Below are 57,671 nucleotides of genomic sequence, written 5' to 3' on the forward strand. Positions count from 1 at the left end.
CCCTGGTTGAAAAAGTGGAGGCCAAATACGCAGTAGTTTACTGGGACCAACGCAATAGTGGAATCTCGCAAGGTGGTGCCAATGGCGGCTACAATCAAGTAGCCGATTTTGTAGCTGATTTTGAAAAATTGATCACCTTGCTAAAGTACCGCTACGGGGCCGACATCTCTATTTTCGTCAATGGCCATAGCTGGGGCGGTCATTTGACGCCCGCTTTTTTACAAAAAGACAACAACCAATACAGCGTAAAAGGCTGGATTCACAGCGACGGTGCCCACAACATCCCTTTGCTCAATCAATACGCCATTGAAAAAATGCTGGAAAAGGCGGAGGTAGAAATCCAAGCGGGTCGAAACGTAAAAGATTGGCAGGAAATCAAAGCGTATTGTCTAAGTGTGAAGCCACCTTTTACTGCCGAGAATAGTCTCAAGATCAACACCTACGCAGCAAAAGCAGAATCTTTGACGGAAGAGGTGCCCAAAAGCAAGTATGGTGTCGTGGAACGGCTCAACAACTACGATCGGGAAAATACGCCGCTCACCCAGTTGCTATTAAAACCCTTCGGCAATCCGGTGATTACCTCATTGGTCGACCGGCTGTTTGGCCATGGGGACTCCCAGCTTTCGGACAACATGCACCGGATTACCATTCCAACCCTTATCCTTTTTGGCAAGCACGATTATGTTTGCCCGCCCAAATTGGGCGACGATGTGGAAAGTAGAATCCTGTCTGCCTACAAACGGAAAGTTCTTTTTGAACACAGTGGACATGGCCCCATGGGCGGGGCCGATGAAGTGGCTTATTGGGATGAGGTGATGGCTTTTATAGAGCGATTTAGGTAAATGAATTAGTGGCCATAGACTTTTGTTCTTGTTCCTAAAGTCTATGGCTGCACTTGTAAACGAGCATTAACGCCATAAAAATTTCCGCTAATTTTGGCTCCAAAACAAAAACAACATGAGCCTCGCCACGCAAGTCAAATCCTTTTTCGACCCTTACTTTGATGCGCCCATATCGGTTTGGGAAAATTTTGCCCAATACCTCAAACCAGTAACTTTTGACAAACATGAAGTAATCAAGGCCTCCGATACAACAGAACGGCAATTACTGCTCATTTTGGAAGGCTCAGTCGGGATTTTTTTGTATAAAGAAAACCACGATGTATGCATTGACTTGGCCTATGAAAAGGACTTTGTCAGCGATTACATGTCGTTGCTTACCCAGGCCCCCAGTCCATTGTATACCAAAGCATTAGAAGAAACAAAAACCTTGGCCATTGATTACTCAAACCTGAACCAACTGTACAGTACCCCCTTTGGCGAAAAAATCAAAATCCTGGTGGCTGAAAGCTTGTTCATCCACAAACAAAATCAACAAATAGACTTGTTGCTGCTCACTGCGGAACAACGCTACCGTAAACTGTTGATCGAAAACCCCAATGTCATTTTGCGCACAGCGCAGATTCATTTGGCTTCTTATTTGGGTATTACGCCTGAAAGTTTGAGCCGTATCCGCAAAAAATACTCGCAACAATGAGGTTTTCTTACCATTGATCAATTTTTTTGAATTTTAGGCAGCCTAGGTTTGCATCATCATATTCACCCATTCGAAATTCAAGATGATGAAAAAGCTGCTTTCTGTAATTTGGTTTATCGCATTCGTCTTTGCCCTTCAGGCACAAGACAGCACCAAAGTTCGTTTAAATTTTGCCCAGACCTATCTCGAACTGGGCACCAATATCTATCCTTCATTTACGGGGCGGGTGTGGGAAACCAGTGAGGGTGGTGTAAACCAGCAACATCCCCTTTCGTTTTCTCCCATGCTCAACATCGGCGGCATCCATTTCTGGGGAAGGGGGGATTTTTACATTTCAGTACCTTTCGCCAGCCTTGCAACATCCAGCAGCGATCAGGTAAAGGCTGAAATTAGTGAATCGGTGGTAACAGGGATGCGTTTGATGCCCTGGGCTTTAAAAAGTGGCCAATTGACCCCTTATCTCGGCGCTGCGTGGATCGTTTCCAACTTCAGGCAAAAAGTGGATCAAGCCGATAACCCACTGTTCAATAAAAACGAGCTGAGGCTCGACGGAGGTTTTTTGTACGGGAAACAAGATTGGTTGTTTCGCTTGGGCGTGAATGGTTATCCCAAACACCGATTGGATTACCCAGTTGATGCAACGCATTTTCAAACCATCCAAACTCCTGCTTTGTCCGCAAACCTGGGCATCATTTACACTTTTGAAACAACAGCTAAAGGAATGAAACCCGAGGTGGCCAATCAATTGAATACCTATGCTAATTTTTCAAAACCCGACGAGGCCAAAAGCCACTTTGGAGACTGGTTTTTCGGTATAGGTCCTTCTACTTCATTTGTCCTGGAGTCTTCTGCTTACAATCAAAAAAAACATGCTTTTGTCAACCAGCGCAGTATTTCCAAAACCTATCTCGATTTGGCTTTAGGTTATCATTTCAACCAAGCCAGAATGGTGACGGCTTTGGCGTATCGACACGTTCCCTTCAAAGAAAAAGCATATGGTCTCACTCAAAACACTGTCAAAAATTCCCTGCTTTTTGAAACGTATTATTACTTACTGGATTACCATGGCTTTACACCCTATATTGGCCTCAACGTAGGCATTGACAAGCTTGTAATCAAAGAAAATGAGGCTTTGGTAGCCGAAAAGAACCAAGTGACTCCAGGCATCACCTTTGGCTGGGACATTTTGCCTGGAAAGACCGAACAGGCATTTGTACTGCGCACCAATTTGCGCTGGGTTCCGTTTCAAAAAATCAGCATTAATGGTGAAATCCACTCCATGAATCAGTTGGAATACAATGTCATTCAAGCGGTATGGTATCCTTCGCGGAAAAAATGGTACAAATAATCAATCAATTGCCTTATGATCATCAGTATCATTCTCGTCATTATTGCCACTCTTGTATTGTTGACTGTAGGCAAAGCCATCGACAAGATCAACATTCGTTTGTCTGGCAACGACTACATCGATTTCCAAATCAAATACCAGTTGGTGTTGCTTTTTAGCGCATTTTTGCTTTTGTTCATCAACGCATTATGTACTCGAAGCAATTTTTGGCCTTATCTGTCCACAGGCGACGTCAATGCAGTTGCTGAAAAAATGGCACTGTTTGTTATCCAGCAAGGAGATCGCTGGATGCCAACCGGGCTTTCCCTTTGTGTGGTGATCACTCTGGTTACGTCCATCTTCATGTATTTTCAACTTAGGCAGCAAGCCGTCAAGTGGAACCTACTTTTTGCAGGTATGGGGTGGATTTTGTTGTTTGCACTGAGTAATGCCCTGGGTGAGGAACTCATCTATCGCGTGGGCATTGTGGTGCCTTTGCAGGGGCTGCTGGCTCCAGTTGTCATATATAGCATCTCTGCCGTTTTGTTTGGAATCCCGCATTATTGGGGCATGCCGAGTGGGGTCATTGGCTCGTTTTTGGCTGGTGTTTTGGGCTATGTGTTGGCTAAGTCCGTGGATGAAACTCAGGGGATTTTTTGGGCCTGGGTAATTCATTTTTTGCAGGATGTCGTTATAATAGGGGCGGGGTATTTGGGGAAGGGAAGTAATTCTCAATCGGCATGAATTGCGTCAAAATATTTAAATACCTCGTAACGTGACAAAGTAGAATTCAGTCACTGGCATTAGGAAATAAGGTGGAATTTCTGATGTTTCCCGCATTTTTTATCATAGGGTAAATTTTTTGCAGACCCATCCCTAGAACTTTGTACTACATTTTTATTCAACAATTCAATTTTAATCACATGAAAAACAAAACAATCTGGGCCTTCGGCCTGGGCCTCATCTTCCTGTTCGCTTGCAAAAAAGAGGACGATTCCATCACGCCGGAGATGAAAAACCGCTTAGATGAGCAATTGACCACAGCGTTCAAACCCGTGGGCAACGATACCAGTGTTCTGGGGGCCATTCTCTCTGTTTCCATTCCCAAACGGGGCTATTTATTCGAAATTGCCCAAGGCAATGCCACACCAACGCTTGCCATGCAACCTAAAGACCAATTTTTTAGTGCTAGCATCGGCAAGGTAGTTACTAGCGCTTTAATCCTCAAATACGCCGATGAAGGAGCGCTTAAACTAGACGACCCAATTTCAAAATACCTACCTGTCACCTTGCTGGCAGGTTTGAGTGTGTACAAGGGTGTCGAATACAGCGGCAAAATTACGATCCGTCAACTGCTCAATCACACTAGCGGATTGCCCGATTTTCTTTTAGCGGGAATGCCTGATGCGTTTGGGGCACCGCCGTTTTTTCAAGCATTGTTTGCCGATGTAAGCAAAAACTGGACATCGGGTGAAATCATACAGTTCCACAAACAAAATTTTCCCGCACTTGCAGCTCCTGGCCAAATTTACCATTACAGCGATTCAAATTTCCATTTGTTGGGCCTCATCGCAGAAGCTTTGGGAAAAAAACCGATTCACGAAATTGCTTATGAAAAGATATTCAAAACACTGAACATGACGAGAACCTATTATTTCTTCCGCGAAAACCCTCGAGGTGTTCTGGCTGGCAGGGAAGCATCTTGGTCATTCCTTGGCCAGATTCCCCTTACTTTCCCGGCAATGTCCTTCGACGGGCCGGCGGGCGGTTTGATTACTTGCAGCGAGGATTTGACCAAATTGCTGAAGGGCGTAGTAAGAGGCAATTTCCTTTCAAGTGCAAGCAAAACCTCCATGCAGGCCTGGATTCCGACACCCGAAGGCTTCGAATACGGGCTCGGTTTGATGAATTTCGAAAAACAATATGGGCTAGATTCCAAGATCATCGGGCACGAAGGCGCAACCAATGCCATTGCCTTTTACGTTGAACAATCTGATGCGTATATTGTGGCAACGTATAATCAATTGGCTACTTCAAGTGATAATGTAAATCTATTATTGCATCGTGTTCTAGAGGCGTTAAAAACGATTAAGTAGGCTTGGCCTTTTCTTTTTAAACGAGGAATCAATGAGGGCTTTTCAGAAATACCCGATGTTATAGATTTAAGGAAAGATGAAAAAATAATTTAATGATTTTGCCGCTACTATGGGGATGCTCTAAGGCAAAGCACTAAATCATTTTTTCATCCTTCGTTACAGTATAATCACTACCTTTTTTATGCCAACCAATTGCCCGTCCATGCTTACGCTTAGATAATACACGCCAGGATTGATGTTGGAATAATCTAACAACGTCGAGTCATTTCCACTTTTTTGATTTTGCAGGACTGGCCTTCCAATTGAATCAAAAAGTACAAATTCAGGTTTCGAAATAAGGTGATTTTGCATTTTCACCCAAAAGTATCCCTGGTTGGGGTTGGGGAAAACATCAATTGAATTTTGATGCTCAAAATGTTCAAGGCCAGATACTACAATATTTATTTCCGATTGAAAAGTGGAGTGCTCGCAAGCTGTACTTGCCTTTAAGGTTACAATATACTTGCCTGATGTGGCATATTGATGGACGGGGTTGGCGTCGCTGGAGTTGTGGCCATCGCCAAAATCCCATAATAATGAATCAGTCTGAGTAGACTTGTTGACAAAATTCACAGTATTGCCTTTGATTTGCGTGTCAAAAAGGGCCTTTGGGCCAGGAGCACTCAGCAAGCTGTTGAATTTGGAATTCAAAATATCTTGGTTCCACACCTCCCAATAACAAACCCCATTTTTGATGGCCAACTGTAAAGCAGCAGGGAAACCACCTGCGCCAAAAGCAATAGAATCGCTGGTGCCATTGTAGGCCATTTGTACCCCAGTGAAAGGTGCGTTTTGAGCGGAATGTTGCAGGATATCGTGTTGTGCGGGATACACTCCGGTGTTTTTCTGCGTCCACCACCAGGCGGAAGCACCGTATTGCCTCGGCATACTTTGAATGGCATAGGCATAAACCGAATCGGCAACCACGTTGCTGCCATTGACTGGATGAAAATCGTTGGAAAGATAATGCCCGGGAAAAGCAGCTTTAAAAGCCCTCATCACCGTTTTCCAACTGTTAATTATTTTGGCATCAGCATAACCAAGGCTAGTCCAACTCGGGGTTACATCGAGTGGTACTTGCATTTCGATGCCATTAGAGGTAGAATTGGTGATGTAAACCAAAGTAATCGTAGTGTCTTGTTGGTATCGTGCACCCAGTTGGGCTACAAACTCCGTCCATTTTTTCAAAAACACCTCATCCCAGGGAAGAGGAAGGCTGATGTTGCCCAGAATAGGGTGTGCACTTTGTAGCTTTTGTGCGCCCGCAGTATACACCCAGGCAGGAGTAGCGGGGCCATTGCCAATGCCTAAAGACACTTTTTTTCCATAGGATTTTGCCGCAGCAATTTGGGCATCCAACAAGGCCCAATTGTAAACATCATCGCTGGTTTCCAATAAATTCCAACCAACTCTAACCAAAATTCCTTTGATGAAAGATTTTTTAGCAATATCAGGGGCCACCGAGCCTGAACCATTACCTGTGGTCGGCCCACAACTGCAGTATACCCCGCTGGGTGCAGGGTAATCAGGGCCAGAGGACGTTGTTGTATTGCAGCCGTATTTTTCAAACCAAGCCTTGGTACGTGTATACATCTCTAAATCAAAACGAACTTCGCTGTGCCCAAACCCTGGGTATTCGTACAATCGATTGGACACTCCGTTTTGAGTAAGTACCTTGGCTAAGTCTGCATCCCAGGCCAAAGCCACTACATTGTCAATACTGCCATGATGCAACAGGTAAGGCGTTTTGATTTGTTGGGCTTCAGCTAGCGAAATGGTAGATGAACCAATGGCATCACTAGCCCCTCCTGCGGTATGGGCCAGAGCCCTAAATTTGCTGGGATAAACTGCCGCTAAACCCGCAGTAATGAAGGCTCCTCTGCTGTGACCGAAGGCCATGATACAATTTGTATCCGCATAAGGAAGACAACTGAGCAAGTCCAGGCATTTTTTGCCGCGCAACAAATTGACCTCACTAACCCCCCACTCTGATTCGGCACAAGTGCCTGGCAAGCCGCAGGGCACCCCACTTGAATGGGTGTAATTGACCGCGATGCAGATGTATCCCCATTTTACCATTTCTTTGGCAACTGATTTGCTGTAAGAAGCAGCACTACCACCGGTACCGTGATTGATAAGAACAACCGGGAAAGGCCCCGCACCTTGTGGTTTGAATAAAACACCTTGCAAATCATATTGTACTCCATTGTCAGTCGATTGGTATTTCCAGGTAGCTCCATTGCTGAGGCTTTCAGGGTTGCCACTCAGTATAAAATTGTTGCAATTGACAGTAGCAGGGGTCGAAGGTAGGGAAGAGACACATTGTTTGCTAACATTAGTATGAAACCGCAGATGCGCATTACTTAGGGTAGTACTCAACGACGCATCTTCCATGTCTATTTTATATATTTCCAGGTAGCGCATGCCAAGTTTAATTCCCCGATTAATGGCACTATCCATCACGGCCTCCTTAGTATCGGGCAGTATTCCACATTGGTTCATTCTCGTGGGGCCGTCTTGAACACTCCATAACATCTGTGCGCCATTTCGACAAGGATTCTGTACCACCGGGAACCATTGTGAACTAGATTGAATGGTTGGAGGAGGGTTACAACCGGCCAGATCTTCTCGCCAAACTCCAAAACGATCGGGGTAGGTAGACAATCCATAATTAGCATATTGCTGGGAGATGTAATTGCGAGCATGTCCTGTAGCCGCGGGTTCAAAGGTTTGGTAGTCCATGGAATTCCATAGGGGCGTGTTGGGAAATACATCCATGTAAACGTCTAAAACTTTTTTCATTTTAGCAACGATTGTATCTGGATGGTACCCCTTAACTTTCCAAATAGGCTGCCATACTTGTGAGGCCAAAATTTTGCTAGAAGGTAAATTCCGCGAAAAATGACCAGCTACTGTATTGCAATATGCGACTGTTGGGTTAGCGGCGTATCGTTTAGCCAGTTGCTGATTGAGTAAGATGACTCTGTTCACAAACACATCATCCCATGGGAAATAGTCAGGCAGTGTGTCTCCGAAAGTTGGGTGATTGGCATTATTGTCAATGTAAAAATATTGTTCTGCTCCCAAGCCCTTTAACCAGTTGGGAGTACCAAGGATACTAATCGACACTTTCTTTTTTGCAGAGCTTGCCTTAGCTATTTCACCATCGAGAAAAGCCCAGTTGAACACACCTGCCGCAGTTTCTAGAGAACTCCAACGCACTCTAACTGCTGCTCCATCAACATACGATTTGGAAAAATCCGCGCTAGGCAATGGCTGGCCCTCAGCACCTAAAATATAAAGTCCTGCGTAGCCTTTAAGGGCTGGCATACTGGTTTGGCACTGTATCCCAGTTGCTATAAATACTGCACAGAATGCAAGCAGAAGAATTGTACCAATTTTTGATTTGTAAGTTAAGGTTGTTTTCATGAGAATAGGGCTTTATTAGAAGGATAAAAAATTCTTTTCCGATCTATTACATTTATAAAGCCTACTGCGGCGTTTTGTACTCAATCTTGAACAAAAAAATGCAAAAAAATTATAAAAAACCGCTCCATCGGAACTGAGGGCTAAATTTTTAAATAGTCTATTACGCTGTAAGCACCTGCTCCAAGTGGAAAAAATCTTTGAGCCGAATCAACCCCAAGATGTCTTTCAAAAATACTGATAACCAATCTTGCTTCGCTCCAATTTTTTTTCAGAACTTCGCCAAGGCACAATAGGTCACCAATGCCCTCTAAATAAAAATACACCCAAAACCAACAGAATAAAATGAACCAATACAGCAAAAAAAATTTGATAGTAATTACCCTATTCTTTCTATCCATTCAGCTTCTGAATGCGCAGACAGTTTGGGCACGTTACCCCCGTAATTTAATAATGACTAAAACATTAAATAGCTATGAAGGAACTTTCATTGGAAGCCCTTCAATAATTGACGAGGGAGATACTTTAAAAATGCTGTATGCTGTTAATGCATCTGCTCAAGGCCGCATCAGTTATGCCTTTTCAATTGATGCCGGAATCACCTGGACAAAATACAATAATGCCACTCCTATATTTGATGTAGGTTCAATAGGGAGTTGGGATAGTTATTTTTTAGATACCCCTGATTGGATTAAAGACAAGGCTGGATATAAAATGTATTATTTTGGTGATACGGACAATTCTTCGGTAGATGCATCAATTGGACTAGCAACCTCATCGAATGGTATCAATTGGACACGTAGTGGACCTGCACCTGTATTAAAAAAAGGAAACCTAGGTGATTGGGATGGACTTTTTGTAGGAGACCCAACGGTTGTTTATGATGGTGAGGGTTACTATATGTGGTATTCGGGTATTGACACTACATGGCAAGTTAAAATTGGCTTTGCTACTTCGTCCGATGGTATAACTTGGGCAAAGCATCCCGGAAACCCTGTTCTAAATGGTGGATTACTCTCTTCTTGGGAAGGCTATGGAGTTGGAGTACCTACCGTTATTAAACGAAATGGACAATTTGAAATGTGGTACAACGGAGTATCCTATTTTGATGTCCTAGACAATGGTCTTGTTGATACAATTAGAATTGGTTTTGCAACCTCTACAAATGGAATCAACTGGACAAAAAGTAAGCTTAACCCGATTTTTAATACCTATGATGCTGGTTATAACCTTACAGAATATAGAGGGCCCTGGGCCCCAGATGTAGTGCATAGACCCACTGATAATAAATATTATATGTGGTATGAAACGGGTTACGGGTTTGGCTTATCCACGTCACCAGACAATATTCTATCCACTTCTACAACCCATCCGTTCCCAATAAATTTTTCCATTTACCCTAATCCTGCAAGCGAAAGTATAACCATTAAACATTCTGATATCGGAAATAAAGGACGAATACAAATTTTTAATTCAATGGGAATCTTGCTTAATGAGGTTGACATAACTCAACAAGCTCAAGCATCTCAAATCAACATTGCAGGTTTACCTAAAGGGCTATATTTTATTCGCATCGCAAATTTGTCAGAGCGAGTACAAAAATTTATTAAACATTAGCCAACAAGGGCAATTTTACTGCCAACAATTGAGCACTAGCTGTCGTTTATGATTCTTTTAGAAGCAATTAAGTCATTAAGGTGTGATATAAATTCTGTTTGGCTTTTGAATGTTCCGTGATTTTGATAAATTCCGGTCATAGAATTTAACTCTTCCATCTCATCATTGTATATTTCTATTTTGTCGGCAAAGTTTAGATTTGTTTTAACGATACGACCACAAGTAATTGCCGAATGAATTTGTTGGTTACACCTACAGCTATTTCTTGGGTTGTAAACTCCACAATGAGCATTCAAAAAACCACCAATGAGTTTCCTTGACAATTCAAGCCGTTTTCTGAAATTTTCAGGGCTTGTTTTTACAATCGTTGAAGCAACATTGCTTTTGATTTTCAAAATACTTCCAAGAATAAACGTAATTCTTAATTCTCTGTTTAAACACTGCAACATTGCGAGAGTGCACCCTGTTTTCATTTCACTTTCTAAAAGTTGTTTGTCAGGAAGTTCATAATCAATTGCAGATTTCGCTGTAATTAAGTCGCTTGCAAAAATGTCAAACGAAGTAAATGTTTTTTCGAGTGCGGTTTGTTTGATGTTTAATAAATAATTAGTCGCTACTTTGTAGGCCCAAGTATTCAATTTACTTCTTCCATCAAATTTGCTCAAGTTGGTAATCACTTTAACCAATATTTCCTGAGTAGCATCTTCCGCATCCATTCTGTTCCATAAAAAGCGCAAGGATAAATTAAAAACCAATCCCTGAATGGAATTGACCAACAGTTCCAAACTTCGTTTATTTCCTTCAAGACAAGATTGTATTAGTTCTCTTTCTTCCATTTTTGTAAAATTGAAGGGTTGATTTAGACAACCCTTCTTGGTTTTTATTGAGCTAAAATAGACTTTAACTTTTCAAGTTCTTCCTTTAGCTGTAACATCTGTGCAGATAAAGCGCCTTCAATTTGTTCTAAGGGAACTGGCGGAGCAATTAAAACGAAGGAATAAATTGCATTTTTGTCCGGACCAGTAACAATCCTTGAATAAGCAACACCAACACTTCCGTCAGGCATTGTCATGTGCCAATCAACCGTTCCTAATTCTTTGTTGCTTTTCGTTTCCAACCCAATTTCAAGTTCTCCATTGGGTGTAACAAGCAATGCTGATTTTTCGTCAGCTTGGCTAAATGCACCAGTCCATTTTGGCAAATTGTTGGGATTTGCAATGTAACTAAACGCTTTTTCTGTTGTCGTTTGAAGATTCACACTTTGAACATCGTGGTTCTTAAATGCACTCATTTTAACCTTACCTTTTTTAATAACCAAGGAATTTTGGTTACATAAGTTTAGACAGGCCAAAATGCAAACTGTGAATTTTTTCCGTTTATTTTTTTATCGTCCCTGATTTATTTTATGCCAAAGCAAAAGAAGTCCGGACAAGATAAAATACTCGTAACGTTCGGTTTGGCCATAAGCTTTGATGATTTTATTTTTTTAAAATGCACTACTTCACAAAAGCTTAAAAAACCATCCCAAGCGGATAAAGGGGCTTCGAAAAATTGATCAAAGGAAGTTTTTAAACGTCGTGCATACATGACTGAAATGATGTTTCACCCTTACCCGAAAAATTAACCCAAAATAGGCAATAAATTGCAGTGGCAAAAACAATCACCAAAGCCCAAACCATGTTACAATTATTAGAATCCTTAATCGCTGGTTCAACCCTACTTTTATCCTTCCTCATTTTTACCAACCCAAAGGGGGTGAACAAACAAGCCAATTTTTGGCTAGGCATTTTTATGTTTAGTTTGGCCTTGGTCAATTTGGATACCTTGTTGATTACGCATAAAATTTACCATACTTTTCCTCATCTGATCGGCATCTCCGACCTATTGTTTTTTTTAGTTCCCCCCTCTATTTATTTTGCCGCCCTGTATTTTGTTGCTCCACAAAGGAAATATCGGTGGACAGATCTCTTCCATTTCTTTTTTTTCATCACTTACTGCCTATTGAACCTCCCCGCTTTGGTGATGCAGGATGGGCCGAGCAAGTTAAAAATGTTATTGACGGAGGAGCCGATGCAAGCGGACGACTACATTGCCTCGGGCATCATTCTGGTGTATACGCTGACGTACTGTATTCTGTCCTTGCTCAAGATCAATCGCCACCAAAAAAATGTAGCACAAATCCACTCCTCCAGCGAAGGAATTGATTTGAGTTGGTTCAAATATTTCCTGATCTGTGTATTGATCTTAGCTGGGGTGTGGGCCACCTATGTCTTGGTGCAAAGTGATTTGCTGAATTATGTAGTCACTACCACTTATTTCGTGTTGGTCTTTTTTCTCGCCTATTACGCCTTGCACCAAAGGGAGGTGTATAATTTTAATGCAAATGAAAAAGAAGCCATCCAACAACTGACAGAAGGAAAGCAGGAATTGCCTAAAAAACCACAACTTGAGCCAGCGCAATTGCAAGGGTTGAAGCAACAATTGGATGCATTGATGCAGTCAGAAAAGCCTTTCCTGGACAATGAATTGAATTTGCTAAAATTGGCAGCGCGCATGCAAATCACCATTCACACCCTCTCTTACGTCATCAATGAGGGCTATGGAGAAAATTTCGCCCAGTATGTGAACCGATACCGGGTGGAAGAGGCAAAAAAATTATTGGATGACCCTCGAGTTGCCCATTTAAGCATCCTAGGCATTGCATTTGACGCAGGATTCAACTCAAAAACGGTGTTTAACACTACCTTCAAGAAGGTCACTGGGTTATCGCCCAGTGAATACAAAAGCCGCAGTTCTGTTTTATAATTTCGTACCCCCTCAGCACAGATTTTTGGTTTGGTTTTATAAGATAGAACAGGAGCGCCGTTTTGCAGGCATAGTTTTGAGAAAAAACGACTGTTATGCAAAACATCAATTTAAGGCCGAGTTTGATCTTCCTTACCTTAGGTATGTTCTGGTTCGGTTCCTGTACCAAAGAAGAGCCGCTGGATGCCTCCAGGGTAAAGCCTCTTTCCATTAAATCGACTTACACCGGGACAAGCTATCCTGTTTATGTCGTACTCCCTTCAGACTACCAGCCGGGGATAAAGTACGCGACCATTTATGTGTTGGATGGCGATGATGAATCTGGTGGCAGCAAAGTGTATGACTTGGTTGGAAAAATGAGCCAGGAAATCAGTGTAAAGTACCAAAAGCAAAATGGAATTATCGTAGCCATTGGTTCCACCGAAGACCGCATCCGGGATTATGCACCAACGATATTAAAGCAGTTTGGAAATCAAGGAGGCGGAACGGAGAATTACGCAAAATTCCTTCAGCATGAGCTCATTCCGAGGATTGAAGAAGAATTTTCGGTAGACACCAGTGCTTCAAAGCGTACCATTTCGGGCCACTCTTTGGGCGGTAGTGTATCCGGGTATATGTTTGCCAAACACCACGACGTCTTCAGCAATTACCTGATGTTGAGTCCAGCATATTGGTGGGATGATGGCATTGGGCTTAAGTATGAATTGGAAAACAGGTCTAGCAATGCTTTAAAAAAATGCCTGGTATATGTCGGTTGTGGCGAATTTGAAGAAGGAATCGCCATACTTGCCGAAGAGTGGTACCTGCGCATGAAAAAATACTACCCCAACTGCACCACTTCTTTTTACAAAGTCCCCAATACCGGACACATATCTTCTGCCTCAGAGGACCTGGAGCGGGCTCTTGATTTTTATTACCAACACCAATAATCCCTTTTCACATGAATAAGCACATCTCATTGGCCATCCTGGTATTGGCGATTGCCACGCTGGTCAGTGCTCAAAACACAGTTCCAAGCTACATCGACAAAGGTTTTAGCAGCCTGGAATTTAAAGTAGGCAAGAACGGCTTACTGCAAATTCCAGTCACTCCCCATGTGAATGTACTGTACCAAAAGAACATCGCGAAGCACTTGTCAGTGGTATGCTACTCAGAAATTGCCAAGTCCATTTTTAATACCGATCCCGATCAAAAATACCTGATAATAAACAATTTTTGGTGGCGTGAAGCAGTAGGTATTGGGGGCACTTTTGGGCGTAAAAGCTTCAACAATAATCTGTTTTTGATGGCTGGAGGGAATTATTACCGTTCGCATACTTTTGTGGATGAAGCACTCAAGCCGGAATTGATTACCGCTAAGCTTCGCCCTGAATTGGGCCTGTTGTACAATTTGAAATGGGGAAAAAAACGGGTCTATTTTTCCTTTCAGCATTACATCCCACTCTATCCGCTCAACTTGTTTTTGGCCAAAGAACTGACCAGGGCAACGAGCGTGGGGATTGGATTAAAGTTGAACCAAAAGTGATGGGCAATCACAACTGAGGTGCTTTTGTCCTAAAAGCACCTCAGAAACCAAATATGACCATGGGCTGGCCAGCACGGCTCTGGCCAACTTCTCTTTTGTTTTCTAACTCGCCTTTCCTACCTTCGCCCCCAGCAAACATTCAATCTACCAATGGCCAAGCCAAGCTGGATCAATCATACGCTCAGGCGGATTTCCCGGATTTTCGGCGCAAACAGACAGTCGAATTCTTCAATAGCCAAAGCTGCTTTGAACAAATCGACCCATGTTTATGCTGAAAAAAACGGTCAAGCCCTGGCACTGGATGTATACCAGTTGGAAGAGGAAATGCTCAAACCTGGCAGGACCGCTGTTTTGTATTTCCACGGCGGCGGCTTTTCCGAAGGCAGTCGAACTGAAATCCGCTATGTACAATTTGCTGAAAAACTGGCCCGTCTGGGGCTCATTGCCATCCCTTGCTCCTATCACCTGAGCATGCGAGGCCGCTCAATGAGTTGCGACCAGCAACAATCCATCAAAATTGCCGCTTTTCGCAGCGCTGCGGAAGATGTATGGTCAGCCACCCGTTTTGTGTTACAAAACGCGGAGGCTTGGGGCATCCACCCTGAGCGAATCATTTTGGCGGGCAGTAGTGCAGGAGCGGAAGCGATCGTTAATGCAGCGTATTGGAAGGAAGGAGATTTGGGAGTGGAAAAACGTGGCTTGCCCCCTGATTTTCGCTATGCAGGTCTTTTGAGTATGGCCGGTGCCTTACTGGACATCACCTGGATCACCGCCGAAAATGCCTTACCATCGCTGCTTTTTCATGGTGAAACCGACCCCTTGGTGCCCTACGGCGCAGCATCTCACCACCTGTGCAAACCAGATCAACCGGGCTACTTACCGCTTTTTGGTGCAGGTGCCATTGCTCAACGCCTGAAAGTACTCAATAAACCCTACATCCTGGTGAGTGGCACCGAAGGGGGGCATGGCTGGGCAGATAAACCCATGTTTGAACACCTGGATACCATTGCCGATTTTATGGGCAGTGCTGAAAACTTAAATGCCTTTCGGCAAATTGAAGAGCGTTGGAAATGGAGCAAAAAAATTTAAACCCTTGTCAAGGCTACCTTAAGCCAAACTTTTCTACATTTAGAACTTGTTAAAACACCTGATTGTATGAAAATACGTCATCTTTTGCTTGGATTAGGACTCTTGCTCGTTTTCGCCTGCCAGCCCGCTGGTAAAAAACCTCAGGCAGAAGCACTCAATGATGGAAAACAACAAGCAGGTGGAGATTTTTTGCTGGTACCCGGTCAACGAATTGGGCCATTGTATGCGGCACATAGCTTGGAAAATGATTTGGTACAAACCTTTGGGGTGCAAAATGTAAAACGCCAGGAAATTTACCTGGGCGAAGGCGCAACAGCACCCGGTTTTGTCATTTTTGGCGATACCCGCAATGCCGTTGAAGTGTATTACGACACCAGCATTGTCAAAGATCGCCCAGCTTTGTTGCGCATCACTGAAGAGGGAACCGATTGGAAATCGCCCGAAGGCATTACCATTGGTACTACACTGGAAGAACTGGTCAAAATAAATGGCAAACCTGTTACCTTTTGGGGCTTTGGTTGGGACTACGGCGGAGCAGTCAGCAATTGGAATGGTGGAAAAATTGACGCTGGGCTGATGCTGGTTTTAAATGATGGCCGGAAGAGTACCCCAGAGTCCTTACTTGGTGAAAAAGAAATTCTATCCACGGCAAGTGGAGTTGATCCCAAACGGATCAAGGTAGTAAGAATCAATGTGCGACTTTAGCGCTGGGTTTTAGGGGGGGACAAAAAATAAGTGTTCATTTTGCCCCACTATTTAGCGCTTAGAACAGGAAATATGAAGATAAGATGTCTAATTGTCGATGATGAACCATTGGCCCTGGATGTATTGAGCTCCTACATCAATCGCATCGAAGGGCTGGATCTGATCGGGCGTTGTGAAAATGCCTTGCAAGCTTTTGCCCTGATGCAGGAGCAAACAGTTGATCTGTTGTTTTTGGACATTCAGATGCCCAAACTGGATGGCATTGAATTCCTAAAAACGCTGCAACAAAGACCAAAAATTATCTTCACTACCGCTTATCGCGATTATGCCATCGAAGCTTTTGAGATGGATGCGGTGGATTATTTGTTGAAGCCCATCCCCTTTAGTCGTTTCCTTAAAGCACTGAGTAAGGCGTATTCGCAGTTTCAACAGGCGGCCAATAGTGCCAGCGAAACGCCCAGTGCTTCCGGTCTGGGCTCGTCCATCATCATTGCTCCGGGCATTTCCAATATTCCTGCCATTGGTGATGAAAGTATGCCCATGCAAACTGCGGATAGCATCATCGTGCGGGCAGATAAAAAAATGATCAAAGTCCCGTTAGAGGATATCCAGTACATTGAAAGCCTGAAAGACTACGTGATCATCCACGTGGGCGGGCGCCGGATTGTGACCAAGCAGAAAATCAGTTATTTAGAGCAAAAATTGCCCGACGGAAAATTCTTGCGCATCCACCGTTCCTTCTTGGTCGCATTGAACAAAATACAGGCTTTTTCACCCAATCATGTTGAAATCAATAGCCAGGAATTGCCCATTGGGCGGAGCTATAAGAGTGAGGTGGCAAAGGTATTGGGGTTTGTGTAAGGGGCGATAAAAAAATAAATGTTCATTTTGCCCCACTACTAGTGCTTATTTTACTTTTCCTTTAACTTGTTCCGTTTGTAGTGCATGGAGTACCTGCTCTGGACTCACGTTGCTTTCCAGTACCTGCTCCATCAGCAGCAACTGCACAAAATGCCGCTCGGCATTGAACATGCTGGTATAGGCATCATTGAAATAAAACAGGGAATAATCAAAATTGGAACACAACAACAATTGATATTGGCTGGTGCGCGGGTCAAATACCAGGACATAATGCCCATCCTCTTCCTGGGTCGCCCCTCCATAAACCATCAAGGGGTAGTCAAAAAAAGGTAGCGAAGGGTAACCAAATAAGTTGGCTTCAAAAAGGGGGTAAAACTTGAGGGGCAAATTCAGCCTCATTTTTTGCGCAGCCTGGCGCAAAACCTCCAATTTGACCCGCATGCGGTAAATGGGAATTTCTTCTTTGGTAAAGGCAGCATAAGACAACCAGTCTCCCGAGCGCATGTCGTAATAATCCACCGGGCCGATGCGCAGTTTGTACTCAAAACGATCATAACCGGGTACCACATACCCTGGGTAGAAGTATTTGAATCCTTGTATTTTGCCGTATTCAACCTCCATGAGCATGGTGTACAGGCCCAGGCTAAAGGGTTTGTATTCGGGGTCATAGAAGCCCAAAATACTGGCAATGCTATCCTCCCCCAGGTCGAAATAACTGACCGCTATCAATTTATCGCCATCGTACACCGTGAATTCATAGGTATTGTACACATTGAAATGATCGCCATCCTGCAAGGAGTCCAGGATTGAAGGAGCAATCATACCTGGAAAAATGGCCCGATAGCGCTGATACAGGTTTTCGCGGGGCACGTCGATCACCGCTTTGCCAAAATGAAACTGAAAGCGCTCGTTGTTGCGCTTGATGACCTTGCGCAGGCTCTTGCTGAACTGGTGCGCTTGCAAATCGAGCCGCACCCAAATGGCCGAGTAAAAGGTTTCGCCAAAGCATAAAAAATGGGTCGTAAATATCGTTTGACCCATCCGATACCAACCATTGGCCAGATAGTCATCCAATTCCTTCCCCTTAATGCGCTCCGGATAGTGTTTTACTGCAAACATAAGGCGTGCAACATCCGAAAAAAAAATCAATGCGCAAAGAAATGGGAGAGGATTTAGGAATTTAAACCATGGCTCTTAATCCGAGTTCGGTTTTTATTTTTTTGATTGTACCGCCAAATTCGGATATGGCAACACACACTTTTCCCCACTTAACCAATACCTCAACAAAGCTCGGTTGTACGTAATTTCCGCAATATGCCAGGTTGTGAAATACTGAAAAACCGATTGCATCAGGGGTTGGATGGTGACTACCGCGTCGCCAGTATAGTTGGCATGAATGAGGTACAATTCCCCATTTTGTTTCAATAAATAACCTACATGGCTTTCGCCCAAACCAATGAAATACAAACCTTCCTGCAATTCCTCGTTTATTTTTTTAGCCATTACTCCAGCTGGGAAACCAGAAAAAGTATGGTAGTCTTTGTGCAGGCTCAGTGCAATAGCCTCGTCTTGCGGCCCTTGTTGGGCTAACTTGTAACGATCCAAAGCAATGCCTGCATGAAGTAAAGTAGTAGAAACAAAATATCCACAAGCAATTTTCCCTTGCCTGGGCGTATCGGTATAGCCGTTAAAATCCCAGGGTGTGCCGTACCAATGTGGAATGATACTCGTCAATAAACCTTCAGTAAATAAGACTCCCGCTTGGGTGCTGTCGATTTCGCCACTGGCCAATTGCTGGCGGGTTTTATTGCGCAAAGTCAACATTTGGGCCTTTGCTTCAGTGTAACTCTGAGTGCTGGATGCCAAGAGGGCAAGCGGGACTTTTTTAGAGGCGTGCTGAAAGGGTTTTGGATGCCGAGGGCCTTGGTTGGTGCAAGACAAGACGAGAAGCATTAGCAGGGACTTGGCTATGTTTTTGAGGCTCATTATGCTCGGTTTATGTAGTGATTTAGCTTAGACAACTCACGTTACGCATTTTATTTACCGCAGAGTTTCACAGAGTATCCGCAGAGTCTCGCGGAGTTTTTTTAGAGGCACCTGCGGTGCAGAGAGGCCACGGAGGTCGCCTTTACTGAAGGTTGGGTCTTTACCTTTTATCAAGTCCTATTCATTTGCTTGATCTTAAGCAAGATTTCCCTGGAGCACAAACTCCAGCCACCATAGGTGGCAAACTATTTAAAACTAAAAACTCCGCGAACCTCTGCGGGTACTCTGTGAAACTCTGCGTTAAAAAACTACGGTTAAATTGAAATCGCAGTACGTATAAGTGATGATTATTTTTTTACTAAAAAAAACATCACGCCTCCAACTATCCCAACAAAAACAGCCCCCAAATCAACAACTGCGCTACTACCCCCATCACCGCCGTCACGGGCGTGTACAACCGGAACAACACATCCGTGCGCAAATTTGAAAACGTAGAAATTACCCAAAAATAGGCGTCGTTAGCATGCGAAATCACCATGGAACCCGCACCCAGCGAAAGCACCGCCAAAGCCCGCCCCCACTCACTATCCAAACCCAATCCCGGCAAGGCTGGTGCCACAATACTCGCTGCCGTAATTGCCGCCACGGTAGATGAGCCCTGGGCCGTTTTTAAAATTAGCGCCAGTAAAAACGGAAAAAACAAGCCCAAATGCCACTCTGCAATACTCGCAGCCAGCGCAGTACTCAAATCAGCCGCTTTAAGCATGGCCCCAAAAGTGCCGCCGCCCGCAATAATCGCCAGGATTGGCCCTGCCTTTTCTACCCCCTCGCCAAACCATTTTTGAATCGACTTGCGGTCATTTGCTCTGGGCAACAACAATACCGCCAACCCAATCGCGCACAACAAGGCAATAATTGGGTCTCCAATCAAGCTCAGGAATTTCAGCCATCCACTTTTGGGCGCATCCGCTGCAATTCCTAAAAAAGCCAAGGACTTGAGTCCAATCAAAAAGATGGGCAATGCCACTGGCAAAAAAGAGCGCCATACCGCTGGCAAAGGGCGCGATTCCGTGGCAATTGGATCTGGATCACTGGAAGCTTCTTCTCCAGCCACCTTCGGCCCAAAGCGCAAAGCCCAAAAATAGCCCAGCAGTGTCAATGGAATAGAAATGCCAATCCCCAACAACATCACCATACCTAGATCAGCTCCCAAGGTTGCCCCTGCCGCTGCAATACCTGGATGCGGAGGCACCAAACAATGCACCCCGTATAAGGAAGTGGCCAAACACATGGTCATCAGGGGCATTCCAAAACTGGTCCGTCGAACCAGGGACTGTTTCAAACCATTGAGAATGATGAAACCTGAATCACAAAAAATGGGCAAACCCACCAAAAATCCAGTGATGGAAAGTGCTGCGGGTGCCCGGTTTTCGCCCACCTTCCCAAGGATGTAATTCGCCATGCGCAGGGTAGCCCCACTCCGTTCCAACAAAACCCCCAGTACCGTACCCAAAATGATGACCAGCCCGATTTTTTTCATGGTTTCGCCAAAACCATCTTTGAGCGTATCTACAATTTTGTCTAGCGGCATCCCCGAAACCAATCCCAGGAGTAAGGCAATCAAAAACAACACCAAAAAAGGGTTCATCCGCCAACGGGCAGTACACCACACAATAAGTCCCACACTACCAAACAACAAGCTGAACATCCAAAGCGTAGACATAGGTATTTTTTTCTAGAAGAATCGAACCATTCAAAAATAATTCGATTTTCGACTAAAAAATCAAAATAATTTTCCCGTCGATCTTCCTTGTTTCAAATGAATCTCTATTTTTACTCCAATAATACAACCCGCTTTGGAAACCACCAATACAAACGATTACCAACCAGACGAAATTGACCACCTTATTTTGCAGACCCTGCAAAATGACGGTCGAAAATCTTTTTCCGACCTGGCTAAAGAACTGGGCATGGCCGTCAGCACCATCTCCAAACGCTACATGAACCTGGTCGACTGTGGCATCCTCGCCATCATCGGACGAGTTGAACCCGAACGGATTGGCCTCAACGCCTACGCGGCAATCAATGTCCAGGTGGATACAGTAGCCAATGTAGAGCGAGTCGCCCAGGAACTGATGGCTCTTCCCGAAGTCAGTTTTTTAGCTCTCCGCACCGGTGATTTTCAACTGGAAATCAACGTCATGTGCCGTGACAACTCCCACCTCATGGAAATCCTGCGCAACAACATGGATAAAATCAACCATGTGCGCAAATACGAGATCAACATGTACCTCAAAGTCTATAAGTGGGGAAGGACGGGTGTGAGTGTGACAGTGTGAAAGTGTGGGTGTGGTGGCCTTCCACCGCCCAAGAGATATCGCCAACCCACGGATTTATCCGTGGGAGGCCACAAAACCGCCCCAACCCATGGCTTTAGCCGTGGGGGTTTGGGAGAAAAACAAACCAATGCCAAAATTCTTCAAATCCCTCAACCCCTACACCCAGGAAATCGTAGGGGAATACATGGAAGCCAGCCCAATCCAAATCGAAGTCAAACTCGAATGGGCCCAAATGGCCCAACGCGACTGGGCGGCCCGTAGCTTCAACGACCGTGCCACCTGCTTCGAGCACCTGGCCCAATACCTGCGCGAGCACAAAGCCGAACTGGCCCTGATCATGACCCAGGAAATGGGCAAAATCCTGCCAGAATCTCTTGGCGAAATCGAAAAATGTGCAGCACAATGTATCCACTACGCCCAACATGCCGAGTCCTTGCTGCAACCTGAAAACATCCCTACGGATGCTAAGGAAAGTGGCGTCAGTTACGAGCCCGTTGGCATCGTACTGGCCATCATGCCCTGGAATTTTCCCTTTTGGCAGGTTTTCCGCTATGCAGTTCCAGCCCTGATGGCGGGGAATGTCACCATGCTCAAACATGCGCCGAATGTGTTCGGCTGCGCGGTGGCCATTGAAACTGCTTTTCGGGCGGCAGGTTTTCCGGAAGGAGTATTCCAAACCTTGATTGCTGATGTTGACGCAATACAAAGCCTGGTAGCCGATGACCGCATTGGCATGATCACCCTTACCGGGAGTGAACGCGCTGGAGCATCTTTAGCTGCGCTAGCCGGTAGCCACATCAAAAAAACGGTTCTGGAGCTCGGTGGTAACGATGCCTTGATCGTGCTACCCGATGCCGATCTGGACAAAGCCGCCGCCGCTGCCGTACAATCGCGAATGATGAATGCCGGGCAGGTGTGCATCGCCGCCAAACGTTTTTTGGTGCATCAGGACGTAAAGGCAGCCTTTACGGAAAAAGTACTACACCTGATTCAAAACCTCAAACAAGGCGACCCACTCGATCCAGCCACTAAACTTGGCCCACTAGCCCGCCTCGACTTGGCCGAAACCCTGGAGCGCCAACTCCAAAAAGCATTGGCTCAAGGTGCAACCTTACTTTGTGGCGGCCAGCGCAATGGATGCAACTTTCAGCCCACCCTACTCGACAACGTTCAACCCGATTCTATTGCTTTCAAGGAAGAAACCTTTGGGCCCCTGGCGGCCATTACCACAGTCGCTTCTGAGCAAGAAGCCATCAAACTGGCCAATCAATCCCGCTACGGCTTGAGTGCCGCAATCTGGACCCAGGATTTATACAAGGCAAAAATTTTGGCTCACCAACTGGAGGTCGGCAGTGTTTTTGTCAATGCCGTGGTGCGCTCGGACTCCCGTTTACCCATTGGAGGGGTGAAAAAATCGGGCTATGGCCGGGAGTTGTCGGAGGCGGGAATTAAGGATTTTTGCATTGTCAAGGCACATTACATCAATTAGACTTGTGGCAAGTTGATTATCAGAAAATTAGTAGACATATGTACGATCTAAAACCCCTCCCCGAAAGTTTTAGACTTTCGGGGAGGTCAAGCAAAGTACTATTTCGCTGCTTCACCTCCCCGAAGGTTTTGAACCTTGGGGAGAGGCTCTAGATTTGTGCACAAGTCCTTGATTTTTCATCTCGCCTCAACTCTTAAGTAAACAATCCAAATGACATCCAAAGAATTAATGGAGCGCCGCAACCGTGTACTACCAAAGGCCATGTACACCACATCTGCCCTAAATGCGGTCTCTGCCAAAGGTGCCACCTTCACCGATGCGGAAGGAAAAACCTACATCGATTTTAGCGGCGGCATCGGTGTGCTCAATGCCGGACATTGCCCCACTCCAGTCAGCCGGGCCATTGCCAAACAGGCTCAAACCTTGATGCATACCTTTTTTAATGTGCTTACCCACGAACCTTACGTGTTGTTGGCAGAAAAGCTGGTGGAAATTCTTCCCCATGGTGATGCCACCAAAGTCATGTTCGTCAGCACAGGTGCCGAAGCGGTAGAGAATGCCGTAAAAATTGCGCGCCAGGCTACTGGTCGACAAGGCATCATTTGTTACACGGGAGGTTTTCACGGGCGTACGCTCATGGGCATGAGTTTGACTTCCAAGGTGAGTTACAAAACCGGCTGTGGCCCCTTTGCGCCCGAGGTGTACCGCCTGCCTTTCCCGGATTATTACCACAATGGGCATGGGCAAAAATTGGATGCATTTGTAGAGCAAGAGTTGGAGAATTTCAAAAAATACCTGAGTACCGTAGTCGCCCCGGAAAACGTAGCCGCTATAATCGTGGAGCCCGTGCAGGGCGAAGGTGGTTTTTATGTGATGGCACCCCGGTATTTGCAAGGTTTGCGCGAACTTTGTACCCAACATGGCATGTTACTCATTCTGGACGAAGTCCAATCTGGCTTTGGCCGCACAGGCAAGTGGGCTGCTTACGAGCACTATGGCGTCATCCCTGATATTTCCACCTGGGCCAAATCAATGGGTTCCGGTATCCCCATTGCGGCGGTGATGGGTAAAGCGGAGGTGATGGACAAAGCCCTGCCCGGTACCCTTGGCGGCACCTACGCGGGCAATCCGGTAGCCTGCGCTGGAGCATTAGCAACCATCGAATACATGCAACAAATCGACATCAACCGCAAGGGAGAACAAGTGGGCAAAACGCTACTGAATTTTTTTATCAAACTAAAAAAAGAATGCCCGGCTATCGGTGAGGTACGGGGCTTGGGGGCGATGGTGGCGATTGAATTGGTCAAAGATCAGAATCCCAATTTGCCGGATGCAGATATGACCAAAAACCTGGTTGCAGCCTGTGCTGCTCGCGGCCTCTTTTTGATCAGTGCGGGAGTGTACGGCAACGTCATTCGGGTACTTTGCCCTTTGGTGATCAGCCAGCCTATGTTGAAGCAGGGTTTGGAAATCATGCGGGAGGAGTTATTAAAACTAAGCTAGAACATGCAAAAAAACTATATCAACGGCGCCTGGCTAGACGCTCTCAACGGTGGCACCTGGCCTGTCATCAACCCAGCTACCGAACAAACCATTGCTACGGTTCCTTTTGGTGGAGTGGCCGATGTCCAGGTAGCAATCGACGCGGCGGTAGCAGCGTTTCAAGCTTGGAAAAACACCAATGCCTGGCAACGCGCTGATATCCTGAAAAAAGTCGCCGATCTGATGCGCGCCCGCAGCAAAGAACTGGCCCAATTGACCATTGCTGAAGCAGGTAAACCCATGCCAGAGGCCAATGGTGAATGGGTGGTTGCAGCGCAGTTTTTTGAGTGGTACGCCGAAGAGGCCAAACGCAACTACGGGCGAGTCATCCCCGCTAGCCGCAACAACAAACGGATGTCCGTCATCAGCCAGCCAATTGGGGTTGTCGGCATTGTGACGGCCTGGAATTTTCCGGTCTGGAACCTCTGCCGGGTTTGGGCGGCTGCAATCGCGGCGGGCTGTACTATCGTAGCCAAACCCAGTGAATATACCCCCCTTACGGCAATGGCCTTGATGGAATTGTTGGAGGAAGCTGGACTGCCTGCCGGGGTAGCCAACCTGGTATTGGGCGACGCTGCCGCTATTGGTGAAACCTTACTGGCGCGGCCAGAAGTGCGCAAAATCCACTTTGTGGGCAGTACCCGAGTGGGTAAAATCCTGCTGGAAGGTGCTGCAAAAACCAACACCAAATTGTCTCTGGAATTGGGTGGCAATGCACCATGCCTCATCTTTCCCGATGTCAATGTAGAAGCCGTGGCGAAAAGTACAGCCATTGCCAAAACCCGCAATTGTGGCCAGGTTTGTGTTTCCCCGCAACGCTTTTTGGTGCACGAGGGAATTTATGCCAACTTTGTTGAACGGGTTAGTCATTATATGGCTCAACTTAAGGTGGGTAATGGTTTGGATGATGGCACCCAAATTGGCCCGCTGATCAACGCCCGCCAACGCGAGCAGGTAGAGCAAATTGTGGGCAACAGCATCGCTCAAGGTGCACACTTGAACGTCGGCGGTCAGCGCCCGGCTCACTTACCCAAAGGTTATTTTTATACCCCAACGGTTTTGTCAGAAATGGCCCCCGAGCAAGACATTTTCCGCAAGGAAGTGTTTGGCCCCGTGATGGGCATTATGCCTTTTACCAATACCGACGAGGCCATCGCCCTGGCCAACGACACCGAATATGGCCTGGCCAGTTACCTCTGGACCAATGACCTGCGCACCTCCATCAAAGTGTCTGAGGCGTTGGAATTTGGCATTGTAGGCATCAATGAATGGGCGGCACATGCAACCGAAGCACCATTTGGCGGTTGGAAACAAAGTGGGCTGGGGTATGAATGTGGGGAAGAGGGCTTGCAGGAATATTTGGAGAAAAAATTGATAAGTGTGGGGGATTTGTGATGACAGTGAGGTGATTTTACTCGTTACTACTAAGGTGTTTTGCGGTGATTGTTGATGTGAGTCGTTAGTGCGCGTTGGGAGCTGAGGGGATGGTCGTTGTTATCGGAGCCTTCGAAGGTGTCAAACTTGAAGAGCTTGGAAAAATCCAGTTTGGTTTGTTTTTGCAGGGATTTGATGCTGCACTGAAAGGCTTTAAAGGTAACGTTTTGATCCAGATCTAACTGTTCAAAATCGATATCGCCGAGCAGGGTTTGTTGAGATAACTTGAAAGCGGTGGCTTTGATGTTACCTGCGTCGGTGAGCCAGAGGACAATTTTGAAAAAATCCAGCGGGATTTGAACGCCCCGGAAGACGGGGTCATCATCCTTAAAAATTGGACCGTTGAATACGGAGATTTTAGCGGTTTGGCCCTTTTCCAGCGAGGCTCCGTTTTCCAGTACTATTTTTTCCAAAATGCCCCATAAGCCTTTGCGTGAACTTTGGTTGATTTGGGGTACTTGCGGGCAAGCATTGGTAAAAAAGCAAGTCATGTCCGCATTGCGTTTGGCCTCTTCTGGGGTATTGCCCCAGTTGGCATCCTCGCGGCGGCTCATGTGCCCCCGATTGAATCCACTGAGTCGATAAAATTCATCATCCAATTGGATGTCGAAGCCGATGCGGTTGTCGCGTAACCAAACATCCCGGCGGGGAGACTCATCTTTGCGCTTGTTGGGGTCGCCGTCTATGTTGATGCCACTGATGAGCGGCATTCTGCGAAGCGAATGGAAGAGGACGCTGTAATGATGGTAATTTAAGAGGGTGGCGTTGGTGCCGGTTATTTTGGCAATGAATTTTTTGATTGAAGCTTTGGGGGTAGGAAAGGGGATGGGGTGATTGGAGCCTAAAAAGTTGGGCTGGTAACCTTTACACACTGCGAAATCGACACTTTGTTCAAGGCGTTTGATTTCCTGAAAAAGCAAATCCTCTTCGACGGGTGGCGTTGAGGAGATGATTTCGGCGGGTTTAGTAGTGAAGGAGCCCCCTTGATTGATGCTGATGTTGATGATCCCGTTTTTATCCAGTAAAGACGCGGGAAAAGAGATATTGACTTGGTTGCTGGGGTTGTTCTCTTCCCTGGTGGCGTACTGGGAATAGTGATCCGGTGTAGGTGGAGCATTAAATGCAAAAGGAGCAGCACTGGGGCGGGGTTTGATCCTCAATCCATTCAGCACAGGATGATCCGAAAAATTGGCAAACAAATCGGCGAGGATGACGCTGATACGTATGCCCTCGTTGGCTTCCCAAACTAGTTTGGTGGCGTCTATTTTGCCATTGATCACGGGAATCACCTGGTCATCTTTATCGACGTATTGTTTGTCGGCGTTCTTTTTGGCGATGCCCATGTGGTGCAGAGCCACGACCTGCCATTGGTCGTTGAATACAGGGCTGCCACTGCTGCCCGGGGCCGTATCGGTGGTATACCAGACGGAGATAGGCGTGATGTCCTTAAATAGGTTTTCCCGGATAGAGAGCTGCATGTAATCTCCATCGGGATGGTGGATGATGTTTAATGCCTCCTGGCCTTCGTGGCCAATTTTGCCTAGACTGGGGTCGAGGAAAATGTAGCCAATGTCGCTGAGGCTCCGACTGCCGGTTATGTCCTGGGGAGCAACGCCTACTAAGCAATAGTCAAGGTCCCGATTAGAATGGAAAAACAGGTCGCTTTGAAGTTTGAACACCAGGGGGGCTTGGGCATCCCCGAAGATATTGTACTCGTAAAAAAACTGGATTTCGCTATCAGCTACTGCATCGATGGTTTTGAACACATGCCAGTTGGTGAGTAATAAGTTTTCGGACACCATAAAACCAGTGGCAAAACCGAAGTTGCGGTTGCCTTTTTTGATGACAATCCTGCCCACTTTTCGTTTGGCTTGCTGGATGAGTTCAATGAAATTGCTGTAAACGGAGTCGTTCTTGCCAATGGCTCTTTCATAGGCAAAATCGAGGGGTTCGAGGTGGATGGCCTCTAACATCTTCGCCCTTTTGACAAGGTTTTCGGCTGGGTCGAGGATGTTGTTTTTGACTATTTCGGAGGTGCTATCTTCGATGAGTCCCCGGGATTTGGGTTCTTGTAAAGCGATGTATCGCTTTTCGGATTGTTCGAGCTGTTCAGTAGATAGTAACATTCTTAAATCAATTAAGCGTTGCAGATTCAGGTAAAGGAAGGGATTAGTATAAAAACGCTGAATGGGGTGAAAAAATTGGGGTTGGAGTAGTGTTTTTGGGAGCAGCTCCATTGCTGGATTTTGAAGCACCCTTAGAACTGTCAATTACCCACTAAGGCCGAATCTGTACCTTTTCCACCCCATTCCGCCCGTACAACACCGGAAAATACATCTCCTCCACCCGCACCGGGTTCAAGGTGTAAGTCCCACTGAAACGTGGCTCCAAATCCACCACAAAACGTTGTTTCCCAACGGACAATCGCTCACAAAAGATACTCACCTTTTCGGCAAAATACTCCCGGTGCACTTCTGGCATGCGATAACTTTGCGGCTTTTTGAAATAGGAGCACCCAGCGGGAATCGGGATTTCAATCATGGCGTATTGCGCTTCCTGTTTGACCTCAATGTCGACCACCAACTGGGCTGGCTTGCCAAATTGTAACTGCTTGATTTCTTCCCCATTTTGCTCCAAATGGCTTTTTACGGCAAAAAGATCGGATTTGGGCTGAGGGTTGGTATTCCAGGTTTGTTGGTAGGCGGTACAGAAAAATGGACCTGCGCCATTGAGTTTTAATGATAAAGATTGGCTGGCATCAAAGCTGGCTTCCAGGGCAGTTGTACTTACTTCAGCGCTAAGGGCACCCGACAGTTGGAGTTTGCCTTGCTGAGTCCCTTTTTCAGCCAATAAATCCGGTAGAATCGTTTTGAGTACTGAAGCTACTTCAAGGGTATTACGCCAACCGTAAGCACTACGCAAAGCATTTTGAGTGTACCCGCGACTGGCCATCAGGTGGATACGGATGCGACGCAATTCATCTTTTAAACCCGCTTTTTGGGCGATTTGGTAAGCGAGCAGGGTGTTGCTCAGGCGGTTGTTGTACCAGTGGTAGTCCCAGAAGCCAACTTGTTTCTCCTCCCAAAATACTCCCCCATGCGCATCGGTACCCCGATAATTGGATAATTGATCCAACGAAACCTTGTAATCCAATGCTTGCTTGATCCATAGACTTAGTAAACGATCGCTGAGCCAATATTCTGATCGAGCCAGGGTATCGCTCAAACCCACTGTATCAATGCTTTGCCCGGCCACAATCAGCGTTTGTAAACTTCGCAAGCGGGTTGTTCCTTTTTGAGTTCGCCAGGAACGGGTCAACCAGCGCAAGCCATTTTCAATTGCCCGACTTTTGTAGCCAGCCTCTTGAGCCTGGAAAAGTGCTTGAACAACGTAACTGCTCATCCAGGCATTGCCAATGTTACCTCCCGGCCACCAACTCCAGGATCCGTCAGGGTTTTGGGCTTTGTTCAAGCGGGAGACGAGCTCCTGGATCATTTTTTCGCCAGAAAAGGGCTGCTTCAAATTTTGTCGTATTTGTTTTTCGGCTAACAATCCGATCAATTTACTGGCACTCTGCTCGTTACAGCTATAAGCATAATCCTTTAAATATTGGATATCCTCTAACAACAGGGACAAAGCATTGGGGGCTACCCGAAAAAACATGCTGCCTTTTTTGTCTTCAAATTGCAGCAGCGTATCCCGGTCTAATACGAAAAAAATGCCATCATTTTCCAGCGAGCCAGCTGGGAGAAGTGGGATGTTACGCTCTTCGCCGTCCTGGTATCCATTTTCAATTTCGAGGGCATAACCCAATTGGATGGAATCGCCAAAAGCTGGTGCCCGGAATTCAGCTTTGTCCACTAACCCCTCCACTACCACTTGATCTTTCTCAAAGATGCGCTGTGTTTTGGTTTGGAAAAAAGTACGGATAGCCAGCGTGTCGCTGCCGTAATTGAGTACCCTGCCATTGAGGGTAGTCTCATCTCCATGGATCAGGAAACGGGGCAAATTGAGCTGAGCCATCAAGGGCTGGTAGGATTGAATAGAGCTTTGATGAAGCCCCCTTTGTTGTTTTTTATCAGCGGCAATGACAAAGGTTTTCCAACTGGTTATGTCGTCAGGAAATTTGACCTTAAAAAAAGCCTCACCATAACGATTGCTGCGCAGTTGTGGCTGCCAAAAGGCGTGATCCCGGAAATTTTTGCGCAGGCTATTGGATGGAAGGCGTGTATCCACCTGGTGGTCGGGTGGCAGTGCAAAGGCAGGGGCAATAGCATCGAGGGCCTTGTCGACTATTTCTGAAGTTTCCTTGGAGAGCTCCATGCTATAGGTGGTATAGGACCTCTGCACACCATTAGCTGTAACAACTGTTTCAAATAAATATTGGGTCGACACATTCATGGTTACATCAATGCGAGGAGAAGTATGACCAGGAGCAACAGCGTGTTCCTGTGTTTCGAACCCGACATAACTAAAAGCAACAGAAAAACCCTGTTGAGGAACTTTTAAACTATAATGTCCATCCATATCACTGATCGTCAACGCATTAAAACCTGGTACCCTAATACCAACTCCCGGAAGTGGTTCACCCTCTTCACTTAAAATCCGACCACTCATCATGCGTAAATCATCAGGAAGTGGTCGAGACCAATAAGTGTTTTTATCTGAAATATGGATGTTTTTTTCATGCTTATAAATAAGGAAATTGTACAAACTATCTTCTTTCTGAAAATGCAGCATGGAAAGATCTTCATACAACAATGTGTCCTGGCGGATGCGAATTTTTCTACGTGACACTTCCATCTTTCGGTTGAAGAAAAACAACTCATATTCCCCAGTAGGCAGATAGCTAAAGGAACGTGTTTCCGCAGCCTGTAGCCATTCTATGCCTTTTTTTACATTGCGCAAAACTATACAACGAAGCTTTAAGGAATCTGGCATTCGGTAATCTTGAGGATATTTGAACGTATAACTCAAGCCAAATTTTGAGTCAGGAGAAGCAGGTAAGTGATCGAGCCAACTCAAAGGATCGGTTGAGATGTTTGTTTCTGCAGGAATAATAAATTTTGGAGAAATGAGGCGTTGCCCGAGCAATTTGGAAGGAGTTTGGTAAGGCAGTTGAACCAGTGAATCAGTCAGAACTTTAAAGAGAAATAGCTTTTCACGATCGGTTTCCAAATCATAACTGAAACCAGGCTGAAAATCCAGCGATTTTTTGTAATAGAAATTGTAAAAGACCTGCAAAGGAAGGTCGCTGTCAAAAGGCCCAGCCTTGTAGTTTTTATCTGTATTCCAGGCTCTATGAATGTTGTTTGTTTTGTCCCAAATGTAGATATCGTGAAAAGCTTGTTTTTCATGAAATACAAAAATGCTTTGATTGACTAGGTTTTTTTCAGCTGGCGTGAAATGGCTAGGTTGAGGTATTTTGGTTACTTTTTTTGGAATGTCTCCCCGCCAAAAATCCTCATTGAGTACGATTTCCAATTTTTCACCCAAGCGCAAATAAACGCTGTCCAAAACATATTCACAGTCGCGGGTGCGGATGGTGATCTGGTTATATCCCGGAAGTCCCACAAAGCTATAGGGGTGTTTGTCCTGTGTGTCGTAATAATAAACCAGTTTTCGATTGGCATAAATGAGGAAAATGGGTTGCATTTTTCCTCCTTTGACCAAAAAGGGCGCAAACTCCGCTACCGTCCGATAAAAAGTATCTTGACGCAAAGAGGAATCACGCCAGGTACTCAACAAGTACTGAGGGTAACGATATTGGTAATAAAGAGAGTCCTCAAGCCCAAAGATTTGAGTCAGATGCCGTGTCATGGAAATTTGGTAAGGATGGGATGGGGACTTGCTAAAATAAAGCGGAAATTCAAGGGGCTTTGCTTGTCGACGATATCCAACATTGATTTTAGAAAAACTGCTTTTATCCCCAAATTGAGCATTTATGGCACCAGCACTTAGGTCTACTCCTTTTGCCGGGCGGCCATTGCTGTGTTGGACACTGACTTGATAACTAGCTTCCTGGCCTGGAAAAACCCGCTTAGGGCCTTGAAGATTTACTTGTAATATTTTAGGGTAATGCCTGAATTCTTCTTTTCCTTGAAATACATAACTCTTCCATTTATACTGGTAATACAAATAATAGGCATCGGCACTGTGATCACGCTGTTGCCAATTCCAGCTTGAATCCTGGAAAAAACCTTGCTTAACCAGGCCATCGCGGGTTTTGATTTGAAACCAAATAGGGGCTTGACCGGGATTATGAATGCTGAGCCGAATGGAATCCGCACTACGAGAGCCATTCACCTTAATTTCAGCGATTGCCGGATCAACTTTGCCAGGATTAGGTAAATGTGAAAAATGTAGTTTTTGTTCTTTAAAGGTTGTCTGTCCCGTGCTGTTGCTAAAATAAGCATGCAAGGTCAAATCCATAGAAACCGCTGGAATCTGAGAATCAGGCAGAAAGACGGGCCATTCACCACTCCTACCTAAATTTTCTTTGCTTCGCCAAAGTGTATCTGGCACCAATACGTGTTCAGCATGGAATTGTTCTACGCCATTGCTGAGTAAGAATAGTTCAACTTGAGCATCAGGCGCAGGCAATTGATTGGCGGTTTGAGCGCTTAGGGTAAGCAGGCATTTTTCTCCACGGTGGAAACGATAGGTAGAGATTTGGAGCTTGTATTCTACTTCATCCAACTCATAGTCTTCCAGGCGGAAGTCTTCAAATAATTCATCCCAATTGGGTTTGTTATCGGCGGAAATGAATAAATAATAGTCTTTATCGATACTTAAACTATCACTAAGTGGCCATTTAAAGACGTAGTTACCCGGGCTGGTGGCATTTATTTTTTCTTCAAAGATGCTCTTGCCCTCGGCGGATTGACAGCTTATGGTCAAATTTTGTTTGAGTGGCCGGCCTTGGGGGCTGCATACGTAAGCCTTAAACCGCAGGGTGTCAGCATGGCGATACATAGGTTGGCTAAGCGCAATATACCCCTGTAGTTCTGGATAACGTCCTCGGTTACCAAACCAGAAAGTCAAGGGGTTCATCAAACGTTTATACCGAATGCTTCGCTCCACATACTGGATGGGCCTCTGGATAATCCGCACGGGTAAGGCGAGCCAATATCCTATCGAAGTGGATGTCAAACGTTGATAGGTTCGAATGAGCGGGCTCGTTTTTTTTTGTTGGCGATCCAATTGGAAGTAGGCTCGATGAGCAGGGGTACGGACTTCCAAAATGCCAGAATTCGGAGACTTTCTGCTTTTGAAGCATTGGGTTTTAACGTCGTAATGCAAAGCTTTTTGGTCCAAAAAAACTTCAATCGAATCCAAACTTTGTCCCAAAGTATCAGTCACCAAAATGGAAAAATCGTGGCGGTTATTGAGCAAATTAATTTTGAGGTAGGTACTGCTGTGTAAGCTGGCTTTAAACTGTTCTCCTTGTGGAATGACTTGTAAATAGTGTCCAGCTATAGATTTTGCCTGGTTGTGGTGGATGGGCGTGTGAAAAAAGCTGGAATCAGGCTCTTTTTTGGTGCCATAATACAATTGAGCAGCTTCCTTTGTGCTTAGTCTAAAATACTGAATTGAACTGTTTTGACTAAATCCAATGCTGCTAAAACCGAGTAGAATGAGTATCTGTAATTGAGCGAGATGGTGCTTCATGGCTAGAGAGTTTAGTTCCACAGATGCACAAAACTACCCGATTACATATTACTATACTCCAGGTTTTTGTCGGTAAAAAGTCAAATCTCTCAACTAGTTTTACATGATCTCAAACCCCAAATTCCGATATGGATTCAACCTTTGATGTTCCGGATCCAACTCCGTAATCAGCACATCTAGTTCCTCCAGGCCGCAAACCCGGATTTTTTGGGTAGAATCCAGTTTTTCGGCAATCGATAAAGCCACTACTTTTTTGGACGATTCCATCATGACCTTTTTGATCGTCACCACTTCCCAGTCGGACTCGGTCATGCCATCGATGGCATCGATCCCGTTGACCCCCATCAGGCAAATGTCGGGTTTGATGTCTTTGAGGGTGCGCACCACTTCACCACCCACCGCAATACCCGCTGCGCTGGATAAATGGCCGCCGATAAAAATGGTTTCCGAGCCCTGGTGTTCCAGCAATTGCATGGCCGTAGTAAGGCTCATGGTCACAAAAGTCACTTTGAGGTCGGGCGGTAAAATGCGGGCAATTTCCAGGTTGGTTGAGCCCCCGCTGATCAGCACCAACATGCCTTCGCGCAGCAGGCTAATGGCCTTACGGGCAATGATCGTTTTTTCCTGGTAAGCGTATATTTCATTTTCCTTGTACGAATAAACGTGATAGGATTTGGACAAGGCCCCGCCCCTCACCTTGATCACTTTTCCTGCGTCGGCCAATTCTTGCAAATCCCGGCGCACCGTATCTTCGGATACATCCAGTTTTATACTCAGGTCGGTGAGTACCACTTTGTTGTGGATGTTGACTTCGCGGAGGATCAGTGCTTGACGTTCTTTTTTGAGCATATGGTTACAACATTAGCATGGGTCTAAGAGCAAGTCTAAATTTTGGGAGCAAGCTCTAATATAAATACATTCTGAGAATTTGCGGTGAAATCTGCATTTTTTTGAAAGAAACCTCCCGTAAAGGAACCAAAACAAAAAGCCTGCCAGAATTTCTTCTGGCAGGCTGGTAATAGCTAGCAAATAGTGTGTTTATCTTATTTGCGGCTTTTCAACCGCTAACCAATCTTTTCGTACTTCTTGCACAAAAATGCAGTTTTATTCTCAAAAACCCAAATATTCAAGCAGGAATTATTTCAATTCTGGCATTTTTAGCCTGTTTTTGCCAAATTTCTTGCACAAAAATGCAAATTAGTTGTGGTACTGGATCAAACCTGCCATGGGATCTTGCTGAAAATTGGCCAATTGCAGGCCAAAAGGCGCGGCATTGCGGGCAATTTCCTCCTTAAAAAAGGCTGCAACAGAACCCACAAAGTGAATCGGCAGGTGTTGACTGCCTTCCAATAACCTGACGCTGCGTTGGAAAAACAAACCAAACTGGCGGTCCAATAATTCCCGGATGCTTGGCTCCTCCCGATGTTCAAAGGCAAAGGGGGCAAAGGTGGACAAAAAGCGGTTGGGGTAAGGTAATTGATACACCGATTGCAGGATATTATCCCGGGTTAAGTGATAATGGTTATTGAGATCTTCGCGCAGCTTTTCAGGCATTTCGCGGTTCAAAAAAGAACGAATCAGTTCTTTGCCAATGCCTGCACCACTGCCTTCGTCCCCCAGGATAAAACCCAGACCACCCGCGGTTTCTACAATTTGGCTGCCATCGTATCGACAGGCATTGGAACCCGTACCGAGGATACATACAATGCCTGCTTCCCGTTGCGACATGGCCCGTGCTGCTGCCAGCATATCCGTCTCTACTTGCACCTGGGTTGCTTCCTGAAACATCAAGCGCAACAACTGATTCATCCGTCGACGTTGGTCTTCGGCCTTACAACCCGTGCTGTAAAAATAGAGTTCACTGACTGGCTCAGGAATGCTGCGGCGTACTTCACGCAATACATCAACAATGCCTTCATCGGTCAGAAAGTATGGGCTAATGCCCTGGGTTTGGAGTTGATGCAGGGTTTTTCCTTCGCTTACAGCCACCCAATTGGCTTTGGTGGCCCCGCTGTCGACAAGGATTTTCATAGGCCTGGGCTCAGGTTGTGTTCAAGCGAAAATGCCTCCATGGCTTTGCGCACGCTGCCGTGTTTGAGCAGTAAGTCGCGGGCTTCATCGTAGGGTAAACTCAGGTTTTGAACCAACATTTTTGCGCCCCGATCAACCAATTTGACGTTGGAGAGCTTCATGTCGACCATCTTATTGTCCAATACCCTGCCCAAACGAATCATGATGCTGGTACTGATCATGTTGAGCACCAGTTTTTGAGCTGTTCCGGCTTTAAGGCGGGTACTGCCAGTGACAAACTCAGGTCCCACCACAACTTCTATTGGAAAATCAGCATTTGCCGCCAAAGGAGTCTCTGGATTGCAGGTAACACATCCGGTTACGATCCCCCTGGCCCGACAAGCTTGCAGGCCCGAAATGACATAGGGAGTAGTGCCCGAAGCAGCAATGCCAATCACGGCATCATCTTCGTCTATTTCATAGGCTTGCAGGTCCACCCAGGCCTGGGTTAAGCTATCTTCAGCAGCCTCGATGGCATGCCGAATGGCCCGATCCCCGCCGGCGATCAAACCAATGACCAAATCCTCAGAGACCCCAAAAGTAGGAGGGCATTCAGAAGCATCCAGCACCCCCAAACGGCCACTGGTGCCCGCCCCAATGTAAAACAAACGGCCACCGCGTTGCATTTTGGGAACAACTGCATTGACCAATGCTTCAATTTGGGGAATGGCACGCGCTACCGCTGCGGGAACTTCCTGGTCTTCACGGTTCATGTTTTCCAATAATTCTCGCACATTCATCTTTTCCAGGTGGCGATAGCGAGAAGGTTTTTCAGTAATCCTTTCCATACTCGGTAGCTATGAGCGCTTGTTTAAATTTTATAAGCGGAAGTTCAAACAAGCTCTAAAATTCAAAATAATCCACAAGTTGCGTTATTTTATGCAATAAGTTGCAGTTTTAAGGGATTTTTTTTGCAGAAAAGCGGGCTTTTTTCTGCAAGGGGCTGCAAGAAATATTTTTGCAAAAAATATTTGGATAAGTCACCAGGCCACCTGTATATTTGCAGCCACTTAAATAGAAAGTGACCTGGGGGTATAGCTCAGTTGGTAGAGCGCTTGCATGGCATGCAAGAGGCCAGGGGTTCGAATCCCCTTACCTCCACAACTCCAAAATAAAAAAACCTTGTGAGTTACTAGTTTGAGGTGTTTTGGCGTTTTCTGGACAAATTCAGAACTTCTTTAGCCAAAAGAATGCCAGATGGTTCCTCGTAGTCTTCAAGTCATGGTGAATTTGTTGAGCAAAATTACTATTGATGAGAATTTATTTTTTCTTTATGATTATTTTTCCTTCTTTATGAGAACGATAATACAAAAACAGACCTATTGAAAACAAAATAAATACAGTTATAATAGAATCTTCAATTCCAACTCCTCCTCCTGTAAACAAAACTGGTCCTTCAAATTTAGAATGAATGATTTTGCCCATGTCATCTAATCCTGTAAGGTTTGAACCATAAAAAGGTTGTGCAAAATTCCAACCTAAATGAAAGAAAAAAGGCAACCAAACTCTTTTAGTATACACAAAAAACATTGACATTGTAAATCCCCAACACAGTGATGTAAAAAAGCTAAATAAAGTTGTGTTTGGATTAAAAATATGGTAAGTTTCAATTAGCATTATTATTAGAATTGCGATGTTAGTTCCTAGCCAGTTTTCCAATTCGCGTAATACTAAACCTCTAGTAAAAAGGTCTTCAATTAGAGCTGCAACAACCAGCGTCATGAATAATTCAAGGGAATAATCTTCTGTAGATATTTTAATAATTTGATAATATCCCAACAGGTATAATACAAAAATAGATAATGAAATTGCAGAAAATCCAATTATAAATCCACCAAACATTTCTTTAGGTAAGTGTTTTATTGAAAGTTCTTTAATTTCTCGTTTTTCATACCAGCGAAATAAAAAATAGTAACTTGAAAGTAACACCAAAAAAGAAACCAGATGGATTAAAGTGTCGGCAATGTTTTTGTCTTCAATTATATTATAAAAAAACGGTTTTGATACAAAGTTTTGGACCACTATGAATAGTGAAAAGCAAACGACAATTCCTACAACAATCCTGATAATTGGAAAGTGCAAGAATTTTTTGATAGCTATATTCATTATTTTTTCAATTTAATGGTTTTAAAGTTCGGATGAATAGAAGTAGATGAATTTTTTACTTGGACGCGCCAAGTCAAATGCTGGTTACAATACAGTACGATTTTAGTGGTTGTTAGCGGGTTTATGTATTGTCCTGCGAAGCTGCCTTGGTGTCCTTTGTGCTTAAAAATTGTGTCGCTCTATGTTTTTCTAAAAAATTGGGGATCACTACTTAAACCCCAATGATTTACCGCTCTGCAATTTCCCGAATCTGGGTCATCACCTCTGGCAAAATGCGCCGATAGTTTTTCCCCAGGGCATTGCCAAATATTCCTTTGCTCAGACCAGTGAACCAAACCTCATGAGTAAAATAGGTTTTGCCCTCCTTTTCTTCCAAATACCTTTTGACATACAATGCCCCTAAGGGGAGTTTGGTTTTGAAGGTATACGACTTACCCGCTACCAGTTCGGTGAGGATGAAGCTGGACTTCGGCCCTTTATCCGGAATCAATTTTCCCTTGGTGCCAATCGCAAATGCCCCCGATAGTTCAGCGCTTTTTAAACCGGTATCCCATTGTTGCCAATTGGCTACATCGCTCCAAATTTGCCAGATTTTGGTAGGACTGGCGCTTGTTTCTAGGCTGTAGCTAAAATGGGTATTGGATTGGGCAATGCCGAGGGAAGCCATAAGCAGAAGTGTTTGAAGTGAAAGAAATGCTTTGTTCATGATGGAATTTTCCACAAAGTTCCGGCAGATCTTTCCCTATCCACTGCACCTAGGTTAAGTAATGAGTTGTTGCTGCATTTTTTTGCGAATGCGGCTGAGCGATTGTGGTGCTATGCCCAGGTAAGAAGCCAGGTGTTTGAGTGGAACCCGCTGTACCAATTCGGGATCTTGTTGGAGGAGCATTTTGTAGCGCTGCTCGGCGGTTTGGGTTTGTAGTGCTTCCAGGATTTCTTCGGTATACGTTTGTACCTCTTGCACCAGGAGGCGGATGAAGGTACTCCAGGATTTGAGTTCCAGCAGGTGATGAGCATCTTCGTAGCTCATTTGCCAAATGATGCTGTCTTCGAGGGTTTCAATACTTTCCTGTGCAGGAACTTGTTGGTTGAAGCTTTTTTGAGAGGTAAAAACATAGGGTACATCCGTAAAGTACTTGGTAATGTCCAGGCCATCTTTCCAGACAAAAAAACGCAGTAAACCTTTCTCCAAAAAATAGAGGTGTTTACAGGTTTTGCCTTCTTCCAGCAAAAGGCTTTCTCTTTTCATTTCGCGGCGAACCAGACAGCGAGATATGGCCTGCCAGTCCGGTTCAGCTACCGGAGTGTATTGTGAAATGAAATGGCGGAGTGGGTGCATGGCTTTTTGGTCAATTCAATTGGAAACAAAAGCCTACATCGTTGGTTCAATTCTGCTTCACCGCCTCGTACATCTTCTTCACCTCCTCCAATGAAAACCGCTGATTCAGTGCAGTGGTAAACACAATTTCCGTATCCCGCACCAAGTGCACATAACGAAAACTGTAGCGGTCTTCATTCTGGCCTTTTACTTCGTAAATGAAACCATCGGTGTGTTGTTCTACAATTTTGCGGAATTCGGGATTGCTGTGTACTTCGCGGATTTGGCGAAAAGTTTGTTCGACCAATTTATTCCCCTTGGCTTTGCCCGCATAAATTTGTACAGCAAAGGGTGTCTCACCGGTGGAAGTGATGGAGACGTCTTTGATGCCTGAAAGTTCGAAATTTTCGATTTGGGTACTGTCCGCAGGGGCGAGTATGGTCGCCGGGATACCATAGCCTTTGAGGTCCAATGCCTCCCAGGATTTGGATTTAGAGCCTCCACAGGTATGAAATACCGAGGCTATGAGTAGGAAGATTAAAAATTGTTTCATTGTGGTTACTCAAGAATGGGTGTGAGTGTGGGTATTTAAGGTGTGAGTGTGATTCTGTGGGTGTGAACCCAATTATTTTGATGCAAAATTAATGCTTTGTGCAAGAAGTCCAATTTTTTCAAACAAAACCTTTATTTTTACGCTCAGTATTTTTTAAAGCGCTATGATAAAAAGGCTTCACATCCGCAATTATGCCATTATCGAGTACCTGGACATTGATTTTGCCAGGGGCTTGACCATCATTACCGGAGAAACTGGCGCCGGAAAATCGATTCTCCTTGGAGCATTAGGTTTGATTATGGGCGATCGGGCCGATACCAAATCCTTGTACAACCAGGAGGAAAAATGCATCATCGAAGGCATTTTTGACCTGGGCGCGCACGATTTGCGCGATTTTTTTGCCGAAAACGACCTCGACTATGAAACAGAAGTGGTCGTCCGGCGCGAGCTGACACCTTCGGGCAAATCTCGTGCCTTCGTCAATGACAGCCCGGTTACCCTGAAGGTACTTCAGGATCTCAGTGCAGAATTGATCGATCTCCATCAGCAGTTTGATACCCTCGACATCCACAACCTTTCCTTCCAACTCCGGATGATCGACGCCCTGGCGGGCAACAAAGAACTTCTCCTGCAATACCGCAACATTTATCGGGAATACAGCGCCAGTCAGCGCCGTTTGTCGGAACTCTTGAACCGGAATGAACAATCCACCAAGGAAATGGACTTCATCCAGTTTCAGTTGGAAGAGTTCAACAAAGCGGAATTGGTGGCGGGAGAACAGGAGACCTGGGAGGAAGAACTCACCCGGCTCAGCCACGCTGAAGACATCAAACGCACCCTGGGCATGGCCTTTGATATTTTGACCGAAAACGAGCAGTCTATCGTTGGTCAAATGCAAAGTCTGAGCGTTGCGCTGGTGACCATCGGCAAATACGCACCTAAACTGGGTGAATACTCGGATCGATTTGCCAACATGATTTTTGAGTTGCGCGAAATGAGCAACGAGTTTGAAAAAGTGGCCGACCAAACCGACTACGATCCCGAACGGATTCAAGAGGTGCAACAACGGCTGGATTTGATTTACCGCCTGCTGAAAAAACATACGGTTTCTTCGGTGGATGAACTTTTGGCCATCCAGGCCAACCTGGAGCAGCAATTGGCGGGTTTTGCCGATCTAGGCAATGAAATAGGTGCCCTGCGCGATAAAATCAAAGTGCAGGAAGAACAATTGTACCGCTGGGCGGACGAGCTCAGCGATCGGCGTCAGGCAGTGATTCCTGGTTATGAGCAAAAAGTGGTGGACATGTTGACCCAATTGGCCATGCCCTATGCCCAGCTCAAAATCGAAAACCGCAAGTTGGAGCACTTGAGCCCAACGGGATTGGACGAGGTCCAGTTTTTATTTGCCGCCAACCGGGGTAGCCGTTTGCAACAAATCAAGGATGTAGCCTCAGGTGGGGAATTGTCGCGCCTTGCTCTGGTCACCAAATCTCTGGTTGCCAGTGCAATCCCGCTGCCTACGCTGATTTTCGACGAAATCGACTCGGGTATATCCGGCGATGTAGCGCTCAAAATGGGCAATATCCTGCGCAACTTGTCCAATGAGCATCAGGTGGTGACCATCACCCACTCACCACAGGTTGCTTCAAAGGCCGATCGACACTATTTTGTCTTCAAAGTGGACAAACCCGACCGCACCATTACCAATGTGCGTTTGCTCAGCGATGATGATCGGGTACGTGCCATTGCCGTGATGCTCAGCCAAAGCCCGCCGAGTGAGTCGGCTTTGGTGAATGCGAGGGAATTGCTTGGATTGTAGCAAATTATGAGTGATGAATGATGAGTGATGAATTGGTTTACTTCCAAGTTTAACGGGGTATTGACAATTTATCATTCATCATTCATCACTCATCACTTATAACTTTTTACTTTTGCTCCGCCTAAGACATAAATGTTAAAAAAACAACCAATGGCGAACAACTTATTGCAAGGGAAACGCGGCGTTATTTCTGGCGCCCTTGATGAAAACTCAATTGCCTGGAAAATAGCCGAGCGCTGTGTAGAGGAAGGGGCAACGATAGTGCTAACCAATGCACCTGTAGCCATGCGGATGGGCGAGATCAATCAACTCGCAGAAAAAACAAATGCCCAAATCATCCCAGCAGATGCTACGGATATGAATGATTTGGAAAACCTGTTTGGCAAATCGATGGAAATATTGGGTGGACCACTCGATTTTGTGCTGCACTCCATTGGTATGTCGCTCAATGTGCGCAAAAAGAAGGACTATACCGACCTGAACTACGAGTGGATGCAAAAATCCTTCGACATTTCAGCGATTTCTTTCCACCGCATGATGCAAACCCTGTACAAGCTGGACGCTATGAATGAATGGGGCTCCATCCTGGGTTTGAGCTACATCGCGGCTCAACGCACTTTCCCCGATTACAGCGAAATGGCTGAATCAAAAGCACTGCTCGAATCTTTTGCCCGCAGCTTTGGCTACCACTGGGCAATGAAAAAACATGTGCGGGTCAATACGATTTCCCAATCCCCTACCAAAACGACAGCTGGTTCGGGCGTTAAAGGGTTTGGTGATTTTTTTGACTATGCCGATAAGATGTCTCCGCTGGGCAATGCTTCTGCTGATGCCTGCGCGGATTATTGCATCGCCATGTTCTCCGACCTCACCAAGATGGTCACCATGCAAAACCTTTACCACGATGGTGGATTCTCCTCGATGGGGATGAACCCAGCGATACTTGGACTTTAATATAGTGATGAGTGATGAGTGATAAATGATGAATGATCCAACTTGAGTACCTTGAGTTTATCATCATTTATCTCTCATCCTTCATCACTCATCACCCATAACTATTTTTTTGTGCTAAAACTCCTCACCACACTCCTTTTCCTTTCCAGTGCAGCCATTTTGATGGCCCAGTTTCCAACCCAAGGTCCGGGTGGTTTTGGAACCAATAATGGTTTGAATGTACAGAGGCCGGGGCAAACTGCACAGGATTCTATTCAGGAGGAGGTCAAGCGTGATACTTTTGGGGTTTATCGATTTTTCGCCAAAAATCCCTTTCAGGAAAAAATCTTTGCGGATACGCTGCTGAACGATTACCTGTATCAACACGATCCCGCCCGGCAACGCCAATGGGATTACATGCACCTGGGAATATCGGGCTCAGCAGCCCAGCCAATTGTATATCAACCTACCTTGCGCCGGGGTTTTCACTTGGGTTGGCACCAGTACGATTTGTACTTGAAATCCGCGGATGACATTCCATTTTATCGGCACGAATCAGCTTTTACCAACGTTGGGTACAACCAGTTGGGGGACCAAAACAACAGCTTTTTTACCCTGCAATTTTCGCGCAACTTTGGCAAAGGTTTTAATGCATCCATCGATTATCAGCGTTTATCGCAGCGGGGAACCACTACCCTATTTACTCAACAATCCTTACGGAATACCACTTTGGGTCTCAATTTTTGGTTCAAAGGCCAAAGTGGTCGCTACAATGCCTACCTCACCCTGGTCAACAACAAACTGGAACGGCAGGAAAACGGCGGCCTGGTCAGTGAAACCCTTACCCTGGAAGGCAATTTGGCCACTCCGGCACAAGCGGAGGTTTTTTCGGAGTCAGGACGCTCTCGTTATCAGCACGAGGAGGCACAGTTTACCCAATATTTTCAATTGAATCGTTTGAGTAAACGCGATACGAGTAGCCAGGACAGTTTACCACTGGTGGCTGTAGCAGGCAAACAAATTTATCAGGTGGCGCACAGTGTGAGTTTTCAAAAAATTTTTTCGCGCTACAATGACAATGAAGACCTTACCCTACTGGGTACCTACTACCGCAATTTTAATACCGATCCGCGGGGAATTCGCAATTTTGTGGGCCATCAAAAAATAGAAAACCAGTTTCGACTCTTGACTTACCGCAGCCAAGGCCCCTTGGTTGGCCGAGTGCGTCAGGAAGGAGGCTTACTGGAGCTAGGCCTGGTGCATGCCTATCATCGGATTGAACTGGAAGCTAAAGATTCCAGCCTCAACGAAGTATTTGCTACCGGGCGTTGGGACCTTCAACCGATTCCTCTGCTCGATTTGCACTTAAATGCCAAACTGGGCTTGTTGGGCAATATTGGCGATTACCAAGCCAGTGGCGCCATTGATTTTAAACTGGGCAAATTGGGGCATTTGACGGGCAAAGCCACCAACCAATTGTACAGCCCCAGCCTGATTCAGCGCGAATTTTGGGTGACCCAAACACGTGTTTGGAACAATGATTTCAAAAAAACGCTTGAAACCAACCTGGAGGCTGCACTCAACATTGAGCGTTTTCAGGTAGAAGTAGGTGCCGCTTACCATTTGATTAACAATTTGATCTATTTTGATACTACCGGATACACGCGCCAATCCGGAAAACCCGTAAGTATTTTACAGTTTTTTGTAAAGAAAAATTTTGTACTTTGGCGTATTCATCTTGATAATCAGGTTATACTGCAAAAATCTTCAGAAGATATTGTGCGTTTGCCACAATATTTTGGTAAGCATTCCTTATATTTCGAAGGAAAAATGTTTAAGGTCTTAAATGCTCGAATTGGAGTTGATGTACGGTATCAAGCAGCTTATCGGGCGGACTATTATATGCCACTGATTGGCCAATTCCAATTGCAAGATAAACGCATGGTGGATTTTTATCCGGCTGCTGATGTATTTGCAGCCTTTCAGATAACTAAATTCAGAGCCTTTTTTAAACTGGAAAACATTACTCGTTTTATCTATCCCCAGAATCAATTATTTTATCAAACTTCCTACTATCCAATGCCACCAAGTAGTGGGTTCCGACTGGGAATCAGATGGTTATTCCTGGATTGATCTAATGCTTGAGGCAGGACGGGGTATCTAACCCAAAACAAATGAGAAACGTTGAATTAGGTAAAGTTGGACGAAAAATCCGACAACTGCGCAAGGAGCGTGGCATGAACCTACAAGAGGTAGCCGACAAAAGTGACATCACTGCCGGGTTGCTTTCCCGCATCGAAAATTTTCGTACCCTCCCCTCTCTTCCGGTTTTGCACAACATTTCGATGGCCCTGAATGTCCCACTAGCTGAGCTGGTCGACCTGGTGGGCAACAATGGAGAGTCCAATTATATCCTGGTGCGCAAAGGCCAGGGTGAAAAAGAAGAACGTGAGGACTCACAAGGGCTTATGTACGAAAACATCCTGAGCACCGGGGTGGCCGAAACAAACCTGCAAGTATCCATCATTTCTATTCCGGCAGGCACTTACCGCAAACCACTCGCTAACGACAGCATGGAATTGATCCACATGGTGCAGGGCTCGGTCAAATACGGTTTGGGGGACAACATCCTCGAACTCCATCACGGCGATACGCTTTTTTTTGACGGGAGTATTCCCCATTCTTTGAACAATACCACTGCGGAGGCAGCGATATTGTTCAAAGTGTATTTGTTGAGGAGGAGGTAAGGGCGAGTGTTCATTTTGCCCCACTACTAAGCCAATTTATTTTCCGGGCTGGTAAGTACGGTTAGCCCCTTTTTGATACTCCTCCGGATAAAAAAGCACGTCCTTAAACTTGCCTTCAGTATACATTTTGGCTTGATCAAAGAAGTGCGGCGAATTGGGGTTACTGCTTTGACCACCCGTAACGATGGACTTGGCTTTAAGGCGTGGCCCAAATTCTACTACGGCAACAAAACTGTTGCCTACACTGCCGTAACGCTTCACCGTGCCAGGATAGGTCCTTGCGCCAAAAGCGGCCAGAGAGCCCCAGTGTGAAGAGGTAAAAGCAACGGGCAAACTTGGCTTTTGATCGTCAAAAGTCTCGCGGATTTTACCCGTCAGGCGTTGAAAGCGGTTGATCTCCCCCCAGGCAATTTTCCAGCTGCCAAAGTCGCGGGTCAGTTCATCAAGGACCAGATTGAACTGTTTGATTTTTTCTTCAGCAGTGCTGCGCTTGATGATGTGCTCAGTCAAACTCAGTGCATCGTTGGGCTCATCTTCTGGCAAGTGATAGCGGGTATAAGTCAACATTTTTTCGCCCCAATACATCGCTAGAGTCGTTGCCTGGGATTCCAGACTGTATTTAAAATTCCACTGCCGCAGTACATTGATGGCTTCAGTAAGCCGGGGATTTTTGTCCGTATGCTCCTCATAAGCTTTAATCAAAGCCGGGATGATGGGCTCAAAACCAGGTAGCTGGGGCTCGTATGCCGTTTCAATCAGTTTGTCCAGGGTAAAACCACTGGCATCTTTTAGCACCCGAACGGCGTGGATGCCCCGGTAGTTTTCAGGGTCTGGTGCCATGTAACTGGGATATTTTTTTGGATCTGGGCTTTGCGCAGCAGCAGCCGTATAGGGTGTAGAGTTACAATTTTGCAACCAACCTGTCCCAGGATTCAACAATTGCACAGTTTCTTTTACCGGATGCAAGCCTTGCCAATCGGTCATGGGGTTGCTGCCATCTACCGGTTTTTCCCAATCAAAACTGGGGTTGCGCCGAGGCATAAAATTGCCATGCCAATACGCGATATTGCCTTTGCTATCGGCAAAAACGGTATTGTTGGAGGCATTGCCCCGCCAGTCCATGGCCTTGTTGTATTGTTTGTAACCCTTGGCCTTGGTGCGCAGGAAGGATTGAGCAAGGGCCTTGTAGGGCTCGTTCATCATACTGATGCTGATCCACTTGCCATCCTTTTCGGAAATGACCGGGCCGTGGTGGGTGTGGTAAGTATCAAACTCCTTTTGTTTGAGCGCATTGCCGTCCTTGTACCACAATTTTATTTTTTCTACCCGTACTGGTTTGAGCGTGCCTCCGTGCTGATAAAAAGGTTTCCCTTCTTTCCACTCAATCGTTTCGAGGTATTCATCCAGTACATCGGCAGCGCTGGAGGTATGCATCCAGCCACAGTTTTCATTAAAGCCCTGGTAGATAAAAAACTGACCCCAGGTTACCGCCCCATAAACGTTCAAACCCTCCTCGCTGCGGATATGCAACTCACTGCGGAAATAAAAGGTCGTGTGGGGATTGATCAGCAAAAGGGCATGCCCCGAAGCGCTCTTACTGGGTGCAATGGCAAAACCATTGGAGCCCACGGGTTCCCATTCTTTTTCTTGCCAATCCTTGAATCGCCAGGAGGTAGAGTGATTTTTGGTGTAAAAATTCTTCAAACGCTCCACCGAAATCGCACTGATATTTCCACCGATGCTCCCCTCGCTGAACATCAGGGGCATCCAGGGCTCAAATCGTTTGATCAAACGGGGTTTGACCTCCGGGTGGGTATAGAGGTAGTAGTTGCAGCCATCGGCAAAGGCGTGCAAGAGTTTTTTCATCCAGCCTGGACAAGTCTGGTAAATGGCTTTAACCCGATTGGTGTCCAAAAACAGGCGCGCCCGTAAATCCTGGTATAGATAGGCTTCACCTTCCACTTCAGACATGCGCCCCAGGTTGGTGATGTAATTGTCTTCGACCCGCATGAAGTCGTCTTCACATTGCACGTAGAGCATGCCAAAGATGGCATCCGCATCGGTTTTACCCGATACGTGCGGAATGTCCCATTTATCGCGGGTAATGGTGATGCCTTCGGCCTGGGCTTTCCAGCGGGCAATTTCCGCAGCGCTGAAGGATTGGCTCCAGGCGTTGCAGGTGAGGAGGATGAGGGAAAAAATATAAAATGGTTTCATGGTTGGTTGGTTTTGGGCACCCACATAGGGCCGCCCGTACGATATATTTGAGGGATTGGGTAGGGGCAGCCCTCTGTGGCTGCCCCATTTTTCAGCCAAGGGCGGCCACGTAGGGCCGCCCCAACAGGGCCGCCCGTACGACGTTTATTTCCGGTAATCCAGCGGCGGTTTCCGTGTTCCAATCAAACATTGGTATTTAAAATCCTTCCCGGTGCGCTCCTTCAATTCTGCCTTCGCCTTGGTACAAGTTTCTGGCGTATTGAACAGGTCGATTGCAGTCAGGGCCATCGTTTTGGCTGCCACCATCATCCCTTTTGCACCAATCCCGGTGCCGCCAGCAGCTACCGCCTGCCAGCTGTGTGCAGAAGTGCCAGGCACCCAGGTAGCTGAGCCCATGCCCACGGTAGGCACCACCCAGCTGATGTCGCCCACATCGGTGGAGCCACTATTGCGTTCCTCTTTTTGCTCAAAAGGAGAAACGCTTGCAGCCGATTCGATTTTTACATCGGGCAAGTTGAGTGTAGGAAAGATTTTTTCAGCAAACTGGCGCTCTTCAGCATTGTAGATCACGCCTCCAACTGCGGTAAGGTTGTTGTGCATGAGGCGGGCCAGGGTTTCGTTGGGCATAAGGTTGTACACCCCGTTGATGTGCTCAAATTCCATCCGTGTACCCGTACCCAGTGCAGCACCTTCGGCTGCTTTGACGATCCGGTCAAAAATCTCCTGAGTAGTTTTGGCATCCGGATGGCGTGCGTAATAGTAGACTTCGGCGAAGGCTGGGACTACGTTGGGGGCATCACCACCACGGGTGATCACGTAGTGAATACGGGTATCCTCAGGGATGTGTTCGCGCATCATGTTGACCATGTAGTTCATCGACTCTACCCCATCCAGTGCAGAACGGCCCCGGTCGGGTGCCATCGCAGCGTGGGAAGCTTGACCGTAAAAGCGGAACTTGGCGGAAATGTTGGCCAAAGAGGAACTGGCCCGGGCGCTGTTTTCATTTCCTGGGTGCCAGTGAATGACCGCGTCGGCATCGTCGAACAAACCTGCGCGCACCATGTACACTTTGCCGCCCCCACCTTCTTCGGCAGGAGTGCCATAAAAACGGATGGTACCCGATTTGCCGCTTTTTTGCAGCCATTCTTTGACTGCCACTGCAGCAGCGGCTGAACCTGCGCCAAACAAGTGGTGCCCACAGGCGTGTCCAGATTTTACCTCTGGGCGCTCTTGACGGGTGGGCACAGCGGCTTGGGATACACCGGGCAAGGCGTCGAATTCGCCGAGGATGCCGATGACGGGTTTGCCTGAGCCAAAACTGGCCACAAAGGCGGTAGGCATATCGGCTACTCCGGCTTTGACTTCAAACCCTGCACTGCGCAGTTGTTCTTGCAGGAGTTGAGAGCTTTTGGTTTCCTGGTAACCCAATTCTGCCCAGTCCCAGATTTTCATAGCTACCTGGGTATAGCTGCCAGACAACTCGTCCAGGCGTTTGATGATTTGGGTTTTATCTTTGGAAAGAGCCGGCGTAGTTTGGGCAAAAAGGCCCAGGCCGCTCAGTAGTAAAAGAAGGCTAAATAATGACTTCATGCAATTTGGTTTTTTCATACTGTTGGGATAAAGCTAGAATTTTTTGGGCTTTTTAGGTATGGTCTATCGATAGAAATGTGGTTTTACTGCAAATTCGACAGTGGATTCGCTTCAAGTGCAATTTCCGCCGCTTCCCTGCATTTCATTTGCATTTCCCCGTCCAAAATCCCTTATTTTGTTGCATCGCTTAAAACCATTGCAATGAAATTGTCTTTTTTCATATTGAGTATTGGCCTTCTGTTGTGGAGTTGTGGCAAAGAAAAACCACAGCTTGCTCAGCCCGAAATAGCCAAACTCACCGAAGCCGTTTACGCCTCCGGTACCCTGGTGCCCGAATCAGAATACCGGGTGATGAGTGTATCCGATGGCATCATCACATCGGTACGTATCAAAGCGGGAGATGTAGTCAAAACGGGTAGTCTCCTGTTTTCGCTGAGCAATTCCAATTTGGCAGCCAACGTGAGTGCCGCCCAACAATTGCTCAACAAAACTTTACCCCTGACCAGCGACGCTGCACCTCAACTGCGCGAGCTGCGCAATCGGCTGCAAAACGCCCAGGCCAAACTGCGTTTTGACAGCCTGCAATATCAGCGGTTCAGCAGTCTATGGGAGTCGGAAGCCATTTCTAAACGCGAATTTGAGCAGGCTCAACTGCAATACGAATCCAGCCAGCGCGAAGTCCAGGCCTTGCAGCAACAAATCCGCCAGGTCAACCTCAATGCGGCCCTACAAACCCAACAAGCCGAAAACCAGGTGCGCATCGCCAGTACCTCGCAGCAGAATACCCAATTGAAAAGCTTTGGCGAAGGCATGGTTTATGAAGTGCTCAAATACCCGGGTGATATGGTTTATCCCAATCAACCCCTGGCCATCATTGGCAGCAAAACCTTGATCGCCAAACTGATGATTGATGAAACGGATTTGGGTAAAATACAAATGGGGCAAAAGGTGCTGCTCACCATGGATGCCTTCGCCGATCAGATATTTAATGCAGAAATCACCCGAATATATCCGATGCTCAACCGGGTGGAGCAATCCATCCGGGTTGATGCTACTTTGCTGGATCCTTTGCCTCAACAGCTCTACGGCCTCAATGTGGAAGCCAACATTGTGATTCGGGAAGCAGAAAATGCGCTGGTGATTCCAAAATCTTTGCTCCTACCCGGTGATAGTGTGTGGGTCATGGAAGGAAAGGAAAAACGCAAAGTGAAAATTCAACGCGGTGTGGAAGATGCCCAGCGGGTGCAGGTGAAAAGTGGTTTGACCAAAGATTCTCAATTGATACTTAAATAAAGTTGAGGAGTTGAGAAGTTGAGGAGTTGAGGCTACCGCAGTGACTTCTCAACTCCTCAACCCCTCAACTCCTCAACTCTTAATTGCATGAAGCGCAGCCTCACTTTGGAAATTGCCCTGACGCACTTGTTGACCAAGCGCAAACAGACCATTGTGGCCATGTTGGGGGTAACCTTCGGCATTTCGATGTTTTTGGTGATGATCAGCTTTATGACCGGGGTAAACGATTTTACCAAAAACCTGGCCATGGAAGAAGCTCCGGATATCCGCATTTACAACCCTCTGGAAATCGAAAAAAACACCATCATCGCCAAGGCGGCTCCCGATACGACGGGCAACCTGTATGTAGTCCACCACCAACGCCCCAAAAACGTTGTGCCCAAATTGCGCAATGCCATCATGCTGGCCCAATCCCTGGAAGCCATGCCTGAAGTAAAAGGCGTTGCGCCACAGGTAGCCACCCAGGTTTTTTTCAACAATGGTCCGATTCGGATCACCGGATCATTGTTGGGCATTGATGTGAAAAGGCAGGCCGAGCTATTTACCCTGGCCCGCAAAATGGACGCAGGCCAATTGATCGACTTGTTGGGCATTAATGATGGAGTGATTTTGGGCTATGGTTTGGCCAATAAAATGAATGTGGGCATTGGTGACCGCCTAAGCATCACCACCTCGGAGGGTAGCATCTTGATGTTGCGCGTAGTGGGTATTTTTTCCTACGGGTTGGCTGATTTTGACAATGCCCGTGCCTATGCCACCTTGGCTACGGTGCAAAAAGTGATGCAGCGCGACCCGAGTTTCATCACCGATTTACACATCAAAATGTACGACAACAACCAGGCAAAAGCCATGGCCGCAACCATCAGCAAACGTTTTGGTGTACATGCCGAAGACTGGTCTACGGCCAACGCGCCACTGTTGGCGGGTGAAAGTATCCGTTTTGCCATGACCGGGATCATTTCGTTCACCTTGTTGCTGGTAGCCGGCTTTGGCATCTACAACATCATGAACATGAACATCATCAACAAACTCAAGGACATTGCCATTCTGAAAGCTACCGGCTTTGAAAGCCGCCAGATTGTGGGCATTTTTTTGTGGCAATCGGCCATCATTGGTTTGTTGGGAGGGATAGTTGGTCTGTTGCTGGGCTACGGGTTTTGTGTAGCCTTGTCGCATACCCCTTTCCCGGGCGGCAGCGTGGTGCGCATCGCCACAATGCCCGTCAATTTTAATCCACAACATTACATCATGGGCTTTTGCTTTGGCGTAATCACCACCGTTTTGGCTGGTTTTTTCCCTTCTTTGAAGGCTGCTAAAGTGGATCCTGTACAGATCATCAGAGGATAAGATCATGCCGATATTACAAGCCAAACAAATCACCAAATACTTTCACGAGCCCGAAACGGTGCAAGTGCTCAAGGGAGTGGACATCAGCGTGGAGCAAGGTGAATTCCTGTCCATTGTGGGGAAGTCGGGTTGTGGCAAGTCGACTTTGTTGTACATTCTCAGCACGATGGATACTGATTACGAAGGAACGCTCAACATCAAGGGGGAAAAACTCAATGGCTGGTCGCAGAATCAATTGGCACGCTTTCGCAATGAGAATTTGGGCTTCGTGTTCCAGTTCCACTTTCTTTTGCCCGAATTTACTGCCCTGCGCAATGTGATGATGCCCGCCTTAAAACTGGGCAAGTACAGCTACGCCGAAATTGAGCAACGTGCAATAGACAAATTACGCATGGTGGAAATGGATGCATTTGCCCATAAAATGGCCTCTAAACTCTCCGGTGGGCAACAACAGCGGGTGGCCATTGCTCGGGCACTCATCAACGACCCGGCGATCATCATGGGGGATGAACCCACCGGGAACCTGGATAAAGTGAATTCCCAACGTGTATTCGAGATCTTTCAGGAATTAGCCAGACAAAATCACCAAACCATCATTACCGTCACCCACGATCAGGATTTTGCTGCGGGCAGCGATCGGATCATTGTGATGAGTGATGGGCAAATTGTCCAGGAATGAAGCGGAGATATTGGCCTTATCTTTTTATCGGGCTGTTTTGCTTGTTTGGCACCTATGTTCGATCCAGAATTTTGATCGGGTTCCCTTGGTACCTCTATGTATTTTTATTTGTTTTTCAATTTCTCCTAATTGTCGGCATTTGGGAGCTGATTATCTGGGTAAACCGCAAGTTGGAGTTTTATTTTTCATTGGACCAACGTCCTTTTGTCCGCATTTTGGTTCCAGTACTGGTTTCTACAACCGGGATCTCAGCCATTTTTTTAGTCATGATCCGGTTGTTTCACAGCTACTTTCCAACGTATGCCAATCGCGAGTTTTTAATGGTACTTGGGGCATTGGCAGTAGTGACAATAGCGTTGTTGAATTTCATCTTTTTCACTTTTGATTTTTTAAAAAAGCTCAAAATGAGCCAGGAAGAAAAAACTGCCTATGAATTGAAGGCTTTGCAAGCGGAACGCGAAAAAACCTTAATGCAATACCACAATTTACGCAATCAAATAAACCCGCATTTTTTGTTCAATACCTTAACCTCACTGGACGGATTGGTTCAACAAGATCCCAAACTGGCTTCCCGTTTTATTCGCCACCTGGCCAAGGTTTATCGTTACGTCTTGGAACACAAAGAGAACGAGGTGGTGAGTGTACAAACTGAACTCGATTTTATCGCGCATTACATTTCCTTACTAGACATTCGTTATGGCGAAGCGCTGCAAATTGAAATGGACATCAACGAATCAGCCAGAGACCAAGGAATAGTGATGGTCACCTTGCAACTGTTGATCGACAATGCCCTGAAGCACAATATTGTCCAAAACGACCGCCCCTTGTACATCAGCATCATTTGTCAAAAGGGCTATTTGGAGGTAAAAAACAACAAACAAATCCGCCGCCAAATCGAATCCTCCAATGGACAAGGTTTGGCCCAGTTGCAGCAGTTGTATCAGTTTTTGAGCGAAAAACCTGTGCGGATTCTGGATGGTGATTTATTTTTTAAAGTGCAAATACCACTACTTTGATGTCCACTACCTTGAACATATTGATGCTGGAAGATGAACCTCTGGTGGCATTTAGTCTTTTGACCCTGGTTCAGGAAATTGAACCTACCGCCATCATTACAGGGCCTATCGCCAGTGTGCGGGAGGCCCAGGAATGGTTGGACACCCACCCCAGCCCCGATTTGGTGCTGGCTGACATCCAACTGTCTGATGGCATCAGCCTAGATGTTTTTGCGCATCGGCCACTCGATTGCCCCATTATTTTTACCACGGCCTACAATGAATATGCCATCCGGGCTTTCAAGCTCAATAGTGTGGATTACTTGTTAAAGCCTATTGAAAAAGAAGATTTAAACGCCGCTTTGGACAAGTTCCACCTGCTACAGGACAAGTTCAAAAACACCACTTACCTCAGCCAAATGCAGGAATTGTTCGCCAATTTTGCTCAGCAAAATAAAAAATACAAAACGCGATTCTCGGTGCATCAAGGGCGCAGCATGATCCTGATTCCAGTCGAAGACATTGTGTGTTTTGGCAAAGAGGAATACATCTACCTCCTGAGCACCGATGGCAAAAAATACCTCAGTGACTACCGCTCCCTGGACGAGGTGGCTGAATTGTTGGATCCGACCCAGTTTTTCCGCGCCAATCGCCAATACCTGATTGCTCTTAGTGCCTTGGAAGGTTTTCGCAGTGACGATTGGGGGAAGTTGAAATTGAAATTAAAGGTGTCACCCGGTGAGGAGGTGACGGTGAGCCGAGAAAAGGCCGGGGAATTTCGGCGTTGGGTCGAACGTTAGTGCATTTACTTATTCTTTCCATTCCTCAGCTATTTTTTCTTTCAGCGAAGCAAAATCAATTGGTTTGTTGAGGAAGTCGTCTGCCCCCAGTTTGTTTGCCCTTTCCCGGTTGTCCTTGTCTCCATAAGCCGTAATCATGAATACTTTAGGTGGCGCGGCCGGAAAAATACCACGTACCCTACGCAACAATTCCAGCCCACTCATGCCTGGCATGTTGATGTCGGAAAGGATAAGTACAATCTTGCTGTCTTCCAATAGTTCCAGCGCTTCTTCACCAGAATGGGCAAATTTAAAAGTGAAGACTTTATCGCGAATCTCCTTGCGGAATTTTTGTTCAAAAAGGGTGCGGATGTCCTTTTCATCGTCAACAACTAAAATGTTCATAACCGTTAATTTTTAGGGTTTGTTAAGGGCAGTTCAATGGTAAAGGTGCTGCCTTGGTTTTCAGTGGATTCAAGGTGTATTTTTCCACCATGACCTTTGGTAATGATGTCGTAGGCCAGGCTCAATCCCAGCCCGGTGCCTTGCCCGGTAGGTTTGGTGGTGAAAAAGGGTTGGAAGATTTTCTCCCGGATTGCTTCAGGAATGCCGTTACCATTGTCTTGGACACTGATTATGATTTGATTGTCTGTTTTTTGGGTGGAAACGGTGACGGTGGGTTGGTATGGGAGGTGTTGTAGAGACGTTGCATGCAACGTCTCTACAGTACGTTGCTGCACAGCATAAAACGCATTGTTGATCAAATTGAGCAATACCCGCCCAATGTCCTGTGAGATAACCGAAACCACGGGTAGGTCAGGCTCAAAATGTGTCTCCATCTTACAGTTGAAACTACTGTCTTTTGCCCGCAAGCCGTGATATGCCAAACGCAGAAATTCATCAGCCAAGGTATTGAGGTTGGTAGGTTCTTTTACGCCTGAACTGGTCCGCGAATGTTCGAGCATCCCCCTGACGATGGAGGAGGCTCGACCGCCGTGGTGGTTGATTTTGCCGAGGTTTACTTGTAAGTCTTCGGCAATGGCTTTTACCTCTTCTAAATCCCCTTTTCCCAATTCCTCTTTCAATTCATCGATCATTTCAGCACTGACTTCGGCGAAGTTGTTGACGAAGTTGAGCGGGTTCTGGATTTCGTGGGCAATGCCTGCGGTGAGTTCACCGAGGGAGGCTAATTTTTCGGATTGGATGAGTTGGGTCTGGGTGATGCGTAAATCCACCAAAGTAGTTTCTAAATCTCGATTTTTCAAGGCTAGTTCATGCCCTGAATTGGTCAAATCTTGATTTTGTTTTTCGATTTGCAATTTTTGTTGTTGCAAGGTATCATTTAGTGCTTTTTTGCGCCGATTGGTAAATATCAAAACTCCCGCCAGGAGTACAAAAGTGAACAATCCGCCTAAAAGTGCATTTTGGCGGATTCTGTTTTTCGCGTTTATTTCCTTTTTCTCTAATTCAGCCAGCTTGTTTCGCTGTTCACTTTCCAAAAAATACCGCTTATTCGTCTGGTCTTGAGTAAAGTGTTTTTCTTTTATTGCATTGTGCCTTTTTAAATAAAATAAGGATTTTGGTGGATTGCTCTTTTCGAAATATTCCGACAAAATCAAAGCTGCATCCATTTCATTTATGTCATTGTCCATTTTTACAGCTCCTTCGTAAGCCGTTTTGGCGTAATAATACATGGAGTCGAGAGCGCCCTTTTTTTGCATAGCCCTTGCCAGGTATATCTGTGTTTCTTGTAACGCAAATTGATTGTTTATTTTAACCATAGTGGAGCGCATAAGGTGCAAATGGGCAATTGCTGAATCAGGTTTATTTTGGGTCAGATATCCAATTCCGATCGCACTGTGGGCATAGCCTACAAAATGCCCTGTGTTGAATGGTATGGATTGTGCATAGCTCAGGCATTTAAAGGCATAGATCAAAGCCGAGTCCGCTTCTTGCTCTTTGCTATACATTTGCGAAGCCGTCATATGGGTAGCCCATTTGTCAACAGGGTTAAACTCTATTTTTGGATGAGCATTGAACATCCGAATGTTTTCTTGACATTCTTCCAAACATCTTTGATAATCACCTTGCTTTTCGTACGCCAATTGAGCCATATTTATAAAATTACCAAGCTCATACAGGTTGTCTTTATATCTTTCTTTCCCCTCCAAAGCCAATTCCAAACCTTTTGCCCACTGACCACTTATGCTATATTGAAAAGATAAAGGACCCAGTACTTTCCTAAAACCATTTTCATAATTGAACTTTCGGGTTAGCCTTAGGGCTTCTTCGCCGAGTAGAATGGATTTTTCCACATTCGTATTTGAATAGAGTACCGCAACTTCGATTAAGGTGTTAATCCGATTGGTGTCATTGGGCAGGGTAGTTAATTTTTTTTCCAAGCTGTCGAGTAAAATCTTCGAAAAGCCTTTCGGCTGAGCGACAACGCACAGATTACCTAAAAAACACAAAAAACAGGTAAGGGTTAATGTTCTCATTTCGTTCTTTTTACGATTGTACTTTGACTGGTAAAATAATAGAGAACTCGGTGCCGATTCCTTCAGTACTTTCGATCTTTAAAGTACCACCATGTCCTTTGGTTACGATATCATAGGCCAAACTCAAGCCCAATCCCGTACCCTGCCCAGTGGGTTTGGTGGTGAAAAAAGGTTGGAAGATTTTGTCACGGATGGCTTCGGGAATGCCGTTGCCATTATCCATTACCTTGATGATGATTTGATTGTCTGTTTTTTGGGTGGAAACGGTGACGGTGGGGTGGTATGGGGGGTGTTGTAGAGACGTTGCATGCAACGTCTCTACAGTACGTTGCTGCACCGCATAAAATGCATTGTTGATCAAATTCAGCAGCACCCGCCCAATGTCCTGTGAAATAACCGAAACCACGGGGAGATCAGGCTCAAAATACGTTTCCATTTTACAGTTAAAACTACTGTCTTTGGCGCGTAAGCCGTGATATGCCAAACGCAAAAATTCATCAGCCAAGGTATTGAGGTTAGTGGGCTCTTTTACGCCTGAACTGGTCCGCGAATGTTCGAGCATTCCCTTGACGATGGAGGAGGCTCGGCCGCCGTGGTGGTTGATTTTGCCGAGGTTTACCTGTAAGTCTTCAGCAATGGCTTTTACCTCTGCTAAATCCCCTTTTTCCAGTTCTTCTTTCAATTCATCGATCATTTCGGCGCTGACTTCGGCAAAGTTGTTGACAAAGTTGAGCGGGTTCTGGATTTCATGGGCGATACCGGCGGTGAGTTCGCCGAGGGAGGCGAGTTTTTCGGATTGGATGAGTTGGGATTGGGCTAGTTTTAAGGCAATCAATGCATCTTCGGCCCTCTTTTTTTCAGTTTGGATTTGAATCAAATTGAGACTTGCTTGTTCTGCTTGTGCTTCAGCTTTTTGCAGGTCGAGAAAGCGGGTGTAAGCTTGTTCAAAAACTTTGGCGAAGCGTTGAAACACCTGCGCTTTTTCTTCGGTAAGTGGCGTAGGAGCCCAAAGCAAGGTACCATGCTTCATAAATGCTAAAGAGAATGTAACCTGCTCGGTTGCAATCATTCGCGCTTTAACATCGTCCGGAATAGCCTTGTAGCCGGATTGGGTAAACATAAAATCATCATAATCCTTTTTCTCCGTCCCCGCCAACTGATAAACCAAATAAGAGGATCCATTTCGCCAAGCTTCCATAAAGCTTTTTTGAAAAGGGTGTTCAAAATGGGGGATTCGGTA

Annotated in this window: 45 protein-coding genes and 1 tRNA gene (2 of these 46 only partly in view); 26 read left to right on the forward strand and 20 right to left on the reverse strand. The window is 45.9% G+C overall.

Going from position 1 to position 57,671, the window contains the following annotated elements:
* The 5 genes from ACO08K_RS31685 to ACO08K_RS31705 all read left to right on the forward strand — a co-directional run.
* Positions 1-842, forward strand: the 3' portion of a protein-coding gene (locus ACO08K_RS31685) for an alpha/beta fold hydrolase (protein ID WP_421800516.1). It extends 220 nt beyond the left edge of the window; the window shows 842 of its 1,062 coding nt (coding positions 221-1,062); its start codon lies off the left edge, out of view; the stop codon is at positions 840-842.
* A gap of 115 nt (positions 843-957) precedes the next feature.
* Complete coding sequence (locus ACO08K_RS31690; protein ID WP_421800517.1) at positions 958-1,536, forward strand: Crp/Fnr family transcriptional regulator; 579 nt, start codon at positions 958-960, stop codon at positions 1,534-1,536.
* An 85-nt stretch (positions 1,537-1,621) separates the two neighbouring features.
* On the forward strand, positions 1,622-2,884 hold the full coding sequence (locus tag ACO08K_RS31695; RefSeq protein ID WP_421800518.1) for a hypothetical protein: 1,263 nt from the start codon (positions 1,622-1,624) through the stop codon (positions 2,882-2,884).
* Between the two features lie 15 nt (positions 2,885-2,899).
* The gene (locus ACO08K_RS31700; protein WP_421800519.1) at positions 2,900-3,607 is read left to right on the forward strand and encodes a CPBP family intramembrane glutamic endopeptidase; all 708 of its coding nucleotides are present in this window, start codon (positions 2,900-2,902) and stop codon (positions 3,605-3,607) included.
* A 179-nt stretch (positions 3,608-3,786) separates the two neighbouring features.
* Positions 3,787-4,959: a serine hydrolase domain-containing protein gene (locus ACO08K_RS31705; RefSeq protein WP_421800520.1), complete on the forward strand. Its 1,173-nt coding sequence runs from the start codon at positions 3,787-3,789 to the stop codon at positions 4,957-4,959.
* Positions 4,960-5,115: 156 nt separating this feature from the next.
* Here the strand turns inward: ACO08K_RS31705 and ACO08K_RS31710 are convergent, their stop codons facing one another.
* Positions 5,116-8,427 carry a PKD domain-containing protein gene (locus ACO08K_RS31710; protein WP_421800521.1) on the reverse strand — a complete coding sequence of 1,104 codons (3,312 nt, stop codon included), beginning with the start codon at positions 8,425-8,427 and terminating at the stop codon, positions 5,116-5,118.
* 342 nt (positions 8,428-8,769) lie between these two features.
* Here ACO08K_RS31710 and ACO08K_RS31715 point away from each other — a divergent pair, with 342 nt between their 5' ends.
* Positions 8,770-10,041 (forward strand): T9SS type A sorting domain-containing protein, encoded by a 1,272-nt coding sequence (locus ACO08K_RS31715; protein ID WP_421800522.1) that lies wholly within the window; start codon positions 8,770-8,772, stop codon positions 10,039-10,041.
* 35 nt (positions 10,042-10,076) lie between these two features.
* Here the strand turns inward: ACO08K_RS31715 and ACO08K_RS31720 are convergent, their stop codons facing one another.
* Positions 10,077-10,877 carry an RNA polymerase sigma factor gene (locus tag ACO08K_RS31720; protein WP_421800523.1) on the reverse strand — a complete coding sequence of 267 codons (801 nt, stop codon included), beginning with the start codon at positions 10,875-10,877 and terminating at the stop codon, positions 10,077-10,079.
* Positions 10,878-10,921: 44 nt separating this feature from the next.
* Complete coding sequence (locus tag ACO08K_RS31725; protein WP_421800524.1) at positions 10,922-11,359, reverse strand: SRPBCC family protein; 438 nt, start codon at positions 11,357-11,359, stop codon at positions 10,922-10,924.
* A gap of 359 nt (positions 11,360-11,718) precedes the next feature.
* On the opposite strand from ACO08K_RS31725, the gene ACO08K_RS31730 reads away from it, so the two are divergent.
* The 6 genes from ACO08K_RS31730 (at position 11,719) to ACO08K_RS31755 (ending at position 17,026) form a co-directional block, all read left to right on the forward strand.
* Positions 11,719-12,846 carry a helix-turn-helix domain-containing protein gene (locus ACO08K_RS31730; protein WP_421800525.1) on the forward strand — a complete coding sequence of 376 codons (1,128 nt, stop codon included), beginning with the start codon at positions 11,719-11,721 and terminating at the stop codon, positions 12,844-12,846.
* 95 nt (positions 12,847-12,941) lie between these two features.
* Positions 12,942-13,775 (forward strand): alpha/beta hydrolase, encoded by an 834-nt coding sequence (locus tag ACO08K_RS31735; protein WP_421800526.1) that lies wholly within the window; start codon positions 12,942-12,944, stop codon positions 13,773-13,775.
* An 11-nt stretch (positions 13,776-13,786) separates the two neighbouring features.
* The gene (locus ACO08K_RS31740) at positions 13,787-14,371 is read left to right on the forward strand and encodes a hypothetical protein (RefSeq protein WP_421800527.1); all 585 of its coding nucleotides are present in this window, start codon (positions 13,787-13,789) and stop codon (positions 14,369-14,371) included.
* A gap of 150 nt (positions 14,372-14,521) precedes the next feature.
* Positions 14,522-15,460, forward strand: a complete 939-nt coding sequence (locus ACO08K_RS31745) for an alpha/beta hydrolase (RefSeq protein WP_421800528.1) — start codon at positions 14,522-14,524, stop codon at positions 15,458-15,460.
* Between the two features lie 66 nt (positions 15,461-15,526).
* The gene (locus tag ACO08K_RS31750; RefSeq protein WP_421800529.1) at positions 15,527-16,165 is read left to right on the forward strand and encodes a hypothetical protein; all 639 of its coding nucleotides are present in this window, start codon (positions 15,527-15,529) and stop codon (positions 16,163-16,165) included.
* Between the two features lie 72 nt (positions 16,166-16,237).
* On the forward strand, positions 16,238-17,026 hold the full coding sequence (locus tag ACO08K_RS31755) for a LytR/AlgR family response regulator transcription factor (RefSeq protein ID WP_421800530.1): 789 nt from the start codon (positions 16,238-16,240) through the stop codon (positions 17,024-17,026).
* 45 nt (positions 17,027-17,071) lie between these two features.
* Here the strand turns inward: ACO08K_RS31755 and ACO08K_RS31760 are convergent, their stop codons facing one another.
* The 3 genes from ACO08K_RS31760 to ACO08K_RS31770 form a co-directional block, all read right to left on the reverse strand.
* Positions 17,072-18,145, reverse strand: coding sequence for an arginine-tRNA-protein transferase (locus tag ACO08K_RS31760; RefSeq protein ID WP_421800531.1), 1,074 nt, complete (start codon positions 18,143-18,145; stop codon positions 17,072-17,074).
* A 93-nt stretch (positions 18,146-18,238) separates the two neighbouring features.
* Positions 18,239-19,012, reverse strand: coding sequence for a hypothetical protein (locus ACO08K_RS31765; RefSeq protein WP_421800532.1), 774 nt, complete (start codon positions 19,010-19,012; stop codon positions 18,239-18,241).
* Between the two features lie 382 nt (positions 19,013-19,394).
* Positions 19,395-20,735: a GntP family permease gene (locus ACO08K_RS31770; RefSeq protein ID WP_421800533.1), complete on the reverse strand. Its 1,341-nt coding sequence runs from the start codon at positions 20,733-20,735 to the stop codon at positions 19,395-19,397.
* 133 nt (positions 20,736-20,868) lie between these two features.
* On the opposite strand from ACO08K_RS31770, the gene ACO08K_RS31775 reads away from it, so the two are divergent.
* The 4 genes from ACO08K_RS31775 (at position 20,869) to ACO08K_RS31790 (ending at position 25,777) form a co-directional block, all read left to right on the forward strand.
* The gene (locus ACO08K_RS31775) at positions 20,869-21,351 is read left to right on the forward strand and encodes an Lrp/AsnC family transcriptional regulator (RefSeq protein ID WP_421800534.1); all 483 of its coding nucleotides are present in this window, start codon (positions 20,869-20,871) and stop codon (positions 21,349-21,351) included.
* Between the two features lie 88 nt (positions 21,352-21,439).
* Positions 21,440-22,840, forward strand: coding sequence for an NAD-dependent succinate-semialdehyde dehydrogenase (locus ACO08K_RS31780; protein WP_421800535.1), 1,401 nt, complete (start codon positions 21,440-21,442; stop codon positions 22,838-22,840).
* Between the two features lie 210 nt (positions 22,841-23,050).
* Positions 23,051-24,343, forward strand: coding sequence for an aspartate aminotransferase family protein (locus tag ACO08K_RS31785; RefSeq protein WP_421800536.1), 1,293 nt, complete (start codon positions 23,051-23,053; stop codon positions 24,341-24,343).
* Between the two features lie 3 nt (positions 24,344-24,346).
* Positions 24,347-25,777 carry an NAD-dependent succinate-semialdehyde dehydrogenase gene (locus tag ACO08K_RS31790; protein ID WP_421800537.1) on the forward strand — a complete coding sequence of 477 codons (1,431 nt, stop codon included), beginning with the start codon at positions 24,347-24,349 and terminating at the stop codon, positions 25,775-25,777.
* Positions 25,778-25,806: 29 nt separating this feature from the next.
* Here ACO08K_RS31790 and ACO08K_RS31795 read toward each other — a convergent pair whose 3' ends face one another.
* The 5 genes from ACO08K_RS31795 to murQ all read right to left on the reverse strand — a co-directional run bounded on the left by ACO08K_RS31795 (position 25,807) and on the right by murQ (position 36,345).
* Entirely contained in the window at positions 25,807-27,942 is a 2,136-nt protein-coding gene (locus ACO08K_RS31795) for a DNA/RNA non-specific endonuclease (RefSeq protein WP_421800538.1), read from the reverse strand.
* Positions 27,943-28,093: 151 nt separating this feature from the next.
* Entirely contained in the window at positions 28,094-33,487 is a 5,394-nt protein-coding gene (locus tag ACO08K_RS31800) for an alpha-2-macroglobulin family protein (RefSeq protein ID WP_421800539.1), read from the reverse strand.
* Between the two features lie 99 nt (positions 33,488-33,586).
* The gene (locus ACO08K_RS31805) at positions 33,587-34,336 is read right to left on the reverse strand and encodes a DeoR/GlpR family DNA-binding transcription regulator (protein ID WP_421800540.1); all 750 of its coding nucleotides are present in this window, start codon (positions 34,334-34,336) and stop codon (positions 33,587-33,589) included.
* Between the two features lie 348 nt (positions 34,337-34,684).
* Complete coding sequence (locus tag ACO08K_RS31810; RefSeq protein ID WP_421800541.1) at positions 34,685-35,518, reverse strand: BadF/BadG/BcrA/BcrD ATPase family protein; 834 nt, start codon at positions 35,516-35,518, stop codon at positions 34,685-34,687.
* On the reverse strand, positions 35,515-36,345 hold the full coding sequence (murQ, locus tag ACO08K_RS31815; protein WP_421800542.1) for an N-acetylmuramic acid 6-phosphate etherase: 831 nt from the start codon (positions 36,343-36,345) through the stop codon (positions 35,515-35,517). Before murQ ends, ACO08K_RS31810 begins: the two co-directional genes overlap by 4 nt.
* 240 nt (positions 36,346-36,585) lie before the next feature.
* On the opposite strand from murQ, the gene ACO08K_RS31820 reads away from it, so the two are divergent.
* Positions 36,586-36,658 (forward strand) — tRNA-Ala (locus ACO08K_RS31820).
* A gap of 159 nt (positions 36,659-36,817) precedes the next feature.
* On the opposite strand, the gene ACO08K_RS31825 is transcribed toward ACO08K_RS31820, so the two are convergent.
* From ACO08K_RS31825 to ACO08K_RS31840, 4 genes are all read right to left on the reverse strand, one after another.
* A complete protein-coding gene (locus ACO08K_RS31825; RefSeq protein WP_421800543.1) occupies positions 36,818-37,663 on the reverse strand; it encodes a CPBP family intramembrane glutamic endopeptidase in 846 nt (281 codons plus the stop codon).
* 226 nt (positions 37,664-37,889) lie between these two features.
* Positions 37,890-38,330 carry an SRPBCC family protein gene (locus ACO08K_RS31830; protein WP_421800544.1) on the reverse strand — a complete coding sequence of 147 codons (441 nt, stop codon included), beginning with the start codon at positions 38,328-38,330 and terminating at the stop codon, positions 37,890-37,892.
* 93 nt (positions 38,331-38,423) lie between these two features.
* Complete coding sequence (locus tag ACO08K_RS31835; RefSeq protein WP_421800545.1) at positions 38,424-39,002, reverse strand: Crp/Fnr family transcriptional regulator; 579 nt, start codon at positions 39,000-39,002, stop codon at positions 38,424-38,426.
* 46 nt (positions 39,003-39,048) lie between these two features.
* Positions 39,049-39,534, reverse strand: a complete 486-nt coding sequence (locus tag ACO08K_RS31840; protein WP_421800546.1) for a hypothetical protein — start codon at positions 39,532-39,534, stop codon at positions 39,049-39,051.
* Between the two features lie 163 nt (positions 39,535-39,697).
* Between ACO08K_RS31840 and recN the strand changes: the two genes are divergently transcribed.
* The 4 genes from recN to ACO08K_RS31860 all read left to right on the forward strand — a co-directional run bounded on the left by recN (position 39,698) and on the right by ACO08K_RS31860 (position 45,033).
* Positions 39,698-41,353 (forward strand): DNA repair protein RecN, encoded by a 1,656-nt coding sequence (gene recN / locus ACO08K_RS31845; protein WP_421800547.1) that lies wholly within the window; start codon positions 39,698-39,700, stop codon positions 41,351-41,353.
* A 150-nt stretch (positions 41,354-41,503) separates the two neighbouring features.
* Positions 41,504-42,307: an enoyl-ACP reductase FabI gene (locus tag ACO08K_RS31850; RefSeq protein WP_421800548.1), complete on the forward strand. Its 804-nt coding sequence runs from the start codon at positions 41,504-41,506 to the stop codon at positions 42,305-42,307.
* A gap of 111 nt (positions 42,308-42,418) precedes the next feature.
* The gene (locus tag ACO08K_RS31855; RefSeq protein ID WP_421800549.1) at positions 42,419-44,419 is read left to right on the forward strand and encodes a putative porin; all 2,001 of its coding nucleotides are present in this window, start codon (positions 42,419-42,421) and stop codon (positions 44,417-44,419) included.
* A 41-nt stretch (positions 44,420-44,460) separates the two neighbouring features.
* The gene (locus ACO08K_RS31860; RefSeq protein ID WP_421800550.1) at positions 44,461-45,033 is read left to right on the forward strand and encodes a helix-turn-helix domain-containing protein; all 573 of its coding nucleotides are present in this window, start codon (positions 44,461-44,463) and stop codon (positions 45,031-45,033) included.
* A gap of 36 nt (positions 45,034-45,069) precedes the next feature.
* Here ACO08K_RS31860 and ACO08K_RS31865 read toward each other — a convergent pair whose 3' ends face one another.
* A complete protein-coding gene (locus ACO08K_RS31865; RefSeq protein WP_421800551.1) occupies positions 45,070-47,250 on the reverse strand; it encodes a penicillin acylase family protein in 2,181 nt (726 codons plus the stop codon).
* 144 nt (positions 47,251-47,394) lie between these two features.
* Positions 47,395-48,840 carry an amidohydrolase gene (locus ACO08K_RS31870; RefSeq protein WP_421800552.1) on the reverse strand — a complete coding sequence of 482 codons (1,446 nt, stop codon included), beginning with the start codon at positions 48,838-48,840 and terminating at the stop codon, positions 47,395-47,397.
* A 201-nt stretch (positions 48,841-49,041) separates the two neighbouring features.
* On the opposite strand from ACO08K_RS31870, the gene ACO08K_RS31875 reads away from it, so the two are divergent.
* The 5 genes from ACO08K_RS31875 (at position 49,042) to ACO08K_RS31895 (ending at position 53,954) form a co-directional block, all read left to right on the forward strand.
* Positions 49,042-50,133, forward strand: coding sequence for an efflux RND transporter periplasmic adaptor subunit (locus ACO08K_RS31875; protein WP_421800553.1), 1,092 nt, complete (start codon positions 49,042-49,044; stop codon positions 50,131-50,133).
* 87 nt (positions 50,134-50,220) lie between these two features.
* A complete protein-coding gene (locus ACO08K_RS31880) occupies positions 50,221-51,480 on the forward strand; it encodes an ABC transporter permease (protein ID WP_421800554.1) in 1,260 nt (419 codons plus the stop codon).
* 4 nt (positions 51,481-51,484) lie between these two features.
* A complete protein-coding gene (locus ACO08K_RS31885; RefSeq protein WP_421800555.1) occupies positions 51,485-52,159 on the forward strand; it encodes an ABC transporter ATP-binding protein in 675 nt (224 codons plus the stop codon).
* Complete coding sequence (locus ACO08K_RS31890) at positions 52,156-53,175, forward strand: sensor histidine kinase (protein ID WP_421800556.1); 1,020 nt, start codon at positions 52,156-52,158, stop codon at positions 53,173-53,175. Before ACO08K_RS31885 ends, ACO08K_RS31890 begins: the two co-directional genes overlap by 4 nt.
* A complete protein-coding gene (locus ACO08K_RS31895) occupies positions 53,175-53,954 on the forward strand; it encodes a LytR/AlgR family response regulator transcription factor (RefSeq protein WP_421800557.1) in 780 nt (259 codons plus the stop codon). Before ACO08K_RS31890 ends, ACO08K_RS31895 begins: the two co-directional genes overlap by 1 nt.
* Before the next feature lie 9 nt (positions 53,955-53,963).
* Here ACO08K_RS31895 and ACO08K_RS31900 read toward each other — a convergent pair whose 3' ends face one another.
* The 3 genes in view from ACO08K_RS31900 to ACO08K_RS31910 are tightly spaced (at most 10 nt apart) and all read right to left on the reverse strand, a layout consistent with a single transcriptional unit that may run on beyond the window.
* Complete coding sequence (locus tag ACO08K_RS31900; protein WP_421800558.1) at positions 53,964-54,338, reverse strand: response regulator; 375 nt, start codon at positions 54,336-54,338, stop codon at positions 53,964-53,966.
* Between the two features lie 5 nt (positions 54,339-54,343).
* Positions 54,344-56,431 carry a sensor histidine kinase gene (locus ACO08K_RS31905; protein ID WP_421800559.1) on the reverse strand — a complete coding sequence of 696 codons (2,088 nt, stop codon included), beginning with the start codon at positions 56,429-56,431 and terminating at the stop codon, positions 54,344-54,346.
* 10 nt (positions 56,432-56,441) lie between these two features.
* Positions 56,442-57,671, reverse strand: the final stretch of a protein-coding gene (locus ACO08K_RS31910; RefSeq protein WP_421800560.1) for an ATP-binding protein. 1,575 nt of this gene lie beyond the right edge of the window; the window shows 1,230 of its 2,805 coding nt (coding positions 1,576-2,805); its start codon lies beyond the right edge, outside the window; its stop codon occupies positions 56,442-56,444.

Source organism: Haliscomenobacter sp., from assembly GCF_965225875.1.
Taxonomy (GTDB): Bacteria; Bacteroidota; Bacteroidia; order Chitinophagales; family Saprospiraceae; genus Haliscomenobacter.

Bases quoted from the DNA above. Each gene is read 5' to 3' on its own strand.
- ACO08K_RS31790 (WP_421800537.1), top strand. From the start codon at position 24,347: ATGCAAAAAAACTATATCAACGGCGCCTGGCTAGACGCTCTCAACGGT.
- ACO08K_RS31765 (WP_421800532.1), bottom strand. From the start codon at position 19,012: ATGAGCCTCAAAAACATAGCCAAGTCCCTGCTAATGCTTCTCGTCTTG.
- ACO08K_RS31700 (WP_421800519.1), top strand. From the start codon at position 2,900: ATGATCATCAGTATCATTCTCGTCATTATTGCCACTCTTGTATTGTTG.
- ACO08K_RS31730 (WP_421800525.1), top strand. From the start codon at position 11,719: ATGTTACAATTATTAGAATCCTTAATCGCTGGTTCAACCCTACTTTTA.
- ACO08K_RS31740 (WP_421800527.1), top strand. From the start codon at position 13,787: ATGAATAAGCACATCTCATTGGCCATCCTGGTATTGGCGATTGCCACG.
- murQ (WP_421800542.1), bottom strand. From the start codon at position 36,345: ATGGAAAGGATTACTGAAAAACCTTCTCGCTATCGCCACCTGGAAAAG.
- ACO08K_RS31715 (WP_421800522.1), top strand. From the start codon at position 8,770: ATGAACCAATACAGCAAAAAAAATTTGATAGTAATTACCCTATTCTTT.
- ACO08K_RS31780 (WP_421800535.1), top strand. From the start codon at position 21,440: ATGGCTTTAGCCGTGGGGGTTTGGGAGAAAAACAAACCAATGCCAAAA.
- ACO08K_RS31710 (WP_421800521.1), bottom strand. From the start codon at position 8,427: ATGAAAACAACCTTAACTTACAAATCAAAAATTGGTACAATTCTTCTG.
- ACO08K_RS31830 (WP_421800544.1), bottom strand. From the start codon at position 38,330: ATGGCTTCCCTCGGCATTGCCCAATCCAATACCCATTTTAGCTACAGC.
- ACO08K_RS31735 (WP_421800526.1), top strand. From the start codon at position 12,942: ATGCAAAACATCAATTTAAGGCCGAGTTTGATCTTCCTTACCTTAGGT.
- ACO08K_RS31695 (WP_421800518.1), top strand. From the start codon at position 1,622: ATGAAAAAGCTGCTTTCTGTAATTTGGTTTATCGCATTCGTCTTTGCC.
- ACO08K_RS31840 (WP_421800546.1), bottom strand. From the start codon at position 39,534: ATGAAACAATTTTTAATCTTCCTACTCATAGCCTCGGTATTTCATACC.
- ACO08K_RS31880 (WP_421800554.1), top strand. From the start codon at position 50,221: ATGAAGCGCAGCCTCACTTTGGAAATTGCCCTGACGCACTTGTTGACC.
- ACO08K_RS31795 (WP_421800538.1), bottom strand. From the start codon at position 27,942: ATGTTACTATCTACTGAACAGCTCGAACAATCCGAAAAGCGATACATC.
- recN (WP_421800547.1), top strand. From the start codon at position 39,698: ATGATAAAAAGGCTTCACATCCGCAATTATGCCATTATCGAGTACCTG.
- ACO08K_RS31895 (WP_421800557.1), top strand. From the start codon at position 53,175: ATGTCCACTACCTTGAACATATTGATGCTGGAAGATGAACCTCTGGTG.
- ACO08K_RS31770 (WP_421800533.1), bottom strand. From the start codon at position 20,735: ATGTCTACGCTTTGGATGTTCAGCTTGTTGTTTGGTAGTGTGGGACTT.
- ACO08K_RS31890 (WP_421800556.1), top strand. From the start codon at position 52,156: ATGAAGCGGAGATATTGGCCTTATCTTTTTATCGGGCTGTTTTGCTTG.
- ACO08K_RS31900 (WP_421800558.1), bottom strand. From the start codon at position 54,338: ATGAACATTTTAGTTGTTGACGATGAAAAGGACATCCGCACCCTTTTT.
- ACO08K_RS31865 (WP_421800551.1), bottom strand. From the start codon at position 47,250: ATGAAACCATTTTATATTTTTTCCCTCATCCTCCTCACCTGCAACGCC.
- ACO08K_RS31850 (WP_421800548.1), top strand. From the start codon at position 41,504: ATGGCGAACAACTTATTGCAAGGGAAACGCGGCGTTATTTCTGGCGCC.
- ACO08K_RS31870 (WP_421800552.1), bottom strand. From the start codon at position 48,840: ATGAAGTCATTATTTAGCCTTCTTTTACTACTGAGCGGCCTGGGCCTT.
- ACO08K_RS31800 (WP_421800539.1), bottom strand. From the start codon at position 33,487: ATGAAGCACCATCTCGCTCAATTACAGATACTCATTCTACTCGGTTTT.
- ACO08K_RS31750 (WP_421800529.1), top strand. From the start codon at position 15,527: ATGAAAATACGTCATCTTTTGCTTGGATTAGGACTCTTGCTCGTTTTC.
- ACO08K_RS31825 (WP_421800543.1), bottom strand. From the start codon at position 37,663: ATGAATATAGCTATCAAAAAATTCTTGCACTTTCCAATTATCAGGATT.
- ACO08K_RS31705 (WP_421800520.1), top strand. From the start codon at position 3,787: ATGAAAAACAAAACAATCTGGGCCTTCGGCCTGGGCCTCATCTTCCTG.
- ACO08K_RS31860 (WP_421800550.1), top strand. From the start codon at position 44,461: ATGAGAAACGTTGAATTAGGTAAAGTTGGACGAAAAATCCGACAACTG.
- ACO08K_RS31905 (WP_421800559.1), bottom strand. From the start codon at position 56,431: ATGAGAACATTAACCCTTACCTGTTTTTTGTGTTTTTTAGGTAATCTG.
- ACO08K_RS31720 (WP_421800523.1), bottom strand. From the start codon at position 10,877: ATGGAAGAAAGAGAACTAATACAATCTTGTCTTGAAGGAAATAAACGA.
- ACO08K_RS31805 (WP_421800540.1), bottom strand. From the start codon at position 34,336: ATGCTCAAAAAAGAACGTCAAGCACTGATCCTCCGCGAAGTCAACATC.
- ACO08K_RS31760 (WP_421800531.1), bottom strand. From the start codon at position 18,145: ATGTTTGCAGTAAAACACTATCCGGAGCGCATTAAGGGGAAGGAATTG.
- ACO08K_RS31885 (WP_421800555.1), top strand. From the start codon at position 51,485: ATGCCGATATTACAAGCCAAACAAATCACCAAATACTTTCACGAGCCC.
- ACO08K_RS31755 (WP_421800530.1), top strand. From the start codon at position 16,238: ATGAAGATAAGATGTCTAATTGTCGATGATGAACCATTGGCCCTGGAT.
- ACO08K_RS31745 (WP_421800528.1), top strand. From the start codon at position 14,522: ATGGCCAAGCCAAGCTGGATCAATCATACGCTCAGGCGGATTTCCCGG.
- ACO08K_RS31835 (WP_421800545.1), bottom strand. From the start codon at position 39,002: ATGCACCCACTCCGCCATTTCATTTCACAATACACTCCGGTAGCTGAA.
- ACO08K_RS31690 (WP_421800517.1), top strand. From the start codon at position 958: ATGAGCCTCGCCACGCAAGTCAAATCCTTTTTCGACCCTTACTTTGAT.
- ACO08K_RS31785 (WP_421800536.1), top strand. From the start codon at position 23,051: ATGACATCCAAAGAATTAATGGAGCGCCGCAACCGTGTACTACCAAAG.
- ACO08K_RS31875 (WP_421800553.1), top strand. From the start codon at position 49,042: ATGAAATTGTCTTTTTTCATATTGAGTATTGGCCTTCTGTTGTGGAGT.
- ACO08K_RS31810 (WP_421800541.1), bottom strand. From the start codon at position 35,518: ATGAAAATCCTTGTCGACAGCGGGGCCACCAAAGCCAATTGGGTGGCT.